Below are 55,837 nucleotides of genomic sequence, written 5' to 3' on the forward strand. Positions count from 1 at the left end.
TTCGGTCTTGCGTTTCCGACTCTATCAGACCGTTTCCGGTTCCGATTTCCTCGGTGCTTTCCAGGTTCCCGCTTTCGCGTTTCCCTTTCCGGCGGCTCCGACTCTATCAGATCCTTTCGGGCCTGACTCCCAGTCAGAGGGGCTTGCCTTCCCGGCTGTTGGGCCGTTCCGACGAGTGAGACTTTAGCGGACTCCGTGGCCCCGCGCTAATCGGGGCCTGCGTTCTTTCGAACGCGGATTCCTCATTTCGCAAATACGCATGCCAATAGAAAGACAGCAGCCGGATCGACTGAAGTCGACTAGAGGTTGGTACTTGCGGAATGGCTGTCCGGGGACCGACCGGGGTCGGCGCTCACGTCGGACAACTCGGAGAACAGTACGTACCGGGAGGGGGAGTGTCAACTCACGTCCGGACGGGGCCCTGGCGGCGTACCCTGGTCCGCATGACGACGCGTACATACACCCAGCAGTGGTGGGCCGCCTGACGGCGGCCTGAGCTACGTATGCACTCAACGGCCGCCGCCTCGGCGGCCGTTTTCGTATCTCCCTCCGGAGCTCCTGAGGGTCGGCCGGCCGGGACGGCGGCCTCGACCAGGAGACGGAGAGAAGAGATGACGCGGGTCTTCAGTGGGGTCAAGCCGACCGGGCATCTGACGCTGGGGAACTACCTGGGGGCCATGCGACGGTGGGCAGCCGTCGATCAGCACCAGGCCGACGCCCTGTTCTGTGTCGTCGATCTGCACGCGCTGACCGTGGACCACGATCCGGCGCGGGTGCGGCGGCTCAGTAGGCAGGCGGCGACGTTGCTGCTGGCGTCGGGGCTGGATCCGGAGCTGTGCACCGTGTTCGTACAGAGTCATGTGGACGAGCACGCGCGGCTGTCGTATGTGCTGGAGTGCGTGGCCACGGACGGCGAGATGCGGCGGATGATCCAGTACAAGGAGAAGGCCGCGCGCGAGCGGGAGCGGGGCGGGAGTGTGCGGCTGTCGCTGCTGACGTATCCCGTGCTGATGGCGGCGGACATCCTGGCGTACGGGGCCGACGAGGTGCCGGTGGGCGATGACCAGGCCCAGCATGTGGAGCTGGCGCGGGATGTCGCGGTGCGGTTCAACCAGCGGTACGGGCACACGTTCGTGGTGCCCCGGGGAACGCCTCCGAAAGTGGGCGCGCGGGTGATGAACCTCCAGGAGCCGCTCTCGAAGATGGGGAAGAGCGATGACACGGGACCCGGGATCGTCTATCTGCTCGACGAGCCGGACGTGGTGCGGAAGAAGGTCATGCGGGCCGTGACCGACAGCGGGCGGGAGGTCGTCTACGACCGGGAGGGCCGGCCGGGCCTCGCCAATCTGCTGGAGATTCTCGCGGCGTGCACGGATGGGAACCCGGAGGCGCTGAGCGGTGTATATGAGTCGTACGGCGCCTTGAAGAAGGACACCGCGGAGGCCGTGGTCGAGGTCCTCAGGCCCGTACAGGAGAGGCACAAGGAGTTGTGCGCGGATCCTGGCTATGTGGAGGGGGTGCTGCGGGATGGTGCGCAGAAGGCTCGGGCGATGGCCCGGCCGACCGTCGATGCGGCGTATCGGGCGATCGGGTTGCTGCCGGCGGCCGCTGCCGCTGATATCGCGGTGACCGTCTAGGACAGCGTGGGCCGGGCCGCCGCCCCCTGAGGTGGATGGGGCAGGGGGCGGCGGGTGGTCAGCTGTTGTTGCCGGAGGCCAGCTCGCGGCTGCGGTCGCGGGCAGCTTCGAGGGCGGCGATGAGGGCGGCTCGTACGCCGTGGTTCTCGAGTTCGCGGATGGCGTTGATCGTGGTGCCCGCGGGGGACGTGACGTTCTCGCGGAGCTTGACCGGGTGTTCGCCGCTGTCGCGGAGCATCGTGGCGGCGCCGATCGCGGACTGGACGATGAGGTCGTGGGCCTTGTCGCGGGGCAGGCCGAGCAGGATGCCGGCGTCCGTCATGGCTTCGACCAGGTAGAAGAAGTACGCCGGGCCGGAGCCGGAGAGGGCGGTGCAGGCGTCCTGCTGGGACTCGGGGACGCGGAGCGTCTTGCCGACGGCGCCGAAGATCTCCTCGGCGTGGGCGAGGTGCTCGGCGGTGGCGTGGGTGCCGGCGGAGATGACGGACATGGCCTCGTCGACGAGGGCGGGGGTGTTCGTCATGACGCGGACGACCGGGGTGCCCGCTGCGAGGCGCTCCTCGAAGAAGGAGGTGGGGATGCCCGCCGCGCCGCTGATGATCAGGCGGTCGGCGGGGACGTGGGGGGCGAGTTCGTCCAGGAGGGTGCCCATGTCCTGCGGCTTGACCGTGAGGATCAGGGTGTCGGCGGTCTTGGCGGCCTCGGCGTTGGTGACCGGGCTGACTCCGTAGCGGGCGCGGAGCTCTTCGGCCCGTTCCTGGCGGCGGGCCGTGACCAGGAGGTCGGCCGGGGCCCAGCCGCCTCGGATCATTCCGCTGAGCAGGGCTTCGCCGATCTTGCCGGTGCCGAGGACTGCGACTTTCTGGGTCATGGCTGCGGGTGCCCTCCGGGGGTTGCGTCGTCCGGGGTTCATCCTCGCACCGGGGGTGGGTGTGCGGCTCGGCTGTCCGGTTGGCGGGACGTGCGCGGGTTATGCGGTGCGGCGGCGCAGGGTCGCCGCTCCCAGGGCGAGGACGAGCAGTGCGCACCCGGCCACGATCAGGGCGTCTCGGACGAAGGCGGCGGTCATGTCGGTGTGCTTGAGGACCTCGTTCATGCCATCGACGGCGTAGGACATCGGCAGGACGTCGGAGATGGCCTCCAGGACGGGGTGCATGTTGTCGCGGGGGGTGAACAGGCCGCAGAGGAGGAGCTGGGGGAAGATCACGGCCGGCATGAACTGGACGGCCTGGAATTCGGAGGCGGCGAAGGCCGAGACGAAGAGGCCGAGTGCGGTGCCGAGGAGTGCGTCGAGCAGGGCGACCAGGAGGAGCAGCCAGGGGCTGCCGGTGACGTCCAGGCCGAGGAACCAGACGGCGAGACCGGTGGCGAGGGCGGACTGGATGATCGCGAGGGTGCCGAAGGCGAGGGCGTAGCCGGCGATGAGGTCGCCTTTGCCGAGCGGCATGGCGAGGAGGCGTTCGAGGGTGCCGGAGGTGCGTTCGCGCAGGGTGGCGATGGAGGTGACCAGGAACATCGTGATCAGCGGGAAGATCCCGAGGAGGGAGGCGCCGATGCTGTCGAAGGTGCGTGGGCTGCCGTCGAAGACGTAGCGCAGCAGGAAGAGCATCACGCACGGGATCAGGATCATCAGCGCGATGGTGCGGGGGTCGTGGCGGAGCTGGCGCAGTACCCGGGCCGCGGTGGCGAGGGTGCGGGAGGCGCTGAGGGCGCTGGTGGGGTCCGGGGCGGCGGTCGTCGGGGTGGTGGTCGTCGTGCTCATCGGGTCGTCTCCTTCTTGCGTCCGGCTGCGACGGCCTCGTCGACGAGGTGCAGGAATGCGGCTTCGACGGTCTCGGCTCCGGTGCGGGTGCACAGGGCGTCGGGGGTGTCGTCGGCGAGGATCTCGCCCTCGCGCATGAGGAGGAGGCGGTGGCAGCGCTCGGCCTCGTCCATGACGTGGGAGGAGATGAGCAGGGTCGCTCCTCGCTGGGTGGCGATGTCGTGGAAGAGGTTCCACAGGTCGCGGCGCAGGACGGGGTCGAGGCCGACGGTCGGTTCGTCCAGGACCAGTAGTTCCGGTGTGCCGAGGAGTGCCACGGCCAGTGAGACGCGGCTGCGCTGGCCGCCGGAGAGGTTGCCGGCGAGGGCGTCGGCGTGGCTGGTGAGGTCGACGTCTTCGATGACGCGGGTGACGTCGGTGTGGCGGCGGTCGGCGGCGGCGTGGCCGGGGGCGAGGATCGCGGCGAAGTAGTCGAGGTTCTGGCGGACGGTCAGGTCGTCGTAGACGGAGGGGGCTTGGGTGACGTAGCCGATGCGGGTGCGCAGGGTGGGGTGGCCTGCGGGGTGGCCGAGGATGTCGAGGGTGCCGGTGACCTTGGCCTGGGTGCCGACGATGGAGCGCATGAGGGTGGATTTGCCGCATCCGGAAGGGCCGAGCAGGCCGGTGATCTGGCCGCGCGGGACGGTGAAGTCGAGGCCGCGCAGGACGGTGCGGGGGCCTCGGACGACGGTGAGGCCTTCGGCTCGGACGGCGGGGCTGTCGGTGGTCTGCGTGCCGGTGTCCGGTGGGCCGGAGGAATAATTCATCATGTGATGAATACTGCTCTCGCGGACGGTCGCCGTCAAGCCGGTGGCGTTCGATGGCCGGGCGCGCGGCGGCGCGATCGGAAGCGTGCGGTCCGGTTCGCGTGCTCCCGGATCCCTCCGATGCCCTCGGGCACCGGCTGCGCGATCAACTCCCGTTCCCGACAATGGGTTTCAGTGCGAGGTCATATGCCGCGCGCCCAGGTTCGCCGTGCCCTCCCCCGGCACGGCGCCCACGCATCTCCCCGTATCCCGTGACCGTCGTCGATCGTCGGAGGTGCTCCTGTCATGCGCTGTGGCGTACGCAAGGCCGATCTGTTCGCGTCCCTCGTCGTGTTTCTCGTGGCGCTGCCGCTCTGTGTGGGAGTCGCCATAGCCTCCGGTGTGCCCGCCGAGCTGGGGCTGGTGACCGGGATCGTCGGCGGGCTGGTCGCCGGGGTACTGCCCGGCAGCAGCCTCCAGGTGAGCGGGCCGGCGGCGGGGCTGACGGTGCTCGTCTACGAGGCCGTGCAGCGGTACGGGGTCGGAGCGCTCGGGGTGCTGGTGCTCGGCGCGGGGCTGGTGCAGCTGGGGCTGGGGGTGCTGCGGCTGGGGCGGTGGTTCCGGGCCGTGTCGGTGGCCGTGGTCCAGGGGATGCTCGCGGGCATCGGCCTCGTCCTGATCGCGGGTCAGGTGTACGCCATGGGCGACGCGGACGCCCCCGGCGGCGGCCTCGGCAAGCTCGCCGGGCTGGTGTCGCTGCCCGCACTGCTCGACCCGGTGGCGTTGTCAGTGGGGGGTGCCACCATTGCCGTACTGCTGCTGTGGCCGCGATTCGAGCGCGGGGCTCGCCTGGTGCCCGCGCCGCTGGTCGCGGTCGGCCTCGCGGCGGCGGTGACCGGGGTGTTCGGCCTGGATGTGCGGCGGGTCGAGGTGCGGGGCCTGCTGGATGCCGTACGGCTGCCGGAGGCCGCGGATCTCGGGCGGCTCACGGAAGTGGGCGTGCTGGGGACCGTGGTCGCCTTCGCGCTGATCGCGTCCGCCGAGTCGTTGTTCAGCGCGGCGGCGGTGGACCGGCTGCACGGCGGGCGGCGTACCGACTACGACCGTGAGCTGATCGCTCAGGGCGCGGGCAACGCGGTGTGTGGGGTCCTGGGCGCCCTGCCGATGACCGCGGTGATCGTGCGGAGCGCGGCGAATATTCGGGCGGGGGCGCGGACCAAGGCGTCCCGGGTGCTGCACGGGGTGTGGCTGCTGCTCTTCACCGTCGTCGTGCCCGGGGTGCTCGGGGTGATTCCGGTGGCGGCGCTGGCCGCGCTGCTGGTGCACGCCGGGTGCAAGCTCGTGCCGGTGCGGGAGGTGCGGGTGCTGTGGCGCGCGCATCGCGGGGAGGTGGTCGTGCTGGTGGTGACGGCGGGGGCGATCGTCGTCGGCAGTCTTTTCGAGGGGGTGTTGGCGGGGTTGGCGCTGGCGGTGGCGAAGACCGCGTGGGATGCCAGCCATGTGCATGTGGAGACCGAGGACGGGGGTGAGGCGGAGATCGTCGTACGGGTGCTGGGGCATGCGACGTTCCTGCGGCTGCCGAAGCTGCTGGACGCGTTGGAGGCGCTGCCGCGGGACCGGGAGGTGCGGTTGGAGCTGGGCGGGCTGCGGCATCTGGACCATGCGTGTGCGGCGGCACTGGAGGGGTGGGCCGCCGGGCGGGGGCAGGCGTTGGTGGCGAGCGGGAGGGCGACACCGTGAGGCGGCCACCTCGGTGGGGCTCGCTGGAGCGCGGTGAGAGCTCGGTGGGGCTCAGGTCGTGGCCAGCAGCAGGATGACGTCGTAGACCTCTTCGACGATGCCGTCCGGGAAGGCCCGCATCAGGTGGGCGCGCTCCTCGGTGAGGAAGGCGGCGTTCTCCTCCTCGCCGCGCACCAGGAAGGTCGAGTGGCTGGCGATGTTGGCGAGGTGGGTGTCGACGGGGATGCGGCGGCTCCAGCGGACCTCGCGGCGGGTGAAGTGGAGGCGTTCGGCGGGGTCGCAGGCGCGGGCGTTGACGTTGCGCTTCTCCTCGTAGATGTTCACCTCGAAGTGGCGTCCGATGCGTTCGGCGGCCTCGGCCAGCCAGGGCACGTCGAGGGCGTCGGTGTTCCACCACAGGGCGAGTGCGCCGCCGGGGCGCAGGACGCGGACGGCCTCCGGGATCGCGAGGTTCGGGTCGGTCCAGTGCCAGGCCTGGGCGTAGGTGAGGAAGTCGGCGGAGGCGGTGGCGAGGGGCAGGGTGTTGCCGTTGCCGCGGACGATCGGGATGTCGGGGTGGGTCCGGCGGAACTGGGCGGCCATTCCGTCGCCGGGTTCGACGGCGATCACGTCGGCGCCGCGGGTGTGCAGGAGGGCGGTGGCTATGCCGGTGCCGGCGCCGACGTCCACGACGCGGGAGCCGGCGAGGGGGCGGCCCGCGAGGTCCTCGATGGCGTCGAAGAGGGCGGGCGGGTAGGAGGGGCGGTTCGCCGCGTACTGGGCTGCGGCCGCGTTGAAGGAGTGGGCGCGGGCGGTGTGCGAGGGAGCCGTCATACGGCCATGGTGGCCGGGTCCGGCGGGGAGGGCGGTGATTTTTCGGTGTGAGGTGGGGTCCGGCTAGGAGCGGCGGCGCTTCTTCGACGGGTTGCCGGTGCGGCGGGTGGTGCGCTTCTCGTACTGCTTGCGCGCGGTGTCGTACTCCTCGCGGTGGAGCTTCTCGCCCGGGGCCTCGGTGAGGGAGCGGAAGAAGTAGGCTAGGAGCGAGCCGACGAAGCCGATGGCCAGCAGGCCGCGGAGGGAGGCCTGGCGGTCGGGGTCGGCGCGCTTGGTGAAGCCCTCCCAGGTGTGGCGGAAGGCGAGGGCGCTGCAGATCGCGAACATCACGACCATGAGGAGGGTGACGAAGCTGCCGATGTCCGCGATCGCGAGGCCCTCGTAGGCGAACCGGAGGACGAGGCAGGAGGCGACGGCGGCCGCGAGGGAGCCGACGGCGGCGCCGATGCGGCGGACCGCGTAGCCGTTGTCGTGGTCGACCCAGGTCGTGCCGAAGAAGCGGATGGGTTCGGGGCGGGGGCCGGGTGCGGAGCCCGCGGGGGTCGCCTGGGTGCCGTTGTCGTCGCTCACGCGTCGATTATGGCTCCGGGCGGTCGCGGGCTCCGAGGGGGTTCAGCAGCTCTTGGTCACACGCCCGAGCATTGCCGGACCACATAGCCGTCGCTGCCGGTCTTCACGTAGGTGTCCGAGACGAAGACGCCATCGGAGGTCTTGTCCCAGATGTTCGAGGTGCCGAGGGGGCCGGTGATCGTCTCGCCCGGCGTCTGACAGACGATCGAGATGTTCGTGCCCGGCTTGTAGGTCTTGATGATCTGGTAGCTGGTTCCCGGGCCGCTACGGGCGTTCACGTTCGAGGTGCCGACTATCGGGTAGCTGGCGGCGGAGGCCACGGAGGCTGTACCGAGAACGGTGAGGAAGGCCCCGGCGACTCCGGCGAGCACGGTGGCGCGGCGCTTCAGCAATGACATGGAGTGGTCCTCTGGAGTGGGGGGATCAGAACGAGCAGCGCGGGCGGACGTAGCCGTCGGTACCCGTCTGCACGTAGGTGTCGGAGATGAACTCGCCGTCGTCGATGTTGTCCCAGATGTTCGACGTCCCGTACGGACCGGTGATCGTCTCGCCCGGCGTCTGGCAGAAGATCGGGACCATGGCGCCCTCGGGCAGCACACGGACGATGGCGTACTGGGTACCGGGGCCTCTGCGGACGTTCACCCGGTAGCCGGGGGCGACCGGGTAGTAGCGCACGGCTGCTTCGGCGGTGGTGCCGCTCACCGTGATGAAGGCTCCGGTGGCGCAGGCGAGGAGGACGGATCTGCGGGTCAGTGCTGACATGTCTTTCCCTTGGGATGTGGGGGTCAGGAGCAGCGGGCGGCCACGTAGCCGTCGCTGCCGGTGTGCACGTACGCGTCCGAGACGTACTCGCCGTTGTCGATGTTGTCCCAGATGTTCGAGGTGCCGTACGGACCCGTGACGGTCTCGCCCGGCCTCTGGCAGTAGATCGGGACCTTGGTTCCCTCGGCGAGCACACGGACGACGGTGTATCCGGTGCCCGGACCGCTGCGGACGTTCAGGCGATAGCCCGGGGCAGTGTCGTAGTAGCGGGGTGCGGCTTCGGCGTGCGCCGCACCAACCATGAGGAAGGCCGCGGTGAGACCGGCGAGCATGACGGATCTGCGCTTCAGGGATGGCATGGGTGCCTCGGGGTGGGGGTGGGGGTGGGGGGTTTCAGAGGGCGCAGCGGGGGCGGATGTAGCCGTCGCTGCCGGTGTTTATGTACGCGTCCGAGACGTACTTGCCGTTGGCGACGCAGTCCCAGATGTTCGAGGTGCCGTACGGGCCCGTGACCGTCGTACCTGGCGTCTGGCACAGGATCGCGACCCTTGTCCCCTCAGGGAGGACATCGACGATGGAGTAGCTGGTGCCGGGGCCACTGCGCACGTTCAGGCGGTAGCCCGGAGCCACGTCGTAGTAGCGGACCTCGGCCTCGGCGGGGACGGCGCCCACCGTGATGAAGGCTCCGGTGGCACCGGCGAGCAGGACGGAGCGGCGTCTCAGGGACGTCATGGGGTTCCCCCGGGTGGTGGTGGCGGGTTCAGAGGGCGCAGCGCGGGCGGATGTAGCCGTCGCTGCCCGTGTTCACGTACGCGTCCGAGACGTACTCACCACTGGAGATGCAGTCCCAGATGTTGGTTGTGCCGTAGGGGCCCGTGACCGTCGTGCCCGGTGTCTGGCAGAGGACCGCGACCTTTGCGCCCTCGGAGAGGACCCTGACGATCGGGTAACTGGTGGCGGGGCCGCTGCGGACGTTGAGCCGGACGCCCGGCGCGACCGGGTAGTAGCGCACGGCAGCGGTCGTGGCCGCCGCCGTCACCGTGGCTGTTGCTTCGCCGCCCTCGGCTTCTTCCACGTGGTCAACAGACATGAAAATCCTCCCCCGTTGAGCCCCACGGTTGTCGTGGGCCCCGTTGATTCCCCTGAATCACGCCATGAAACAGACATGCGCAACTCGCACACGAACGCTAGCAAGCCGCCTCTGTCTCGCACGAGTCATCGACTAGGCTCCGTGCGTCGCGCGCGCGGACGAACAGCACGGGGGTGGTCCCATGGCGCCACAGCACAACACCGGAGCGGGCGCGGAAGCGGAACTTCCCGAGTACGCCGGTCACTACAAGCTGGAGTCGCGCCTCGGGTCGGGCGGTATGGGGGTCGTGCATCGCGCCCAGAGCACCTCGGGGATGACGCTGGCAGTGAAGGTCGTGCACGCCGAATTCGCCAAGGACCCTGAGTTCAGGGGGCGGTTCCGGCAGGAGATCGCGGCGGCGCGGCGGGTGAGTGGTGCCTTTACCGCGCCTGTCGTCGATGCCGATCCGGATGCCGAACGGCCGTGGATGGCCACGCTGTTCATCCCTGGGTCGACCCTTGCCGACGAGGTGAAGCGGAACGGACCCATGACCGCTGCCCAGTTGCGCCGGCTCATGGCGGGGTTGGCTGAGGCACTGCGCGACATTCACAGAGTCGGGGTCGTCCATCGCGACCTCAAGCCGAGCAATGTGCTGCTTGCCGAGGATGGACCGAAGGTCATCGACTTCGGCATTTCTCGGCCAAAAGACAGCGAACTACGCACTGAGACCGGGAAGTTGATCGGTACCCCTCCGTTCATGGCGCCCGAGCAGTTCAAGCGGCCGCGGGAGGTCGGGCCTGCTGCCGACATCTTCGCGCTGGGTTCCGTGATGGTTCATGCGGCCACGGGACGAGGGCCGTTCGACTCCGACAGCCCCTATGTCGTCGCCTATCAGGTCGTGCATGACGAGCCCGACCTGACCGGCGTACCGAAGAATCTCGCGCCGCTCATCGTGCGCTGTCTGGCCAAGGATCCCGAAGACCGGCCCACGCCGGACGAGTTGATGCGCGAGCTGCGGTCGGTCGCGGCCTCGTACGACACGCAGGCCTTCATACCGGCGCAGCGCACGGATGGCGCCCCTGTGCCGGAGCCCCGTGTCGCCGCAGAGCCCGAACGGCGACGTCAGTGGCGCAGGGGCAAAGTCGCGGCACTCGGGACGGCGGGCGTGCTGGTCCTCGCTGCGATCGTCACGCTGGCCTCGGTCCAGCTGGACGGCGGCGGAAGCACGCCACCGAAAGGCAGCTCGGCACGCACCACCTCCGCCGGGTTCAGCCCCTGGAGCACACGGCCGGTGGCCGTGGAAGGCAGCCTGCCCCGGTGCTCGTACGCGTCGCAGCGCCTGCTGTGCGTGCAGCCCGGGCTCGTGTCCGCCCTCGATCCAGCCGACGGCCGTGTGCTGTGGCGGCACACACTCGACAAAAGTGACTCCCCCAGCGAGCCCCCGGTTCTCTCGGGCGGGCTGGCGCACGTGCTGACACACACGGGCAAGCGGCTGCTGGCCCTCGATCCGTCATCGGGCGGTACGCGCTGGAAGCGGGACGTGTCCTCGTACCGCGGCGTTCGCTACGCAGGCGCCATGCTGCTGTTGACCAGCGTCGACGGGAAGGTCACCGGCGTCGACAGCGCATCGGGCAAGAGCAAGTGGAGCAGACGGATACCAAGTTCGAGCAGGCCGTACTTCGACTCCTTCCCCAAGAGCCCTTGGGCGTACGCCACCAGCACGTCGGCCGACGGTACGCGGACACGGGTCACGGCGGTGGACCCGGTAACGGGCGACGTTCGCTGGTCAGCGCAGCTCGACGGCGAGTTGATACCCGTCGGCGCCTCGAACGGCAGCGTCTTCCTCCGCACCGTCAGCGACGGCTACGACGCCGCGGCAGCCGTGGTCCGATACGACCCCGAATCCGGAGACGTACGGCGCGTGGCGCTGACCGTGCCGGTCGATCAGCCGCAGGTCACTGTGTACAACGGTCTTGTCCTTCTCATGGGCACAGGCGGCTCCCTGGTAGCCGTCGACATGGACGCGAAGAAGCAGGTGTGGTCTCTCGAGACGTCCATCAGTCAAGGTTCGGTACCAGTGACCGACGGGCGCAACGTCTATGTCAGCGCCGCTGACGGGCGTCTGTTGGGCGTCGATGCCGCCAAGGGGAAGCTGCTCGGTCAGACAGCGCCACGGATGGGCAGCAAGTCGGAGGAGTACGTGGCCACAGTGCCGGCGCCTCAGATCGCCCAAGGCCACCTCTACGCCACCGCCCCCGACGGCACAGTCTTCGCCGTCAACGCCCGCACCCCCTCGGCCTGGTGACACGAAAAGGGCCGCCCCCGAAGAGGCGGCCCTCATCAGATCCCGGAGATCAGCCCAGCTTGGACACGTCCCGCACGGCGCCCTTGTCCGCGCTGGTCGCCATCGCCGCGTAGGCCCGCAGCGCCGCCGACACCTTGCGTTCGCGGTTCTTCGGGGCGTACACCCCGCCCAGTGCCGCCTCACGGCGGGCCAGTTCGGTGTCGTCGACGAGGAGTTCGATCGTGCGGTTCGGGATGTCGATGCGGATGCGGTCGCCGTCCTCGACGAGCGCGATCGTGCCGCCGGCCGCCGCCTCGGGGGACGCGTGGCCGATGGACAGGCCGGACGTGCCGCCGGAGAAGCGGCCGTCGGTCACCAGGGCGCACGCCTTTCCGAGGCCGCGGCCCTTGAGGTACGAGGTCGGGTAGAGCATCTCCTGCATGCCGGGGCCGCCCTTGGGGCCCTCGTAGCGGATGACGACGACGTCGCCCTCCTTGACCTGCTGGGTCAGGATCTTCTGGACGGCCTCTTCCTGGGACTCGCAGACGACCGCCGGGCCCTCGAAGGTCCAGATGGACTCGTCGACGCCGGCCGTCTTCACCACGCAGCCGTCGACCGCCAGGTTGCCCTTGAGGACCGCCAGGCCGCCGTCCTTGGAGTACGCGTGCTCGGCGCTGCGGATGCAGCCGCCCTCGGCGTCCTCGTCCAGCGTGTCCCAGCGCTCCGACTGGGAGAAGGCCTCGGCGGAGCGGACACAGCCGGGGGCCGCGTGCCACAGTTCCACCGCCTCGGCCGAGGGGGAGCCGCCGCGGACGTCCCAGGTCTTCAGCCAGTCCGCCAGGGACGGGCTGTGGACCGAGTGGACGTCCTCCCGCAGCAGGCCCGCGCGGTGCAGCTCGCCCAGCAGGGCCGGGATGCCGCCGGCGCGGTGCACGTCCTCCATGTAGTACGTGCGGTTCTTCGCGACGTTCGGGGCGACCTTCGCGAGGCACGGCACGCGGCGGGAGACCTCGTTGATCTCCTCCAGGCCGAAGGGGACGCCCGCCTCCTGGGCCGCCGCCAGCAGGTGAAGGATCGTGTTGGTCGAGCCGCCCATCGCGATGTCCAGGGCCATCGCGTTCTCGAAGGCGGCGATGGTGGCGATGTTGCGGGGCAGGACCGTCTCGTCGTCCTGCTCGTAGTAGCGCCGGGTGATGTCCATCACCGTGCGCCCCGCGTCCTCGTACAGCGCCTTGCGGGCCGTGTGCGTGGCCAGGACCGAGCCGTTGCCGGGGAGCGAGAGGCCGATGGCCTCGGTCAGGCAGTTCATCGAGTTGGCCGTGAACATGCCGGAACAGCTGCCGCAGGTCGGACAGGCGTTCTCCTCGATACGGAGGATGTCCTCGTCCGAGATCTTCTCGTTCACGGCCTCGGACATCGCGTCGACCAGGTCGAGGGTGCGGACCGTGCCGTCGACCAGCGTGGCGCGGCCGGACTCCATCGGGCCGCCGGAGACGAAGACCGTGGGGATGTTCAGGCGCAGGGCCGCGTTGAGCATGCCCGGCGTGATCTTGTCGCAGTTGGAGATGCAGATCAGGGCGTCGGCGCAGTGGGCCTCGACCATGTACTCGACCGAGTCCGCGATGAGGTCGCGGGAGGGGAGGCTGTAGAGCATTCCCCCATGGCCCATCGCGATGCCGTCGTCGACCGCGATCGTGTTGAACTCGCGCGGGATGCCGCCGGCCGCGACGATCGCCTCGCTGACGATCCGGCCGACCGGCTGGAGGTGGGTGTGACCCGGCACGAACTCGGTGAAGCTGTTGGCGACCGCGATGATCGGCTTGCGGCCGATGTCCGCACCGGGTACACCGGAGGCGCGCATAAGGGCGCGGGCGCCCGCCATGTTGCGGCCGTGGGTGACTGTGCGGGACCTCAGCTCGGGCATCGTCGATCGCTCCTTCAGACAGATAGGGCTGTTATCGAGCGTACGCCGGTCATCCAGGGGTCGGACACAGTGTCCGGAATGCGGGATGACCGTCTCACCTCACAGGGCGCTCACGGGTTCGTGAGATGCCCCTGCACCACCGGCGCCAGCCGGGCGATGATCTGCTCCACGTCCGCCGAGGCCAGCGGTTCCACCTTGATCACGTACCGGAGCATGGCCGTCCCCACCAGCTGCGCGGCCGCCAGCTCGGCGCGCAGCTCGGCGTCCGGCAGGTCGACCTGGGCGGCGACACGGCGCAGCAGCTGGGAGACGACGATGCGGCGGAAGACGGCGGCCGCGGTGTCGTTGTTGACCGCCGAGCGGACGATCGCCAGCAGGGGCGTACGGGTGGCCGGGTTCTCCCAGACGCCGAGGACGAAGCGCGTCAGCCGCTCGCCGACGCCCTCCAGCGGGCCGTCGGCGACCGCTTCCCCCGCCCCGAGTGCGGGGGCGGCGGCCATCTCGATCGCCGCCTCGAAGACCTGTTCCTTGGTGCCGAAGTAGTGGTGGACCAGGGCCGAGTCAACCCCCGCCGCCTTGGCGATGCCGCGCACCGAGGTCTTCTCGTAGCCCCGCTCGGAGAACTCCTCGCGGGCCGCGGTCAGGATGCGGTCGCGGGTGTCGGCCGATTCCTTACCAGGAGGACGGCCCCGTTTCCGCGAGCTGACGCCGGTCACGGCCGCGGCACCTTCACCGCGGAGGCCAGATGCAACCGCGTGAAGGCCAGGGCCTCCGCCAGATCGGCCTCACGTTCGGCGCTGGACATCGCGCGCCGGGTGTTGACCTCGATGACGACATGGCCGTCGAAGCCGGTCAGGGCGAGGCGTTCCAGCAGCTCGGCGCAGGGCTGGGTGCCGCGCCCGGGGACGAGGTGCTCGTCCTTGGCCGAGCCCCGGCCGTCGGCGAGGTGGACGTGGCCGAGGCGGTCGCCCATGCGGTCGACCATGTGCAGCGCGTCGGAACGGGCCGTGGCCGCGTGGCTGAGATCGATCGTGAAGTGACGATAGTCCTCTTTCGTCACGTCCCAGTCGGGGGCGTACGCGAGCATCTCGCGGTCGCGGTAGCGCCAGGGGTACATGTTCTCGACGGCGAAGCGGACGTCCGTCTCGTCCGCCATGCGCCAGATGCCGTTCACGAAGTCGCGGGCGTACTGGCGCTGCCATCGGAACGGCGGGTGCACGACGACCGTGGACGCCCCGAGCTTCTCGGCGGCCGCCTGGGCGCGCTGGAGCTTGACCCAGGGGTCGGTGGACCACACGCGCTGCGTGATGAGCAGGCAAGGGGCGTGTACGGCGAGGATCGGGATCTGGTGGTAGTCGGAGAGGCGGCGCAGGGCTTCGATGTCCTGGCTCACCGGGTCGGTCCACACCATGACCTCGACACCGTCGTAGCCGAGGCGCGCGGCGATCTCGAAGGCCGTCGCCGTGGACTCCGGGTACACGGAGGCCGTGGAGAGCGCGACCTTCGCATCCGGGATCCGTACGACTGGTTCTGCCACGGGGGTCAGCCTAAGGGTTGCGACGGGTGCGGTGCGGGGCGCCTATTCGCCGTTGTGGCGATTGCCATAGGCGGGTACGGCACGGCGGGTACGGCAGGGGGTACGGCAGAGGCGGGTGCGGCGTGGGCAGGTGCGGGGGTGTCCCGGTTCGCCGCGCCCGTCACGCGTCCACACTCGCTCCCACACTCGATCCCATGTGATCGAGTCGCCGCAGGATGACGCCTTCCCGCAGCGCCCACGGACAGACCTCCAGGTTCTCCACGCCGAACAGGTCCATCGCGCCCTCGGCCACCATCGCACCCGCGAGCAGCTGCCCCGCGCGGCCTTCGGAGACGCCGGGCAGCTCGGCGCGCTGCGCCGCCGTCATCCCCGCCAGCTGCGGCACCCACGCCTCCAGGGACTCCCGCTTCAGCTCGCGCTGGACGTAGAGGCCCTCGGTGGAGCGGGCGGCGCCGGCGAGGCGGGCCAGCTGCTTGAAGGTCTTGGACGTGGCGACGACGTGGTCGGGGGCGCCGAAGCGGCTGAACTCGCCGACGGTGCGGGCGATCTGGGTGCGGACATGACGTCGTAGCGCCCTTATGTCCTCCGGATCCGGCGGGTCGCCCGGCAGCCAGCCCGCGGTCAGCCGGCCGGCGCCCAGGGGCAGCGAGGCCGCCGCGTCGGGCTCCTCGTCGATGCCGTACGCGATCTCCAGGGAGCCGCCGCCGATGTCGAGGACCAGCAGCTTTCCCGCCGACCAGCCGAACCAGCGGCGGACGGCGAGGAAGGTGAGGCGGGCCTCCTCGGCGCCGGTGAGGACCTGGAGCTCGACGCCGGTCTCGGCGTGCACGCGCGCGAGGACGTCGTCGGCGTTGCTGGCCTCGCGCACCGCGGAGGTGGCGAACGGGAGCAGGTCCTCGACGCCCTTGTCCTCGGCGGCCTGGAGGGCCTCCTTGACGACGCCGATGAGTTTGTCGACCCCCTCGGGGCCGATCGCGCCGCCCTCGTCGAGGAGTTGGGCAAGGCGCAGTTCTGCCTTGTGCGAGTGCGCGGGCAGCGGGCGCGCGCCCGGGTGCGCATCCACCACCAGCAGATGCACCGTGTTCGATCCCACGTCGAGGACACCGAGTCTCATGTACGGAACGCTACTGCCACCTGCAAGGTCGGCCGTATCCGGAGTCTTGCCAAGCGTCTTACCCTGGACGCGTGCCAAAGACGAAAAAGGCGAAGACCGACAAATCTTCCAGCGGTTCTTCGCAGGCGAAGTCGCCGGTGAAGTCACCGAAGAAGTCGAAGCAGGCCCTGGCAGCCGACGAGAAGGGGCTCGATTTCGCGCGCGCGTGGGTGGAGTTCCCTGATCCGGCGGACGACGAGCAGATCTTCCGGTGCGATCTGACATGGCTGACCTCTCGCTGGAACTGCATCTTCGGCAGCGGTTGCCAGGGCATCCAGCCGGGCCGCGCGGCCGACGGATGCTGCACTTTGGGTGCCCACTTCTCCGACGAGGACGACGAGAAGCGGGTCGCCGGTCATGTGGCCAGGCTCACTCCGGAGATCTGGCAGTTCCACGACGAGGGCACGGAGGGCGGCTGGATCTCGGAGGACGAGGACGGCGACCGCCAGACCCGCCCGTACCAGGGCTCGTGCATCTTCCAGAACCGGCCCGGCTTCGCCGGCGGCGCGGGCTGCTCGCTGCACATCCTGGCGCTCAAGGAGGGCCGGGAGCCGCTGGAGACCAAGCCGGACGTCTGCTGGCAGCTGCCGGTGCGACGGACCTACGACTGGATCGACCGGCCCGACGACACGCGCGTACTCCAGGTGTCGATCGGCGAGTACGACCGCCGCGGCTGGGGCCCGGGCGGCCACGACCTCCACTGGTGGTGCACATCGGCCACCTCCGCGCACGGCGCGGGCGACCCGGTCTACGTCTCCTACCGGCCGGAGCTGACCGAACTGATGGGCAAGGCGGGCTACGACCGGCTGGTGGAGCTGTGCGAGGAGCGACTGGCGTCCCAGCTGCCGCTGCTGGCGCCTCATCCGGCAGACCCTGCGGTCTGACCACGCCTCGCCGGCTTCGCGCACCGGCCGCGTCCGGCCGACGCCGTGGGCCGACCGCACCCGGCCGGTGTTGCGGGCTGACCGCGTGCGGCTGACCCCGGTGACCGGACACTGCCGGTCCGCCCCATGACCGTGCGCCGAAGCCACGGCTACGACGTCGACGGGCTCGGGTCGCCGCTGTCGCTGGGCGGGGGCGTCGAGTTCGTCGGGGTGGGCGGGGTGGGGTCTGTGGGTGTCGGGTCCGGGGCGGACGGCGAGGGCGGCGGGTCGCTGGGGGTCGGGTCTGTGGGGGCCGAGGTGGTGGGGTCCGGGTCCTGGGTGGACGGGGGCGGGTCGGCGGGGGTGCCGGGGTCCGTCGGGGTGGGCGCGGTGCCGTAGCCCTCGATGGAGACGACGGCGCCGGCGGGTGAGACGGCCACGCGCGCGCTCCAGTGGCCGGACGGCTCGCGCAAGGGGTCGACGTACACCTTGATCGTCAACGACTCGCCGGGTTCGAGGGTTCCCGAGGACTGGCTGAGGTAGAGCCAGACGGCGCCGGTGCTCGCGGACCAGCGGACCGGGCCGTCGCCGGTGGCGGTGAGGGTGATCAGCGTGGTGTCGCCGCTGTTCCCGGCCGCGACCTCCAGATGTCCGGCGCCCTTCTTGCCGGCGCCCGTGACGCTGATGACCTTCACCGATACATCGGGTTTGTCACCTTTGGTGAAGCGGTCGGCGGGCCGGGTGCTGGCGTTGCCGGCGTTCTCGTAGCCGCCCGCGGCCTCGCCGTCCAGGCTGTCGGGGCCGTGCGCCTCGCTGGCGCTGGCCGAGCGTCCCTCCACGCCCTCGGCGGTGGGGGTGCCACGGTAGGCGGCCCACAGAGCGAGCACGGGGGCCGCCACGACGGTGGCGACGACGGTCGTCGTGACGGCACGCGCGCGTAGCCGGTCGCGGCGGGCTGCGCGGTCCTTGGGGTCCATCGGGAAGCCGCGCCGGTCGAAACGGGGGGCGGCCGCGCGGGAGAAGTGCGTCATGGCGACATGCAGCGTCGCGCGCGGGGCCTGGAGGACCGGCAGCTCGGAGGGGGTGATCATCGCTCCGGGCCAGCGGCCGGCGACCGCGCGCTCGGCGGTACGGCGGCAGCGCGGGCAGTCGTCGACATGCCGTACGAGCTCACGGCGCAGGGCCGTGCCGATCACCAGCTGCTGGTCGCCGGTGAGACGCGCGACGCTCGGGCAGGTACCGGTCTCCACGACGGCGAGGGCCGCGCGCGTGCGCTCGACCTCACACGCGGCGGAGGCGAGCAGTTCCCGGGCGGCGGCAGGGTCCATGCCGAGGACGGCGGCGACCTCGTGGGCGGCGAGATGGTGGCGTACGGCGAGTTCGAGCGCCTCGCGTTGCTCCGGGGTGGTGCCGGCGGCCTCCGGCCAGGCCAGCAGGGCGAGTTCGCGTCGACGCTCTTCCTGGACCTCCTCGGAGACGGGCGGGACCGCCCGCTTCTCGGCGTGGTGGCGGCCCGCCGCGTGGGTGCCCTGACGTTTCTGCTTGGCCTCGGCCAGCTTGCGCAGACACGCCCAGCGGGCCAGCGCGTACAGCCAGGCCCGGCGGTCCCCGGCCGCCTCCGGCCCGCGGCGGCGCTCGGCGAGCGCGAGAACGTCGCCGAGGGCGGCGGTGGCCGCGTCGTGGTCGCACAGTACGGACAGGCAGTAGGTGAACAGGCCGTCCAGATACGGCTCGTAGCGCGCCGGCGTACGTTGCGCCAGCGTGCGCGCCGCACCGCGGTCACGCGCCTCCCGTTGCGCCCGGTGCGCGCCGGTGGTGCGGGTCGAGGTCTCCGGACTGCTGCTCATCACCCGTGGACCGTAGGGTGCGGGCGATGGCCCCTTCTTCCCCCTTGAGCACTTTTACTCCGTACGGGTGAAACGATCCCTCATAAGGGGACAGGAACCCCTCGTTCCGTGGCCTGTTCTTGACCCCGGTGGCCGGATGACACCGGGCGCTCACGACCACCGCCGGGCATTGTCAGTGTCGCCCGTTACGGTTCGTGCATGGCTGCCCGTACGAAGACCGCCAAGGACCGCCCCGCCTACCGCTGCACCGAGTGCGGCTGGCAGACGGCGAAGTGGCTCGGCCGCTGCCCCGAATGCCAGGCGTGGGGCACCGTCGAGGAGTACGGCGCGCCCGCGGTGCGTACGACGTCTCCGGGCCGTGTCACCACCTCCGCCCTGCCCATCGGCCAGGTCGACGGCCGCACCGCCACGGCCCGCTCCACCGGCGTGCCCGAGCTGGACCGGGTGCTCGGCGGTGGACTCGTACCGGGCGCGGTCGTCCTGCTCGCGGGCGAGCCCGGCGTGGGCAAGTCGACCCTCCTGCTCGACGTGGCGGCCAAGTCGGCGAGCGACGAACACCGCACCTTGTACGTCACGGGTGAGGAGTCGGCCAGTCAGGTCCGGCTGCGCGCCGACCGCATCAAGGCCATCGACGACCATCTGTACCTCGCGGCGGAGACCGACCTGGCCGCGGTCCTGGGCCACTTGGACGCGGTGAAGCCGTCCCTGCTGATCCTCGACTCCGTGCAGACGGTGGCGTCCCCCGAGATCGACGGCGCCCCCGGCGGCATGGCCCAGGTGCGGGAGGTGGCGGGCGCGCTCATCCGCGCCTCCAAGGACCGGGGCATGTCCACCCTCCTCGTCGGCCATGTCACCAAGGACGGCGCCATCGCGGGCCCGCGCCTGCTGGAGCACCTCGTGGACGTGGTGCTCTCCTTCGAGGGCGACCGGCACGCGCGCCTGCGTCTCGTGCGGGGCGTCAAGAACCGCTACGGCGCGACGGACGAGGTCGGCTGCTTCGAACTGCACGACGAGGGCATTACCGGCCTTACGGACCCGAGCGGACTTTTCCTGACCCGTCGTGACGAACCGGTCCCCGGCACCTGTCTGACGGTCACCCTGGAGGGCCGCCGCCCCCTGGTCGCCGAAGTCCAGGCCCTCACCGTCGACTCGCAGATCCCCTCACCTCGCCGTACGACATCCGGTCTGGAGACCTCCCGCGTCTCGATGATGCTCGCCGTGCTGGAGCAGCGAGGCAGGATCAGTGCACTCGGCAAGCGGGACATCTACTCCGCGACGGTCGGCGGAGTGAAGCTGTCGGAGCCCGCCGCGGACCTCGCCATCGCCCTCGCGCTGGCGTCGGCGGCGAGCGACACCCCACTGCCCAAGAACCTCGTCGCGATCGGCGAAGTAGGCCTTGCGGGCGAGGTCAGACGGGTCACGGGCGTCCAGCGCCGGCTCGCCGAGGCACATCGTCTGGGCTTCACCCACGCGCTCGTGCCGGGCGACCCGGGCAAGATCCCCGCCGGTATGAAGGTCCTGGAAGTCGCCGACATAGGAGACGCCCTGAGAGTCCTTCCGCGGTCGCGTCGGCGAGACGCCCCACGGGACCAGGAGGAGCGCCGGTAGACTTTGCCCTGGTCTCGCCCGTCCGTACGAACCGAATGTGCGAAACGGAGCGTCCCAGAACCTGCGACCGGAGGAGTGCAGTGGCAGCCAACGACCGGGCAGCAGCTCCCGGAAAGTCCGGTGGGAGCTCCGGTGCCGATGGCCTGATGCGCGCCTCACTGAGCGCCGTGGCACCCGGCACGGCCCTGCGCGACGGCCTCGAGCGGATTCTCCGCGGCAACACGGGCGGACTCATCGTGCTCGGTTTCGACAAGACCGTCGAGCCGATGTGCACGGGCGGTTTCGTCCTGGATGTCGAGTTCACCGCCACGCGGCTGCGTGAGCTGTGCAAGCTCGACGGCGGCATCGTGCTCTCCACGGACGGATCGAAGATCCTGCGGGCCGGTGTGCAGCTGGTGCCCGACCCGACGATCCCGACGGAGGAGACGGGTACCCGCCACCGCACGGCGGACCGTGTCTCCAAGCAGGTCGACTTCCCGGTGGTGTCGGTCTCCCAGTCCATGCGGCTGATCGCCCTCTACGTCGACGGCCAGCGCCGCGTCCTGGAGGACTCGGCGGCGATCCTGTCCCGCGCGAACCAGGCCCTGGCGACCCTGGAGCGCTACAAGCTCCGCCTGGACGAGGTCGCGGGAACGTTGTCAGCGCTGGAGATCGAGGACCTCGTGACGGTCCGGGACGTCTCGGCCGTCGCCCAGCGCCTGGAGATGGTCCGCCGTATCGCGACGGAGATCGCCGAGTACGTGGTCGAACTCGGCACGGACGGACGTCTTCTCGCCCTCCAGCTCGACGAGTTGATCGCCGGCGTGGAGCCCGAGCGCGAACTGGTCGTCCGGGACTACGTCCCCGAGCCCACGGCCAAGCGCTCCCGCACGGTGGACGAGGCCCTGTACGAGCTCAACGCCCTCACCCACGCCGAGCTCCTCGAACTGTCCACGGTGGCACGGGCGTTGGGTTACACCGGCTCTCCGGAGGCCCTGGACTCCGCGGTCTCGCCCCGAGGCTTCCGCCTGCTGGCGAAGGTGCCGCGCCTGCCGGGCGCCATCATCGACCGCCTGGTGGAACACTTCGGCGGCCTGCAGAAGCTGCTGGCCGCGAGCGTGGACGACTTGCAGACGGTGGACGGGGTCGGCGAGGCGCGGGCACGCAGCGTACGAGAGGGCCTGTCGAGGTTGGCGGAGAGCTCAATCCTGGAACGGTACGTCTAGTCACCCAGGGGGCGCGGGGAGCTGGGCGAGCAACCACAACGCCGCCGCAGCCGACTGACAACCCCGCGCACCTCTACGTCAGTCGCTCTCCAGCACGAACGACGTCTGCACCTTCGCGTACCCAGGCGCCGCCAACTCCACGAGATACGTCCCCGCCCCCGCAGACCCCGCCGCCGGCGTCGCACACTGCGGAGCACTCGGCTTGCGGTCCCACTTCACGGTGTACGTGATGCTGCTCCCCGCGGGCACCCGGAACACCAGACTCGCCGCGGTCTTCGGGCAGTCCGCGGACGACCAGTACTCGTCGTCCTGGGCAGCCTCGGTGATCGTCAACACCGCGCGCTTCGGCCCGAGATCGACCTTGCAGTCGCCGCCGGAGGAGTTCGCCGCGGTGAGCAGCAGCGTCGGCGTCTCGCCGGGCCCGTACCCGTTGCGGAGACTGCTCACGGTCAACTTCACTGACCCGGCGGTGCAGTTGGGCAAGCCGGACCCCGCCGGAAGGGTGTCGTCCTGCCCGACCCCACTGCCCGCACCGCCGCCACCGGCCGCACCTTCGGACCCACCGGAGCCGGACCCCGTACCGGAGGTCGAGGAACCGCCACCGGACCCGCCGTCCGACCCCGACCCCGCACCCGCATCCGTCCCCCCGGGCTCCCCGCCCGGCGTCGACTCGTCGCGCCCGCCCGGCGCTTGACTGATCGCCGGTCCGGAGCCGCTCGGCCCTGGCGTGATGGTCGAAGGGGAGGGATTCTTGTCGTTGCTCCCGTCGGCACCGTTCTTGTCACCACCGCCGCCCGAGGAGACCACCCAGGCGATCAGCAACGCCAACAGGGCCAGCACAGACAGCAGTACGGCCCTCCGTCGCCAGTAGATGGTGGAGGGCAGCGGACCGACCGGATTGCGCAGAGATCCCACGGCGCAAACTGTACGAGAGATCGGCGACTTCGCCGCCCCTACCCGCCGCCAGGGCCCACAACTTTTCCGGATCATCATTCCGGAGACGGCGGTACACACCACCGCCCTTCACGAGCTCGGGCGCATGATGATCGCGGGGCGTGACCGTTTCGACCCGTCGCCTACCGTCTGTGACATCACCGCTCTCCCGTATGACACTCCTACGTGGGTACGGCACACCGCCGGGACATGGACGTTCGCGATCGCGGCCCTTGCACCTCTGGCCACGGCTAGGGCGCGTTCTCCACACCCCCGCACCCCCGCAGCCTCGCCGCCGCGGCTCGTCAGGCGCCACGGCTCTCCGGTACCGCCCCCACGCGCCCCTCCCCGCCGTACCCCCGAGGGGTGGCGCATCCCCCGTACCCCCTCCCCCGCATGGCAGGATCGGAAGGCCATGACTGCGCCCACGAAGCCCCCGCACAGCAGCCCCTCCGACCCCCTCTCCGCGTCTTCCGACGGAGAGCACCTGCACTCCCCCGTCATCGACTGGTTCGACGAGCACGCCCGCGATCTGCCGTGGCGGCACCCCGAGGCCGGACCGTGGGGGGTGATGGTCAGCGAGTTCATGTTGCAGCAGACGCCGGTCAGCCGCGTCCTGCCGGTGTACGAGCAGTGGCTGGCCCGCTGGCCGCGCCCCGCCGACCTCGCCGCGGACGCCCCAGGTGAGGCCGTGCGCGCGTGGGGCCGGCTCGGCTATCCGCGTCGCGCCCTGCGTCTGCACGGGGCGGCCGTCGCGATAACCGAACGGCACGGCGGCGACGTACCCACCGACCACGCCCAGCTCCTCGCGCTGCCCGGCATCGGGGAGTACACGGCCGCTGCGGTCGCCTCCTTCGCGTACGGGCAGCGGCACGCGGTCCTCGACACCAATGTGCGGCGCGTCTTCGCGCGGGCCGTCACCGGCGTGCAGTACCCGCCGAACGCCACCACCGCCGCCGAACGCAAGCTGGCCCGCGCCCTGTTGCCGAAGGAGGAGCGGACGGCCGCCCGCTGGGCCGCCGCCTCCATGGAGCTCGGCGCGCTGGTGTGCACCGCCAGGAACGAGTCCTGCCACCGCTGTCCGATCGCCGCGCAGTGCGCCTGGCGGCTCGCGGGCAAGCCGGAGCACGACGGTCCGGCGCGGCGCGGACAGACGTACGCCGGTACCGACCGCCAGGTCCGCGGCAAGCTGCTCGCCGTCCTGCGCGAGGCCCACGCGCCCGTGCCGCAGGCCGCGCTCGACCGGGTGTGGCACGAGCCGGTGCAGCGGGCGCGGGCGCTCGACGGACTCGTCGCGGACGGGCTTGTCGAGCCCCTGTCCGGTGGTTTGTATCGGCTGCCGTTGACGTAACAGGGCCACCCCACCCCGCCAAATCACCCTGAACCGGCGCTATTCGGTGCGCCGGTTTACCCCTTTCCTCCTTCCGTTACACAACCGACGGACAGCCGAGGGCTGGCCGCGCGCTGTCCCGCACAGCCCCGTGACAACTGCTCCGTAGCTTCATTGGCGTACCGCAGGAGAGCGGCACACAGGCAATGGAGAACCGGCAGCGGGCGGGTCGGAACGGGGATGGAGGCGGTCGATCATGGCGCAGGGCGAGGTGCTCGAGTTCGAGGAGTACGTCCGCACCCGGCAGGACGCGTTGCTGCGCAGCGCCCGTCGCCTGGTCCCGGACCCGGTCGACGCCCAGGACCTCCTCCAGACGGCGCTGGCGCGGACGTACCACCGCTGGGACGGCATCGCGGACAAGCGGCTCGCGGACGCGTACCTGCGCCGGGTCATGATCAACACCCGTACCGAGTGGTGGCGGGCCCGCAAGCTGGAGGAGGTGCCGACCGAGCAGCTCCCGGACGCCTCGGTCGACGACGCCACCGAGCAGCACGCGGACCGCGCCCTGCTGATGGACATCATGAAAGTGCTCGCCCCGAAGCAGCGCAGCGTGGTCGTGCTGCGACACTGGGAGCAGATGTCCACGGAGGAGACGGCCGCCGCCCTCGGCATGTCGGCCGGAACGGTCAAGAGCACGCTGCACCGGGCCCTCGCCAGGCTCCGCGAGGAGCTGGAGAGCCGCGATCTGGACGCACGCGCGCTGGAGCGTGAGGAGCGGGAGCGTTGCACGGCGGCCTGACCGACGCGGATCCCTCTCCGGGCCGGGGCACTTCGCAGGCGGCGTTCACGGCGGTGGCCGTGCTCGCCGCCCTCGCCCTTTTCGTCTCCGCCTGCGCCACCGGCGGCACCGGCACCCGTGACGAGGGGCCGGCTTTCGTCGAGTCGTCCTCCAGCACCGACATGGCGGCGGGGGGCACCGCACCCTCGGCCACGCCCTCCAGCGCTCCGACCCCCGTGCCCTCCGCCTACGCGTCCGACTCCGGACCCGAATCCGGCTCCGCCTCGCTGAGCCACATGGCAGCGGTCAAGTTGGTCAAGAGCGACCCGCTGGTCTCGGCGGAGGTCAAGGACGACCTCAAGCCGTGCGTCGCGGACGAGTACCCGCTCGACGTGGCCTACGGCGATCTGACCGGAGGCACGTCGGACGACGTCGTGGTCAACGTGCTGACCTGCGGCGACGGCGTCGGTGTCGGCTCGTACGTGTACCACGAGGAGGGTGGTGCGTACGAGAATGTGTTCAGCGCCGAGGAGTCCCCGGTCTACGCGGAGATAGACAGCAGCGGCAATCTGGTGGTGAGCAGGCAGTTGTACGAGAAGGGCGACCCGGTGTCGAGCCCGTCCGGTGAGGACGTGATCACCTACCGGTGGTCGTCGGCGGGCCACTTCGTCAAAGTGCGGTCCGCGCACAATGAGCTCGGCGACCTCGGCCCCACCCCGTCGCCCTCGGAGTGAACCGATCGGGCCCTGCGATCCGATCACCTGTCGACGGCACCACGACTCCCCCACAGACACCCAGCCCCCACAGGCACCCGGACAGCGACCCCCAGACAGCGACACGAGGACAGAGAGCAGCGGGATGGCAGATCAGACCCACGTTCTGTTCGTCGAGGACGACGACGTCATCCGCGAGGCCACCCAGCTCGCCCTGGAGCGGGACGGCTTCGCGGTCACCGCCATGCCCGACGGACTGTCGGGCCTGGAGGCGTTCCGCGCCGACCGCCCCGACATCGCCCTGCTGGACGTCATGGTCCCGGGCCTGGACGGCGTCAGCCTGTGCCGGCGGATCCGGGACGAGTCGACCGTGCCGGTGATCATGCTGTCGGCGCGCGCGGACTCCATCGACGTGGTGCTGGGCCTGGAGGCGGGCGCCGACGACTACGTCACCAAGCCGTTCGACGGCGCTGTGCTGGTCGCCCGTATCCGCGCGGTGCTGCGCCGCTTCGGGCACGCGGGCGGCGGCGACCGGTCCGAGGAGCCCGGCACCGCGGCCGACGGCGGAGTGCTGACCTTCGGAGAGCTGGAGATCGACACCGACGGCATGGAGGTGCGCCGGGCCGGGGAGCCGGTGGCCCTCACCCCGACCGAGATGCGCCTGCTCCTGGAGTTCTCCTCCGCGCCGGGCACGGTCCTGTCGCGGGACAAGCTCCTGGAGCGCGTGTGGGACTACGGCTGGGGCGGTGACACCCGCGTCGTCGACGTCCATGTGCAGCGACTGCGTACGAAGATCGGCCAGGACCGGATCGAGACGGTCCGCGGTTTCGGCTACAAGTTGAAGGCCTGAGCGAGGCGGACATGCGGGGGAATCTTCGGCGCCTGGTCCCGGCGCGGCTGGAGCGTACGGGCATCCGTACGGGACTGCGGTGGAAGCTCAGCGCGGCCATCGCGCTGGTCGGCGCGCTGGTCGCGATCGCGCTGAGCCTGGTCGTGCACAACGCCGCCCGGGTCTCGATGCTGGACAACGCCCGCGACCTCGCCGACGAACGCATCCAGATCGCCCAGAACAACTACGAGAAGACCGGTCTGGCGAACTTCCCCCATGTCGAGAAGAACGACGCGTCGCTGCCGCTGCCGCTGCGGGACAAGGTCGAGCAGGGGCGCCGGGCGACCTATGTGACGGACGGGCCGGGCGGGGCGCCGGACATCTGGGCCGCCGTACCGGCCAAGGACGGCAATGTGCTGTCCCTGCACACCGGGTTCACCGACCGCAGCACCGACATCCTCAAGGACCTGGACCAGGCCCTGGTGATCGGCTCCATCGCGGTCGTCCTCGGCGGCAGCGCGCTCGGCGTGCTCATCGGGGGCCGGCTGTCGAGCCGGCTGCGCAAGGCCGCGGCCGCCGCCAACGAGGTCGCGAGCGGTGAGACGGACGTGCGGGTGCGGGACGCGATCGGCGGGGTCGTCCGGGACGAGACGGACGACCTCGCGAGCGCCGTGGACGCCATGCGGGAGGCGTTGGAGCAGCGGCTGGAGGCGGAGCGGCGGGTGACCGCGGACATCGCGCACGAGCTGCGGACCCCGGTGACCGGCCTGCTCACGGCGGCCGAGCTCCTCCCTCCTGGCCGGCCGACCGAGCTGGTCCTGGACCGGGCGAAGGCCATGCGCACGCTCGTCGAGGACGTCCTGGAGGTGGCCCGGCTGGACAGCGCGTCCGAGCGGGCGGAGTTGCAGGACATCCTGCTGGGCGAGTTCGTCACCCGGCGGGTGATGGCGAAGGACCCGGAGATCGACGTCCGGGTGGTGCACGAGTCGATGGTCACGACGGATCCGCGGCGCCTGGAGCGGGTGCTGTTCAACCTGCTCGCCAACGCCGCCCGGCACGGCAGACCTCCGATCCAGGTCACCGTCGAGGGCCGGGTCATCCGGGTCCGCGACCACGGCCCCGGGTTCCCCGAGAACCTCCTCGCCGAGGGACCGAGCCGCTTCCGCACCGGCAGCACCGACCGCGCGGGCCACGGCCACGGCCTCGGCCTGACCATCGCCGCAGGCCAGGCCCGCGTCCTGGGCGCCCGCCTCACCTTCCGCAACATCCGCCCCCCAGGCGCACCCGAGAAGGTCCCGGCAGAGGGCGCGGTAGCCGTCCTGTGGCTACCGGAGCACGCACCGACGAACACGGGAAGCTACCCGATGATGCCGTAGCGCCACAGCCCACCCGCCATTCAAGGCCGCCGCCCCTGCCTTTCAGCCCACCTGGCGCTGGAGAGCAAGGCCAGCCCTCCCAATCCCCCACCCACCCACGCCTTTCAGCCCACCCGACGTTCGAGAACAAGGCAGCCGTCCCAATCCCCCACCCACCCCTGTCTTTGTCTTTCAGCCCGTCCGGCGTTTGAGGACGGGGCCCCTTCAGGGCCGATGGGGGTCTGGGGGCGCAGCCCCCCGGTACCGGGGTCGAAGGGGCGGCGCCCCTGGGGATGGGAATGGGTAAGGGCGGCGGGGGCGAGGACAATACGACGAAGACCCCCGGGGCGGACACCAGCCGGGGGCCTTCAGCTCAGCTTCGGATCAGACGACTCAGGTTCGGCTCAGACGGTCTCGACGACCTTCACCGGCGCCGCCTCCTCCTCCGCCTTCGGCCCCGCCCCCTTCAGCGGCACCTCCTTCACGAACACCGCCGCGACGAACGCCAGCACCGCCACCACAGCCCCCAGCAGGAACGCCGAGTGCGTACCGGCCGACACCGCCTGCTGATACGCCTCACGCGCAGCATCCGGCAGCTTCGCCAGACTCGCCGCGTCCAACTGCGCGGACGACTCGGTCACCTTCGCCCCGATCGCCCCACCCCGCTCGGCCATGACGTCCTGGACCCGGCTGTTGAACAGCGCACCCATGATCGCGACACCGAAGGAGGACCCGAGCGTACGGAAGAGAGTCGTGGACGAGGACGCGACACCCATGTCCTTCATCTCGACGCTGTTCTGCGCGACCAGCATGGTGATCTGCATCAGACAGCCCATACCGAGCCCGACGACGGCCATGTACACCCCGGACGTGAACCGCGAGGTGTCCGTGTCCATCAGCGACAGCAGGTACAGCCCGACGACCATCAGCACACCGCCGACGACCGGGAACACCTTGTAGCGCCCGGTGTTCGTGGTGACCCGCCCGGCCACCATCGACGTCACGAGCATCGCCCCGAGCATCGGCAGGAGCAGCAGCCCGGAGTTGGTCGCGGACGCCCCCTGCACGGACTGCTGGTACAGCGGCAGGAACAGCGTCGCACCGAACATCACGAACCCGGTGATGAAGCCGATGAGGGACATCAGCGTGAAGTTGCGGCTGCGGAAGATGTGCAGCGGCACCACCGGCTCGGCGGCCTTGGTCTGCCAGAACACGAACCCGATCAGCGCGGCGACACCGATACCGATGAGCTCCATGATCCGCGCGGACGACCAGGCGTACTCCGTACCGCCCCATGTGGTGACCAGCACGATCGCTGTGATCCCCACGGTCAGCAGCCCGGCGCCGAGGTAGTCGATGCGCGCCTGTGCCCGCTTCTTCGGCAGATGCAGCACCGCACTGATCGCGGCGAGCGCGACGACCCCGAGCGGCAGGTTGATGTAGAAGGCCCAGCGCCAGCCCCAGTGGTCGGTGATGGTGCCGCCGACCAGCGGTCCGCCGATCATGGCGAGCGCCATGACGCCGGCCATCATGCCCTGGTACTTGCCCCGCTCCCGGGGCGGAATGAGGTCACCGATGATCGCCATGACACCGACCATCAGACCACCGGCGCCAAGACCCTGGACGGCCCGGAACCCGATGAGCTGTCCCATGTCCTGGGCCATGCCGCTGAGCGCCGACCCGATCAGGAAGAGCACGATCGACGACATGAAGACGCCCTTGCGCCCGTACATGTCACCGATCTTCCCCCACAGCGGGGTGGAGGCCGCGGTCGCCAGCGTGTACGCCGTCACGACCCACGACAGATGCTCCAGCCCGCCCAGCTCACCCACGATCGTCGGCATCGCGGTGCCCACGATCATGTTGTCGAGCATCGCCAGCATCATCGTGATCATCAGCGCGAGCAGAACGACCCGCACGCTCTTCGGTTGCCTGCCGTCTTCCGGCTCGGCGACTGCCTGTGTGTCCGCCATGATTCCCACTCCCCCAGCCACTTACTTGCCGCCCGGCAAGTTCACTACACTGGGGAAGGTAGACCCGTAACTAGCCGGGCGTCAAGTAAGTTTTGTTCAAAGCCGATGGCTTCACGGAGAATGGGCGGCACCATGGACGGCACCAAGCAGCGGCGCCGCGGGGACACCCGCCAGCGCATCCAGGACGTGGCCCTCGAACTCTTCGCCGAGCAGGGCTACGAGAAGACCTCGCTGCGCGAGATCGCCGAGCGCCTGGACGTCACCAAGGCGGCGCTCTACTACCACTTCAAGACCAAGGAAGAGATCCTGGTCAGCATCTTCGACGATCTGACCCAGCCGATCCTCGACCTGATCGAGTGGGGCAAGCACCAGCCGCACACCCTGGAGACGAAGCAGGAGATCGTACGGCGCTACAGCGGCATCCTCGCCAACGCCGCCCCCCTCTTCCGCTTCATGCAGGAGAACCAGGCGACCGTCCGTGAGCTGAGGGTCGGCGAGACCTTCAAGGAGCGCATGCAGGGGCTGCGCGACATCATGATCGACCCGGCGGCGGACCTGGTCGACCAGGTCCGCTACACCAGCGCGATCTTCACCCTGCACGCCGGGATGTTCCTCCTCCAGGACCTCGCCGGCGAACCCGAGGAGAAGCGCAGGGCGGTCCTGGAGGTGGCCTCGGACCTGGTGACCCAGGCCCACGAAGGCACCCGCAAGAAGCCTTAGACCAGCCTTAGACCGTCACGCCCTTGGCGCGCAGGAAGGCGACGGGGTCGATCGCCGAGCCGTAGTTGGCGGTCGTACGGATCTCGAAGTGCAGGTGCGGGCCGCTGGAGTTGCCCGTGTTGCCGGACAGGGCGATGCGCTGACCGGTCTTGACGACCTGGCCGACCTTCACGTCGATGCGCGAGAGGTGGGCGTACTGCGAGTAGGTCTTGTTGGCGTGCTTGATGACGATGGCGTTGCCGTACGCCGGCCCGTCACCGGCACCGTTGCCGCCGGCCTTGACGACGGTCCCGCCGTGCGCGGCGAAGACCTGGGTGCCACTGGACACGGCGAAGTCCTGACCGCTGTGGGTGGACTGCCACAGGGCGCCGGACTGCGCGAAGCTCGCGCTGAGCTTGTACTTCTTCACCGGGTCGACCCAGGAGACGGTCTTGCCGGTCTCCGCGGCCGCCGCGACCCCGGCCCCCAGCACGGCCGAGGCCCCCAGACCGACGGCCACCACGGCGGCGCGGGTGCGGAGCAGGGACATGCGGGAAGAACGGGACGTAACGCGCTGGGACATCGGAACCTCATGGGGACGGGGACAGAAGAACCACCCGGCGCACAAGCCGTCGCCGGATGGGGCATCCCTTGGTAACCCCGAGGCCCGGGAAGCCCCAAACCGCCGATCTACGACGAAAGCTAGTACTTCATCCCAAAACTTCCCGCTTCTTGACAGAGCGCCTATCTGGAACGAATCCACCCAGGACGCCAAAACCTGCTTAGGAGTTCTGGGTCGAAAGTCCCTTTTGCCCAATTACCGCTTTCCACTATCCGCCCTAGTAACGGACAAATCGCCTGTGCGTCATGTCACCGGCCACCGAGATCCACGCGCCCACGATCCCAGAACCATGTGACGCACACCTCTTGGTACTTACCCTCCAGTAACCCTACGGTTCCCCTCGCGCCACCCACGCCAACGAACATGCACGCGACAACGGCAGCGTTACTGACGTGAGAGGACCCCCCACAGATGACGAACCGACGCCCCTTGGTGCGCCGCCTGGCCGTCACCGCCGTCTCCACCGCGGCCCTCGTGTCGCTGGCCGCCCCGGCCGAGGCCGCGACCACCGAAGACGTCGACTACACCACCTGGCAGCAGGACTGCCGGACGGTCATGAACCAGGCGCTGCCGTACCTGAAGCAGCGGATCGCCGCCGCCAAGCCGGGCGAGAAGCAGGCCATCGTCTTCGACATCGACAACACCACCCTGGAGACCGACTTCGGCTTCAGCTATCCCCAGCCGGCCAACGAGCCGGTCCTGGACGTGGCGGAGTACGCCCAGGACCACGGCGTATCCCTCTTCTTCGTGACGGCCCGCCCCGGGATCATCTACTCGGTCACCGACTACAACCTCGAACACGTCGGCTACGACGTCTCCGGGCTCTACGTCCGCAGCTTCGTCGACCTCTTCAAGGACGTCGCCGCCTACAAGACCGCCCAGCGCGTCGCCATCGAGAAGAACGGCTACACGATCATCGCGAACATCGGCAACAGCCCCACCGACCTGTCGGGCGGCCACGCCGAGAAGACGTACAAGCTGCCGGACTACGACGGCCAGCTGTCCTGACTCTTCCGGCCCGACTCCGGGTAGCCTCACCCTCGTTCGCGTGATCACGGGGGTGGGGCGGATGGATCCGGCGGTACTCGGCAGCAAGCTCGCGTCCGGCCTGGTGGCCTCCCTCGTACGGAAACTCTTCGTGCCGGACGCCCCCGGAGCGGGCCTCGTCGACAAGCCCGTACGCCTGACCGCCCTGGTCTCCTTCCGCGGCGAGAAGCGGACGCTGGGCGACAAGGAGGTCCGCGCCCTGGCCCGACGCCTGGTCGGCGCGGCGGCGGACTCCCCCGGCGAACCCCCGTTCCCCGCCGACGAGGAACCGGCCGTCACCGACGCCCTGACCGCCCGCCTTCTCGCCCTCGGCGACCTGGACATGGACGACGTCCAAGCCGTACGCCTGGGCCACCGCGAACTCGCCCGCGCACTCCGCGCCCAGGCACCCCCACCCGTCGGCCTCTCCACCGACGCCGGCCATTTCCTCGACTCCGCGACCGAGTGGGCCTGCCTCCACATCCTGGACTTCTTCACCCGCCGGTCCACCTTCGTGGCCCGCACGCTCGTCGAGCAGACCCGCCGCCAGGCCGAACTGATCGCGAAGATCGACGAGTTGACGGCCCGCACACCCCGCCCCGGCGCCCCGGACCGCGCCTTCGAACGCCGCTACCTCGCCCACATCGCCGCCCACCACAACCACATCACCATCTACGGCATCGACCTGCGCGACTCCCCCGACCGGTGGCCCCTGGAAGTGGCGTATCTGAGCCTGGAGGCGACGGGGGTGGAGGAGCGGACCTTCCCCGAGGAACACCCCGGCGGCCCCATGACGGTCCAACTCCCGGCAGAAGAAGCCCTCCTGGCCCACGAGCGGGCCCTCCTGCGCGGCGACGCGGGATCCGGCAAGACGACGCTGGTGCAGTGGCTGGCGGTGACGGCGGCGCGGGACGGGACCTGCATCCCGTACGTCCTCCCCTTGCGGACGTTGATCCGCGCGGGCACCCTCCCCACGCCCGAGGGCTTTCTTGCGGCCGTGAGCTGCCCGTTGAGTCCGCCGGAGGGCTGGACCGAACGCGTCCTCACGGCAGGCCGCGGCCTGATCCTGGTCGACGGCCTCGACGAGATCCCGGACGCCGACCGCCACCGCACCCGCGACTGGCTGCGCGCCCTGCTCACGGCCTATCCCGGCAACCGCTGGCTGCTGACCTCCCGCCCCACGGCGGTTCGCGCCGACTGGCTGGCGAGCGAGGGCTTCCGCGAACTGTCACTGGCCCCGATGCGCCGGTCGGAGGTCGCGACGTTCGTACGACGGTGGCATACGGCGGCGCAGGCCCCCGAGTTCGAGACCCCGCTCCTGGACTCCCTCCGCACCAAACGCGACCTGGCCCGCTTGGCCACCAACCCATTGATGTGCGGCCTGATCTGCGCCCTGCACCGGGAACGACGCGGCTATCTCCCCGCAGGCCGCAAGGAGTTGTACGACGCCGCCCTCACGATGCTGCTCACGCGCCGGGACCTGGAACGGGGCCTGGAGGAGGCCGAGCTGGGCGAGGAGGCCCAACTGGAGGTACTCCAACGCCTGGCATACGCACTGGTGTTGAGCGGCCGCACCGAGATGGACACCGAGACCGCACAGGGGATCGTGGAGCGCTGCCTGCCATCGATCGCGGTCGCCGAAGACGCGACGGGCGTACTCCGGTCCCTGCTCCTGCGCAGCGGTTTGCTCCGCCAACCGGCGCACGGCGCCGTGGACTTCGTACACCGCACCTTCCAGGACTACCTGGGGGCACGGTACGCAGTGGAGGAAGGCCACCTGGACGTCCTGGTCAGCCACGCGGACGACACGCAGTGGGAGGACGTGATCCGGCTGGCGGTGGCACATGCGCGGCCGCGGGAACGGGCTTCCCTGCTACGGCAACTCCTGTCCGAGGACACCCCCCGCCTGACCCTGCTGGCGCTGGCCTGCCTGGAGCATGCGACGGCTCTTGATCCGGCGGTGCGTGCGGCGGTCGAGTCCCGGGCGGCCGGGCTGATACCGCCGCGTACGACGGAGGAGGCGAAGGTCCTGGCGGAAGCGGGGCCCCTGGTGCTGGAGTTGCTGCCGGGGCCGGAGGAGCTGACCGCCGAAGAGGCGCTCGGTGTCACGGTCACCGCCTCCCGGCTCGGTCGGGACGAACCCGAGGGGGCGCTGGCGGTGCTGCGACGGTTCCGTGAGCATCCGGATATCGAGGTGCGGCGCCAACTCGCGGGAACATGGGCACGGTTCGACACCGCGGAGTACGCCGCAGAGGTTCTGGATCAGCTGGACCGCACGAATCTCTTCCTCATGTGCGAGTCGGCTGAGCAGCGCAAGTCCCTTGCCCGGATGCGTCCTTGGTTCGACCTGGCCTTCCAGGGAGCGCACGCGGTCGAGGACATCTTGGCTCTCCTTCCCGCGCCGGAGGCCATGACGACCCTGAGCTTCTGGGACAACCCTCTGCTCACCGATCTGCGTGCCCTGCTGCCCTTCGGCTCGCTCGCCTCGCTGGCCTTGCACGACTGCCCGACTCTGTCCGGCGTGGATCTGCTGCCCAGCCTCGTCCATCTCAATTTCAGCTTCATCGAGGACCTGACGGGACTGCGATCACTGCAGTCCGTTCGTTCGCTCCACGTCAGCCAGGAACTGCCCGGCACCCAGCTGGGAGACGCCCTGCCGGTCGACGCGCCTCTGGAGACTCTCTTCCTGGGCCGGAACAGCACGGACACCACAGGCCTACGCGGCCTCAACCACTGGCCCACTCTGCGTACCCTCAGCCTCGGCCCGCTGACCACCGAACTGACGGTCACCGACTGGCAGGCCGTCACCGAACTGCCCGAACTCACCGCATTGCACCTGAACGCGGTGATCATGCGCGAGTTCCCCCACGCCATCGAGGCCATGCCCGAACTCCCCGGCATCGAGAAGTTGCAGATCCCCAACATGCACGGCGCCGAAGACCTCTCCCCCTTGGTCCCCCGCCTCCCGAACCTCCGCTCGGTAACCCTTCAGAGCCGCCCCGACGAACCCGTCTCCGCCACCCTCTACGCCGGCCTCTTCCCGAACATAGAAATCAACGTGGACCAGCGCTGACAAACGAAAGGGGCCGGTACCCAAAGGCACCGGCCCCTTCCTCACGCAGCCCTAAGGCTTACGCATCCTTGCTCAGATTCGGCCCAGCCCCACCGGCCGCCTGCTCAATAGGCGGAACATCCGGCAGCGCCGACTTCTCCTCGCCACGGAACGTGAAGGTCTGGGTCTCGCCCTCGCCCTCCGTGTCCACGACCACGATGTGACCGGGACGCAGCTCACCGAAGAGGATCTTCTCCGAGAGCGTGTCCTCGATCTCGCGCTGGATGGTGCGACGCAGCGGACGCGCACCCAGCACCGGGTCGTAACCCTTCTTGGACAGCAGCTCCTTGGCGGACTGGGAGAGCTCGATGCCCATGTCCCGGTCCTTGAGGCGCTCGTCGACCTTGCCGACCATCAGGTCGACGATCCGCAGGATGTCCTCCTGCGTCAGCTGCGGGAAGACGACCACGTCGTCGACGCGGTTGAGGAACTCGGGCCGGAAGTGCTGCTTGAGCTCGTCCGAGACCTTGTTCTTCATGCGCTCGTAGTTGGACTTCTTGTCACCGGAGGCCGCGAAGCCCAGGTTGAAGCCCTTGGAGATGTCCCGGGTGCCGAGGTTGGTCGTCATGATGATGACCGTGTTCTTGAAGTCCACGACCCGGCCCTGGGAGTCGGTCAGTCGACCGTCCTCCAGGATCTGCAGCAGCGAGTTGAAGATGTCCGGGTGGGCCTTCTCCACCTCGTCGAAGAGGACGACGGAGAACGGCTTGCGGCGGACCTTCTCGGTCAGCTGGCCGCCCTCTTCGTAGCCCACGTAGCCGGGGGGCGAACCGAAGAGACGCGAGACCGTGTGCTTCTCGCTGAACTCCGACATGTCGAGGGAGATCAGCGCGTCCTCGTCACCGAAGAGGAACTCGGCGAGAGCCTTGCTGAGCTCCGTCTTACCGACACCGGAGGGGCCCGCGAAGATGAACGAACCACCGGGACGCTTCGGGTCCTTCAGACCGGCACGCGTACGACGGATCGCCTTCGACAGCGCCTTGACGGCGTCGACCTGGCCGATGACCCGCTTGTGGAGCTCGTCCTCCATGCGCAGCAGACGCGAGGACTCCTCCTCGGTCAGCTTGAAGACCGGAATGCCGGTGGCGGTCGCGAGGACCTCGGCGATCAGCTCGCCGTCGACCTCGGCGACGACGTCCATGTCGCCGGCCTTCCACTCCTTCTCGCGCTTGGCCTTCGCGGCAAGGAGCTGCTTCTCCTTGTCGCGCAGGGACGCGGCCTTCTCGAAGTCCTGCGAGTCGATCGCGGACTCCTTGTCCCGGCGGACACCGGCGATCTTCTCGTCGAACTCGCGGAGGTCCGGCGGAGCCGTCATCCGGCGGATGCGCATCCGGGAGCCCGCCTCGTCGATCAGGTCGATCGCCTTGTCGGGGAGGAAGCGGTCCGAGATGTAACGGTCGGCCAGCGTCGCGGCCTGGACCAGCGCCTCGTCCGTGATGGAGACGCGGTGGTGGGCCTCGTAGCGGTCGCGCAGACCCTTGAGGATCTCGATGGTGTGCGGGAGCGAGGGCTCGGCGACCTGGATGGGCTGGAAGCGGCGTTCCAGGGCCGCGTCCTTCTCCAGGTGCTTGCGGTACTCGTCCAGCGTGGTGGCACCGATGGTCTGGAGCTCACCGCGGGCCAGCATCGGCTTCAGGATGGAAGCCGCGTCGATGGCGCCCTCGGCGGCACCCGCACCCACGAGCGTGTGCAGCTCGTCGATGAACAGGATGATGTCGCCGCGGGTGCGGATCTCCTTGAGCACCTTCTTCAGGCGCTCCTCGAAGTCACCGCGGTAGCGGGAGCCGGCGACCAGCGCGCCGAGGTCGAGGGTGTAGAGGTGCTTGTCCTTGAGGGTCTCGGGCACCTCGCCCTTGACGATGGCCTGGGCGAGGCCCTCGACGACGGCGGTCTTGCCGACGCCGGGCTCACCGATCAGGACCGGGTTGTTCTTGGTACGGCGGGACAGCACCTGCATGACCCGCTCGATCTCCTTCTCGCGCCCGATGACCGGGTCGAGCTTGGACTCACGAGCGGCCTGAGTGAGGTTCCGGCCGAACTGGTCGAGGACCAGGGACGTCGAGGGGGTGCCCTCGGCAGGCCCGCCGGCGGTGGCGGTCTCCTTGCCCTGGTAACCGGAGAGCAGCTGGATGACCTGCTGCCGCACCCGGTTGAGATCGGCGCCCAGCTTGACGAGGACCTGGGCGGCGACGCCCTCGCCCTCGCGGATCAGGCCGAGCAGGATGTGCTCCGTGCCGATGTAGTTGTGGCCCAGCTGAAGAGCCTCGCGGAGCGACAGCTCCAGGACCTTCTTGGCACGGGGGGTGAAGGGGATGTGCCCGGACGGGGCCTGCTGACCCTGCCCGATGATCTCCTCCACCTGCTGGCGGACCGCCTCGAGCGAAATCCCGAGGCTCTCAAGGGCCTTGGCGGCGACACCCTCACCCTCGTGGATCAGGCCCAGGAGGATGTGCTCGGTGCCGATGTAGTTGTGGTTGAGCATCCGGGCTTCTTCCTGAGCCAGGACGACAACCCGCCGCGCGCGGTCGGTGAACCTCTCGAACATCGTTAATCGCTCCTCAGAGCGGTCAGGCAGTGGGGGGAACTTCCCCTCCCTGTCCTTCCGCAGCTTAGTCCCGCAAGCGGGGACCGCTCATTCCAACTGCCGACACCGTCGATGGCCTCCTGACCCCGAACGCCGACATCTGCTCCAACCCGATGGTGCGAGACGATGTTCCCGCAGGCCAGGCAGTTACCCCTACCTCCAGTACGCCGATGGCGAACGTGAGACGTCCTGTCCTGCGTGTCGCCCCCTCCCACTAGGGATGTCTTACCCGCTGGGACTGACACTCCATGCCGAGCGCACCGGTTCCCTCCGCTACGGGCGAACAACCTTGCGCCGCGCCACACCCCCGAACGCCCCCTCTTTCGACACTCTGCGCTATCGCGAGAACACCCAGCGTAACTCGGGCGCGCTTTCGGAGGTTGCGCTTGGCATGGTTGGCACAGTCCCCCCGGTCATCACCGTTCCCTTCCCCCGTCGGCCGCTCGAGTCGAGCGATCAGGTCCGCCGGTGGTACGAGAACGAACTGGGGTGGCCGACGGTGCCCGAGACCCCGGGATCTCCGCTGCGACTCGCCGTGGGCCCGCGCTTCGACGTCCTGGACGTGCCGCTGGAGGCGGGCCGGGCCGGTCTGCGCCATCTGGCGCCGGGCTCCCCGGTGGCCGTGCAGGGCGACCGGATGCGGCTGCTGCTGGCCGCGGGCAGCGCGGACGAGGTGCCCGGAGTGCTGGACTGGCTGGAGTGGGGCGCGCTGCCGCTCGATCTGGTGGCGATCGGCGAGGGCGGGACGATCGACGCACCGCTGCTCCCCGAACCGGGGGCGTCCGCCGACGCCGTAGGCCTTCTTCCGGAACAGGGGTCGTGCGCCGAAGTCGTACAGCTTCTTCCGGAGCAGGAGTCGTGCGCCCAAGTCGTACGGCTTCTTCCCGCTCAGGGATCCGCCGCGGTCGTACGACGTCCTCTCGCGCCCGGGTCCGGCGCCGCGCGGTGTCTTCCCGAGCCCGGCCCTACCGGACCGCGACCGCTTCCCGCGGGCCGCTCGGGCGCCTTGCAGGGGGCCGCCGTGTGGCTGCGGCCCCCCGTGCCGGGGTACGAGGCCGAGGCCTCGCTGCCGACGCTGTCGGCCTTGGGGGGCGGTGGGGGCGCCCCCGATCTCGTAAGGCTGCTGGCCACGGTGGCGACGTGGTGCCACCGTCTGCGGCTGCGCGCGTGCGCTCAGCCGCCCGCCTCTTCATAAGGGTCGCGCTCAGGCGTTGGCCTTTTCGTAGGCCTCACGGATGGACGCGGGAACACGGCCGCGGTCATTGACCTCGAGACCGTTCTCCTTCGCCCACGCGCGGATCTGCGCGGTGTCCTGGCTGCCGCCGGAAGTGGCGCGCGCCTTTCCGCGACCGCCCGCAGCGCGGCCTCCGGTACGACGACCGCCCTTCACGTAAGGGTCGAGAAGGCCACGGAGCTTGTCCGCATTGGCAGTCGTGAGATCGATCTCGTACGTCTTGCCGTCCAGCGCGAACGTCACGGTCTCGTCCGCCTCGCCGCCGTCGAGGTCGTCGACAAGAAGGACCTGAACCTTCTGTGCCACCGGATTTCCTTTCATCGATAACGTGAGGGACTGGGGTCTGCGGCGTCCGCCGTTTCGCCGCCCCCTGTTATATGCAGTACTGCAGTACGTCGGAAAGCAAACCGCTTTTGATGGAAAAACACAAACCCCTGGGAGAGACTGACTGGCCACTCCCGGCCCGGAAACATGCGCGTTTCGGACATAGGGAACCTGGGCAGGGCCGTCCCGCGGAATAGGGCATGACGATCACAGATGCAGAAGCATCCGGCTGTTGCCCAAGGTGTTCGGTTTCACTCGTTCGAGACCGAGGAACTCCGCGACACCCTCGTCATAGGAACGCAGCAGCTCCGCGTAGACATCGGTGTCAACGGGAGTCTCGCCGATCTCGACGAAGCCGTGCTTGCCGAAGAAGTCCACTTCGAAGGTCAGACAGAAAACCCGGCGAACACCGAGCCAGCGCGCGGTGTGCAGCAACTTCTCCAGCAACTGATGGCCGACACCGGCGCCCTTCAGCCCGACCTTCACGGCGAGAGTGCGCACTTCGGCGAGGTCTTCCCACATGACGTGCAGTGCGCCGCAGCCGACCACCTCGCCGTTGTCATCGCGTTCGGCGACCCAGAACTCCTGGATGTCCTCGTAAAGCGTCACGGTGGCTTTGTCGAGCAGGATGCGGGCGCGGACGTACTCGTCGAGGAGACTGCGTACGGCCGGGACATCGCTGGTGCGGGCCCGCCGGACCGTGATGGCTTTTGCGCTGACTTCGGGACCGCGCGCGGACGAGCTCTCTGCTGACATGTGCGGACGCTATCGCCCGTCGCCCTCCGGTGCCGAGCCGGGGTTCTCACCGCCGGTTTCGACGGCGGTATCCCGGGGGGCTTCGGCGGTTTCCGGTCCTTGGACGATGCGTACGGCGTCCCGCAGCGAGTGCCGCTGTTCCTCACTCATCATGCCGAAGAACGCGACGAGAGCGGCTGCGGGGTTGTCACTCTGCGACCAGGCGTCGTTCATCAGCGCCGCGGCGTAGGCGGCCCTGGTGGAGACGGCTTCATATCGATAGGCCCGTCCTTCGGCCTCCCTGCGCACCCAACCCTTCTGATGGAGATTGTCCAAAACGGTCATCACCGTGGTGTAGGCGATGGACCGTTCCTGTTGAAGGTCTTCCAGGACTTCTCGAACGGTCACCGGGCGGTTCCACTTCCACACCCGCGTCATGACCGCGTCTTCGAGTTCTCCCAATGGGCGAGGCACAGCTCAGCACAATAGTGGGAGAACTCGCCATTGGCGTGCCGGACGTGCACTTAACCGGCAAACAGGAACAAAAAGGGCGTACGACTCGGAAAACGAGAGTCGTACGCCGGTGAGGGAGCGGTGCCGGAAGGCTCAGGCGTCGCTGTGCGCGGAGGACTGCTTGGCGCCCTCCACGCGCGCGAGGGCGGCGTCGACGGCCGCGTCCTCCTTGGCCTTGTTGGCCCCGCCCTGGGTCTTCACGATCACCCTGATCACGCCGATGAAGAACACGGCCATGACGAACGGGGGCACGAGCGCGGAGACGTAGTCCATGCGTCCAGGGTAGCCACGGGCCGGACGCGGGCGGGGCCGGGGGGTGCGTGCGGGGGCGGGGACGCCCCCGGGCGCGGCTCAGCCCGCGGCGAGCTGCTGCGGCGGGTTCGGGGGCGGCGGAGCCGGCTTGCGGCGGGGGAAGACCTCGCCGGGGGTGGGGACGGGGCGCGCGGGCTGCTTGGGGGCGGCCGGTTTCTCCATGGGCTTCTTCTCCGGCTGCTGGGGCTTGTCGGCGCACTCCACGGCACGGTCCTCGTCGCCGCGCGGGGAGCGGTCCGAAAGACCCCCGGGAAGGGCCAGGAGGCGGGTACGGGAGGCCGGGACGGCCGGGGTGGTCCGCCGGGCCGTCCCCCGCGCGAGACGGGCGCGTACGTCCTGCTGGGCGAGGACCAGACAGCGGTCCAGGAGGACCGACGCGACGGGGTTGCCGCGCAGGGCCCGCAGGGCGGCGAGATCGTCGACCTCCGGGCGGTACCCGGCGCTCAGCGCCTCCTCCAGGAGGGTGAGGTAGCCGGCGGCGGTGCCGGGCAGGGCGGCGCGGTACCGGGCGAGGTCGGCCACCAGGAAGGCACGCAGCCGGGCACCCTCGCGCATCGCCTCGTCGAGGGAGTCGGCTAGGCGGAGACAGTCCTGAACGTCCTCGGCCGAGGCGGTTCGGGGGTGAAGGGCAAGGGCGAGAGCGCGGCGGAGCACACGCAGCTCCTCCACACCGAACGCCATGCCGCCGCGGGATCCGTATGGCGTGGGCATGCGGCGACAGTACGCGCTAATCAGACAAACTCGACACAGGGCGGGCGGGTGTGGCGCGCGGAGCCACCCGGCCGGACGCGCGCGTGAGGCCCGGGCGAGCACCGATCAGCCGCAGGCCGGGGGCCTGCCCGCGCCGGCTCACATGCGCGACACGTTCCGCTCGTACACCAGGCGCAGCCCCACCAGCGTCAGCCAGGGCTCGTGCTCGTCGATCACCGAGGACTCGCCCAGCACCATCGGCGCCAGACCGCCCGTGGCGATGACCGTCACGTCGTCCGGGTTGTCCGCGAGTTCGCGGGCCATGCGTTCGACGACCCCGTCGACCTGCCCGGCGAACCCGTAGATGATGCCGGACTGCATCGCCTCGACGGTGTTCTTGCCGATCACGCTCCGCGGCCGGGCCACCTCGATCTTCCGCAGCTGCGCGCCCCGCACCCCGAGCGCCTCCACGGAGATCTCGATGCCGGGCGCGATGACCCCGCCGACGTACTCCCCGCGCGCGGAGACCGCGTCGAATGTCGTCGCCGTACCGAAGTCGACGACGATCGCCGGACCGCCGTACAGCTCGACCGCCGCGACCGCGTTGATGATGCGGTCCGCGCCGACCTCCTTGGGGTTGTCGGTGAGGATCGGCACGCCCGTCTTGACACCCGGTTCCACCAGCACCGCGGGCACGTCGCCGTAGTACCGCCGCGTCACCTCGCGCAGCTCGTGCAGCACCGAGGGCACGGTCGCGCAGATCGCGATGCCGTCGATGCCGTCGCCCAGCTCCTCGCCGAGCAGCGGGTGCATGCCCATGAGGCCCTGGAGCAGGACGGCCAGCTCGTCGGCGGTGCGACGGGCGTCCGTGGAGATGCGCCAGTGCTCGACGATCTCTTCACCGTCGAACAGGCCGAGGACGGTGTGCGTGTTCCCTACGTCGATCGTGAGCAGCATCGCGACTACTCCGCCGCACGCAGGTCGAGGCCGATGTCCAGGATCGGCGAGGAGTGGGTGAGGGCGCCCACCGCCAGGTAGTCGACGCCGGTGTCGGCGTACGCGCGCGCGTTGTCCAGCGTCAGCCGGCCCGAGGCCTCCAGCGCCGCCCGGCCGTGCACCAGCGCCACGGCCTCCTCGCACTCCCCCGGCGTGAAGTTGTCGAGCAGGATCAGGTCCGCGCCCGCGTCCACGACCTCGCGGAGCTGGTGCAGGGTGTCGACCTCGACCTCGATCGGCACGTCCGGGAAGGTCTCACGGACGGCCTTGAAGGCCTGTGCGACGCCGCCGGCGGCGACCACGTGGTTGTCCTTGACGAGCGCCGCGTCGGAGAGCGACATGCGGTGGTTGACCCCGCCGCCGCACCGCACCGCGAACTTCTCCAGCGACCTGAGGCCGGGCGTCGTCTTGCGCGTGTCACGCACGCGTGCCTTGGTGCCCTCCAGGGTGTCCGCCCACGCGCGCGTGGCGGTCGCGATGCCGGACAGCCGGCACAGCAGGTTCAGCGCGCTGCGCTCGGCGGTGAGCAGGTCACGCGTGCGCGTGGCGACCGACAGGAGCTTCTGTCCGGCCTCCACCCGGTCGCCGTCCTCGACGTGCCGCTCGACCTCGAACTCGTCCTCGCAGACCACCGAGACGACCGCCTCGGCGACCCTGAGGCCGGCCACGACGCCCGCCTCGCGCGCGACGAAGTCGGCGGTGGCGACCGCGTCCTCGGGGATGGTCGCGACCGTCGTCACGTCCACGCCGTGGTCGAGGTCCTCCTGGATGGCCACGTTGGCGATGTCCTCGACCTCGACGGGGTCGAGCCCGGCGTCGGCCAGGAGCTGGGCGAGCGCGGGGTCGAGCCCGCACTCCAGGTACTCCTCGCCGCCGTCTGCGCCACAGGCGCAGCCGTCGCCGCAGCCGCCGGTCTCGGCGAGGGGAAGGTCGGGGGTGCTCACGTCTGTCACTGCTCCTGAAGGGGCTGCCGGGTCGGGGGGAAGTCTGCGGTATCGGTGGTGTGTACGGCGAGTGTGCGGTCCGGATTCAGTCGTACGACGATGTGGCGGCGCCATGCGGTGTCGTCGCGGTCGGGCCGGTCCTCGCGCCAGTGGCAGCCGCGCGTCTCCTCACGCACGCGTGCGGCCGCGACCAGGACACGGGCCACGCACAGGAGGTTGGTGGCCTCCCAGGTGTCCACACCGGGCTCGGCCGTCTTGCCGTTCTCCGCGAGGGCGTCGCGGGCCTCGGTGTGCAGCCGCTGGAGCTGTTCGGCGGCCTTCTCCAGGGACTCCGCCGAGCGCAGGACGCCGGCGCCGTCCGTCATGGTCCGCTGGATCGCGAACCGGGCCTCGGGCGACTGGAGGGGGTGCGCGGGGGTCTCGGGACGCTCGACCGGTGCGGGCACGCGTGCGTGGAGGTCGTTCGTCGCCTGGACGGCGGTGATGTCCTCCACGATGCGCTCGGCGTAGACCAGTCCCTCCAGGAGGGAATTGGAGGCGAGCCGGTTCGCGCCGTGCACTCCGGTGCAGGCGACCTCGCCGCACGCGTACAGGCCCGGGACGGTGGTGCGGCCCTGGGAGTCGGTGCGCACGCCGCCGGAGGCGTAGTGGGCGGCCGGGGCGATCGGGATGGGCTCGGTGACCGGGTCGATGCCGTGGGCACGGCAGGCGGCGAGGATCGTCGGGAAGCGGTGGGCCCACATGGCGGCGCCGAAGTGCCGGGCGTCGAGGAACATGTGCTCGGCGTCCTGCTCCTGCATGCGGCGCATGATGCCCTTGGCGACGATGTCCCGGGGCGCGAGCTCGGCCAGCTCGTGCTGCCCGACCATGAAGCGCACTCCGTCGGCGTCGACCAGGTGGGCGCCCTCGCCGCGCACCGCCTCGGAGACGAGGGGCTGCTGGCCCTCGGCGTCCGGGCCGAGGAAGAGCACGGTGGGGTGGAACTGGACGAACTCCAGGTCGGAGACCTCCGCGCCCGCGCGCAGCGCGAGGGCCACGCCGTCGCCCGTGGACACGGACGGGTTGGTGGTCGCGGAGAAGACCTGGCCCATGCCGCCGGTCGCGAGGACGACCGCGGGGGCGTGCACGGCGCCCACGCCGTCGTGCTGGCCCTCGCCCATGACGTGCAGCGTGACACCGGCCGTACGGCCGTCGGCGTCGGTGAGCAGGTCCAGGACGAGCGCGTTCTCGATCGTGCGCAGTCCACGCGCGCGTACCGCCTCGACGAGCGCCCGGGAGATCTCCGCGCCGGTCGCGTCGCCCCCGGCGTGCGCGATACGGCGGCGGTGGTGGCCGCCCTCGCGGGTGAGCTCCAGGTGGCCTTCCTCGGACTCGTCGAAGTGCGCGCCGGTCTCGATGAGGCGGCGTACGGCGTCGGGGCCCTCGGTGACGAGGATCCGTACGGCCTCCTCGTCGCACAGGCCCGCGCCCGCGACCAGGGTGTCGTCGAGGTGCTGTTCGGGGGTGTCGCCCTCGCCGAGCGCCGCGGCGATGCCGCCCTGGGCCCAGCGGGTGGAGCCGTCGTCGAGGCGTGCCTTGGTGACGACGACCGTCCGCAGGCCCGCGGCCTCGCAGCGCAGGGCCGCGGTGAGGCCGGCGACGCCGGAGCCCACGACCACGACGTCCGCGTCGATCGACCACCCGGGCGCGGGCGCGTGCAGTCGTATGCCGGTGCTGGTCACGAGGCGGCTCCGAGGGTGCCGAAGGTGAGGGGGATGTTGTCGATCAGCCGGGTCGTCCCGACCCGGGCGGCGACGGCGAGGACGGCCTCGCCGGCGAAGTCCTCGTCGATCTCCGTGAAGTCGGACGGGTCGACGAGCGCGAGGTAGTCCAGGGCGATCGGCGGGTCGAGACGCGCGGCCTCGTCGAGGACGAGGCGGGCGGCCGCGCGGACGGCGGAGGGGGCGCCGTAGGAGGTGCGGCGCCCGGCGTCCCCGCCATGGGTGGTGGTGGTCGCCGGGAGGGACTTGGCGACCGCGTGCGCGTCGGCGGCCGCGCGGGACTCCCCTATGGCGCTGAGCGCCTCGGCACGCGCGTGCGTGGCGGGCACTTCGCGCGCCCGGGCACGCAGTGCCTCCTGCGCCGCGTGCCGGTCGCGGCCCGCGAACAGCGCCTGGGACAGGGCGAGCGCGGTGCGCCGCTCCTTGGCCGACAGGTAGCGGTTGCGGCTGGACAGGGCCAGGCCGTCGTCCTCGCGGACGGTCGGTACGCCGACGATCTCGACGCCGAAGTTCAGGTCCCGCACCATGCGCCGGATCAGGGCGAGCTGCTGGGCGTCCTTCTGGCCGTAGAGGGCGACGTCGGGCCGGGTGAGGTGCAGCAGCTTGGCGACGACGGTGAGCATGCCGTCGAAGTGCCCGGGGCGCGTGGCGCCCTCCAGGCGCTCCCCCATGGGGCCGGCGCTGACGCGGACCTGGGGCTCGCCGCCGGGGTAGACCTCGTCCACGGACGGCGCGAACACCGCGTCCGCACCCGCCTCTTCAGCGATCTTGATGTCGGCGTCGAGGGTGCGCGGGTAGCGGTCGAGATCCTCGCCCTCGCCGAACTGGAGGGGGTTCACGAAGACGGTGACGACGACCTCGCCCTCGGGTCCGGCGATCTCGCGCGCGGTGCGGATCAGGGTGGCGTGGCCCTCGTGCAGGGCGCCCATGGTCATCACGACGGCACGGCGGCCGCGGCGTACGCGCGCGTGGAGCTCGTCGGCGGTGCGCAGCAGGGTGGTGGTCATCCGGCATCTCCCTTGGTGCCGTCGGTCCCGTTGGCGAGTACCCCGAGAAGGTCCTCGGCGAGCTCGGGCTTCAGCAGCCCGTGGGCGAGCGCCCGGTCGGCGGTCGCGCGGGCCATCGCCAGATAGCCGGCGACGGTCTGCGGGGCGTGCTTGCGCAACTCGGTGACGTGCGCGGCGACGGTGCCCGCGTCCCCGCGCGCGACGGGTCCGGTGAGGGCCGCGTCGCCGGAGCGCAGGGCGTTGTCGAGGGCGGCGCCGAGCAGCGGGCCGAGCATCCGGTCCGGCGCCTCGACGCCCGCCTCGCGCAGCAGCTCCATGGACTGGGCCACCAGGGTGACGAGGTGGTTGGCGCCGAGTGCGAGGGCCGCGTGGTAGAGCGGGCGCCGCTCCTCGGCGATCCACTCGGGCTCGCCGCCCATCTCGATGACGAGGGCCTCGGCGGCCAGCCGCAGCTGGTCGGGCGCGGTGACCCCGAAGGAGCAGCCGGCGAGACGCTGGACGTCGACCGGGGTGCCGGTGAAGGTCATCGCGGGGTGCAGGGCCAGCGGCAGCGCGCCCGCGCGCAGGGCGGGGTCGAGGACCTTCGCGCCGTACCGCCCGGAGGTGTGCACCAGCAGCTGTCCCGGCCGTACGGACCCGGTCTCGACGAGGCCCTCCACGAGGCCGGGCAGGGTGTCGTCCGGGACGGTCAGCAGGACCAGTTCGGCGCGCTGGAGGACCTCGGCGGGCGGCACGAGCGGGACGTCCGGAAGCAGCTGCGCGGCCCGCCTGCGGGAGGCGTCGGAGACCCCGGAGACGGCCACCGGACGGTGCCCGGCGAGCTGGAGGGCGGCGGCCAGCGCGGGTCCCACCCGTCCGGCGCCGACGACGCCGACGGTGAGCCGCGCGGGGCGGTCCTTGGGGTCTGGCAGTTGGCTTGTACTCACGCGACGGCGGCCTTCCCGTTCCAGTCCGCTCCGGGTACCGGACGATTTCTCGTCATGTTAACGCGATTGGTTCGAGGGGCGTTCGGTTGTCCACAGGCTGTGGGTTGTCGCGCGCCGGATGCGCGCGGAAATGGTGGTGCCCGCGGGAAGGGGCGCGCGGGATGATCCAGGGCATGAGCGATGCTGCGGAGCAGGTTGAAGAGCAGTCGGCGGAGGAGCAGTTGCGGGAGCGGCGCCGGGCCGCCCTGCGAGCGGCGCGACGCGTCCTGTGGCGCGGAGGACTCAGCGGCACGATCCGGCAACGGCTCGCGGCGCTCGCGGAGGCCGCTCCCGAGGTGTACGACGTGGACGAGTCCGCGGACATCTACGGCAACGGGGTCGTGACGGCCCTGGAGGAGCGGGTCGCGAGCCTGCTGGGCAAGGAGGCCGCCGCGTTCTTCCCCACGGGCACGATGGCCCAGCAGGTCGCCCTGCGCTGCTGGGCGGGCCGCACCGGCAACCAGATCGTCGCCCTGCACGCCCTGGCCCACCCCGAGGTCCATGAACGGCATGCCCTCACCCAGGTCAGCGGGTTGCGCCCGGTGCGTCTGACCAGCGAGCCCCGGCTGCCCACCGCGGAGGAGGTACGGGACTTCGAGGAGCCCTACGGCGCGCTGATGCTGGAGCTGCCCCTCAGGGACGCCGGTTTCGTCCTGCCGACCTGGGAGGAGCTCACCGAGGTCGTGGAGGCGGCGCGCGAGCGGGACGCGGTGGTGCACTTCGACGGCGCGCGCCTGTGGGAGACCACCGTCCACTTCGGCCGCCCCCTGGACGAGATCGCGGGCCTGGCGGACAGCGTCTACGTGTCGTTCTACAAGTCCCTCGACGGTTTCGCCGGCGCGGCGCTCGCCGGTCCGAAGACGCTGGTGGAGGAGGCGAAGAGCTGGCGCCACCGGTACGGCGGGATGGCCTTCCAGCAGTTCCCCACCGCGCTGTCGGCGCTCGTCGGCCTGGAACGGGAGCTGCCCAGACTGCCGGAGTACGTCCGCCACGCGCGCGTGGTGGCGGCCGCCCTGCGGGAGGGGTTCGCCGAGGCGGGTGTGGCGTGGGCGCGTGTGCACCCCGAGGAGCCGCACACCCACCAGTTCCAGATCTGGCTGCCCTACGACGCCGACGTGCTGCTGGAGGCGGCGGTGCGGCAGGCGGAGGAGACGGGCACGTTTCTGTTCACCGGCTACTGGGACCGCGGCGGGCCGGGGCTGGCCCTCGCCGAGGTCACCGTCGGCGCCGCAGGGCTGGAGTGGACGGCCGACGACGTGAAGGCGGCGGCGGCGGACTTCGTGGCCCGGCTCAGCGGCTAGGGCCCGGCCCCCGGTGCAGCCACCGGCCCAAGGCCTGGCGTATCCGCCCGTGGGCCGGCCGCCCGGCGAGCACCGCCCGGAACCGCCGGTGGTCGCGCAGTTCGCGCACGACCTGCCAGTCGTGGGTACCGGGGGCGGGCGGGGCGGGCTGCCCGAGGCGCTGGGCACGGTAGGTGTCGAGGAGGTACTGCTGGGTGAGGCTCATGACGTATCGCCTTCTCGGGACGCTTTCCGATGGGTCGGGCTCCGCGGCTGCCCCGTACTCCCAGGTTGCGCCGGTACGGCGGCGACGTCGCGTCGATTGACGGCGGCCGTCAATCGAGGACGGCGTTGTCAGTGGCGGAGTGCACCATGAGGTCATGAGCGTGCGCATCGACATCGCGGGGCTGCGGCCGGAGAGGGTCGCCGTCGTGCCTTCCCCCTTGGCCGAGCTCGGCATGGCGCTGCACGCGCTGGCCGAGCCGGGCCACCATCCGGGGCTTCAGGGCTGGGTGACGGGCGTGCAGGCCGGCCTCGACCCGCATCTGGCCGACCGGATGTGCGACGCGGACTTCCTGTGGACGACCACGTTCGCGGACCTGTTCCTGCCGTACGCGGGCATCCCGGGCGGCGCCGCCCTCCCGGGGGCCACGCTCGCCGAGGAGCTGGACCTGCTGGACAAGCTGACGGACGAACAGTTCGTCAATGCGGCGCTGGAGTTCAGCTGCGCGACCTGCTACGACGTCGGGGCCGGCTGGCTCGTCGACGCCGAGCAGGGCCGGCGTGCCCTGGAACTGGCCGCCGCGCGGGGGCCGCGGCAGGAGCGGTTCACCGAGCTGCTGCTGACCGACCCGCCCAAGATCCGGGCCTGGCTGCGGCAGTTCCTCCAGGACTGCGACGAGGCGTTCTTCGCCGAGGCCTGGTCGCGGCTGCGCCACCAGCTCGCCGCGGACGCCCGCCACAAGACCGACCTGGTGCGCCGCAAGGGCCTGGCCGAGGCGCTGGCCGCCGCGTCGCCGGCGATCACGCTCGACGAGGACGCCGCCGAGATCACGGTCGACAAGCTGAGCGTGGGCCGTACGACCACGGGGGACGGCCCCCTCATCCTCGTACCGACCAGTCTCGGCTGGCCTCACCTGGCCGTCCTGTACCGGCCCGGCTGGCAGCCGGTGGTGCACTACCCGGTGGGCTCCCCCGAACTCGCGGCGCCGCCCTCCGTCGAGCAGCTCGCCCTGCGCATGACCGCCCTGTCGCACCCCGTCCGGATGCGGATCTGCCGCCATCTGGCCCGCAGTGCCTGGACCACGAGCGAGCTGGCGCAGGCGCACGGGATGACGGCCCCCGAGATATCCCGGCACCTGGGCGTCCTGAAGAAGGCGGGCCTGATCACCACGCGGCGTCGCGGCCGGTACGTCCAGCACCAGCTGGACATCGCGGTCGTGGCCCGGCTGGGAAGCGATTTCCTGGAGGGGATCCTCAGGTAGGCGGGTCGGCCGAAAAGGTAGGCCGGTCAGTCGAACCGGATGTGCTTCACCCCGATGCGTACCTGCCGCAGCCTCGTCCGCAGCGCGCCCTCGTTGTTCGGCCTGAGCCTCAGCCCGGCCAGGACGGCGATGCGGTCGGCCGTCTTCGGCACGGTCGACTCGTCCGTCCACAGGTGCTCGGCGAACTCCGGCTCCCGCAGCCGCTCCAGACAGTGGTCGAGCTGCTGCACGGCCCAGGTCTCGCGTCCCAGACCGGCGTTCTTCCCGCCGACGTACCGAAGGAGGTGCCCGAAACCGCGCTCGCGCAGCCGCCTGACGACGGTCTCGCGCTGCGCGAGGAGCGTGAAGTGGCGTACGTCATGGCCGAGTTCGCCCAGCCGGCCCACGGTTTCCGCGAAGTAGCCGGAGTCGGTGACCGTCATGGGGGCGATCACCACACCGTCGTGCTTGGTGAGGGCGAGGTCGAGCACCTCGACGACGCCCTGCCGCCAGGCCGTCAAGTCCTGGAAGTCCCCGCGCAGTTCGGGCGGCAGCATGCGGCGCAGACCGAAGCCGGCGTGCTCGGGGTCGCAGACGACACTGCCGGGCAGCCGCCGCTGGATCTCGTACGCCGTCTGTGTCTTCCCGCCCCCGAAGGGGCCGTTGATCCAGAGGAGCATGCGCAGACCCTAGTGGGCGCCGGTTACGCGGGAGTCACGTTGCCCGCCTCAGCCGTGCCCGCCGGCCCGCACCAGCCCCGTCTCGTACGCCAGGACCACCACCTGCACGCGGTCCCGGAGGCCGAGCTTGGTGAGGATGCGGCCCACGTGGGTCTTCACGGTCGCCTCGGACAGGACGAGCCGGGCCGCGATCTCGCCGTTGGACAGCCCCTGGGCGACCAGGACCATGACCTCGCGCTCGCGCTCGGTGAGCCGCTCCAGCTCCTTGTGCCGGGGCTCCTTGCCGGTGCTCGGCAGCATCGGCGCGAACCGGTCCAGGAGGCGGCGCGTGGTCGAGGGGGCCACCACCGCGTCGCCGCTGTGCACCGAGCGGATGGCGGTGAGGAGCTCGCCGGGCGGCACGTCCTTGAGCATGAAGCCGGACGCGCCCGCCTTCAGCCCGGAGAAGGCGTACTCGTCGAGGTCGAAGGTGGTCAGGATCAGCACCTTCGGCGGGTTGGCCTCCTGGCAGATGCGGCGGGTGGTCTCCACGCCGTCGAGCTTGGGCATGCGGACGTCCATCAGGACCACGTCCACGGTGGTCGCGCGCAGCACCTCAAGGGCCTCGACGCCGTCGCCCGCCTCGGCGACGACCTCCATGTCCGGCTGGGCGGCGAGCACCATCCGGAACCCGGTGCGCAGCAGCACCTGGTCGTCGACGAGCATCACGCGGATCGTCATCGGGGTCCTCTTCCGTCTCTTTCAGGCTCTGGTGACTCTGCTGATCGCGTCGGCAGGGTCGTTACAGGTGTCAACAGGGGGCGTGCGTCGGCGTCAATGTGCCGGTTTGAGCGGGAGCAGCGCACTGATACGGAACCCTCCGCCGGGACGGGGTCCCGCGTCCAGAGTGCCGCCGACCATCCCGACCCGCTCGCGCATGCCGATCAGGCCGTGCCCCTGTCCGTCGGTGCCGCCCTCTTCGTACAGCTCGTGCGGGGCGCCCTTGCCGTCGTCCTCGACGAGCAGGCCGAGCCCGTCGTCGAAGTACACCAGGCGCACGCTGGCGCCCGCGTTCGGCCCGCCGTGCTTGCGGGTGTTGGTGAGCGCCTCCTGCACGATGCGGTACGCCGTGAGCTCGACGCCGCTGGGCAGCGGGCGCGGTGTGCCCTCCACCTTGAAGTCGACCGGCAGCCCTGAGGTGCGGCACTGCTCGACGAGGTCGTCGATCTGCTCCACGTCGGGCTGCGGGACGTACTCGCCGACCTCCTGGTGCTCACCGGTGCGCAGCACGCCCAGCAGGCGGCGCATCTCGGCGAGGGCCTGCCGGCCGGTGGAGGAGATCGTCTCCAGGGCCTTCTTCGCCTGGTCGGGCGCGGTGTCGAGGACGTAGGCGGCGCCGTCGGCCTGCACCACCATCACCGAGACGTTGTGCGCGACCACGTCGTGGAGCTCGCGAGCGATCCGGGCGCGTTCGGCGGCCACCGCGACCTTCGCCTGCGCCTCGCGCTCCTTCTCGAGCCGGCTCGCGCGCTCCTCGAGCTGCGCGAAGTACGCGCGCCGGGTGCGGATCGAGTCGCCGAGCACCCAGGCGAGGGCGAACGGCACCGTCAGGAAGATCGCCTTCGCGGCATTGCCCACCGCGCTCCCGTCCAGCGGCCAGCGCGTCTGCGCCATCGGCGCCGCGCACAGCCCCACGGCCAGCGCGAGCCGCGAGGACCACCGGGAGCCCGTCGCGGCCACCGTGTAGACGATCACCAGCATCGCGAAGTCGGCGGCCATCGTCTGGACGTTCAGCGCCAGCTGCGTCAGTCCGATCCCGACCGACAGCACCAGCATCTGCTCCGGCAAACGCCGGCGCAGCGCGATCACCAGGCACAGCAGAAACGCGATCGGAACGATCAGCGCCGGGGAGTCGTTGCCCCGCACCGCCGAACTGGCGGTCCCGCTCAGCAGCGAGATCCCGAACAGGAAGACGGCCCAGAAGGTGTCGACCCCTGTCGGGTGTCTGCGGAGGAAGTCATAAAGGCGCTGCACGTAACCCAGCGTAGGGAAGCGTGAAGCGTGCAGGGGTCAACCGGAGGACCGATCCATGCCCGGCCCGCGTACTCCCCAAGGTGGAGGCCCCGTTCTCCTGTGCGCCTAGTCTGGCGGCGTGACGGAGGAGACGGCGGGTGCGTGGCGTGGCTGGCGGGCGGCCGCGGAGAGTGCCCTGTACGGGCCCGGGGGCTTCTATCACCGGCCCGAGGGACCGGCCGGTCACTTCCGTACGTCGGTGCACGCGTCGCCGTTGTTCGCCGAGGCCGTGGCGCGGCTGCTGTCCCGGGTCGACGAGGCCCTGGGCCGGCCCGCGACGCTCGACTTCGTCGACATGGCCGCCGGGCGCGGCGAGCTGGTCACCGGGGTGCTCGCCGCGCTGCCCGCCGACCTGGCCGCACGCACGCGCGCGTACGCCGTCGAGATCGCCGACCGCCCGGCCGGCCTCGACCACCGGATCGAGTGGCTGGCCGAGCCCCCGCGCGGGATCACCGGGCTGCTGTTCGCCAACGAGTGGCTGGACAACGTGCCCGTGGAGATCGCCGAGACGGACTCCGCGGGCGTGGCGCGGCGGGTGCTCGTACGGCCCGACGGGACCGAGCGGCTCGGGGAGCCGTTCTCCGGCGCGGAGGCGCAGTGGCTCGCGCGGTGGTGGCCGCTGCCGGCCGAGGAGGGGCTGCGGGCGGAGGTGGGGCTGCCACGGGACGAGGCGTGGGCCGGCGTGGTCGCGACGGTCGAGCGGGGGCTCGCGGTCGCGGTCGACTACGCGCACGCGGTCGGCGCGCGACCCCTCTTCGGGACGCTCACCGGCTTCCGCGCGGGGCGTGAGACGGCGCCCGTGCCGGACGGATCATGCGATATCACGGCGCACGTCGCGCTGGACGCGTGCGCGCTGCCCGGGGGGCGCGTGCTGACGCAACGCGCCGCCCTGCACGCCTTGGGGATCGCAGGCGCACGCCCCCCGCTCGCCCTGGCCTCCACGCAACCCGCGGCCTATGTACGCGCCCTCGCGAGCGCCGGCGAGGCCGCCGAGCTCACCGCCCCCGGCGGCCTCGGCGACTTCGGCTGGCTGCTCCAGCCGGTCGGAATCCCGGCCGCACCGGACTCGCCGGACACGCCTCTCGGGGCACTACTTGTCGATGTCCCCGACCACGAAGAACAGTGACCCCAGGATCGCCACCATGTCCGCGACCAGCGTGCCCGGGAGCAGCTCCACGAGGGCCTGGATGTTGTTGTACGAGGCCGAGCGGAGCTTGAGGCGGTACGGGGTCTTCTCGCCCTTGCTGACAAGGTAGTAGCCGTTGATGCCGAGCGGGTTCTCGGTCCACGCGTACGTGTGGCCCTCGGGCGCCTTCAGGACCTTCGGGAGCCGCTGGTTGATCGGGCCGGGCGCGAGCTCGGCGAGGCGGTCGAGGCAGGCGTCGGCGAGGTCGAGGGCGTTGTGGGTCTGCTCCAGGAGGACCTCGAAGCGGGCGAGACAGTCGCCCTCCTGGCGGGTCACCACCTTCAGGGTGTCCTTGAGCTCCTCGTAGGCGAGGTAGGGCTCGTCCCGGCGCAGATCGAAGTCGACCCCGGAGGCGCGCGCGATGGGCCCGCTCACGCCGTACGCGTGCACGGCCGACGGCGCGAGCACGCCCACGCCCCGCGTGCGCCCCCGGAAGATCTCGTTGCCGAGCACCAGGTCGTCGTACACGTCCATCCGTGACCGCACGGCGGCGACGGCGGCACGCGCGCGTGAGGCCCACCCGGCCGGCAGGTCCTCCTTGAGGCCGCCGACGCGGTTGAACATGTAGTGCATACGTCCGCCGGAGACCTCCTCCATGACGTTCTGGAGCACCTCGCGCTCCCGGAACGCGTAGAAGACCGGCGTGATGCCGCCGAGTTCCAGCGGGTAGGAGCCCAGGAACATCAGGTGGTTGAGCACCCGGTTGAGCTCCGCGAGCAGCGTGCGCGTCCACACCGCGCGCTGGGGGACCTCCATGCCCAGCATGCGCTCCACGCCGAGGACCACGCCCAGCTCGTTGGAGAAGGCCGACAGCCAGTCGTGGCGGTTGGCGAGCATGATGATCTGGCGGTAGTCGCGCGCCTCGAAGAGCTTCTCCGCGCCCCGGTGCATATAGCCGATCACCGGCTCCGCGTGCTGGATCCGCTCGCCGTCCAGGACGAGCCTGAGGCGCAGCACACCGTGCGTCGACGGGTGCTGGGGCCCGATGTTGAGCACCATGTCGGTGCTCTCCGCGGCGCCGCCGATACCGACCGTGGTCTCCGTCGTGGGAGTCATGGACACAGTCTGTCCTACGTACGCTGACCTCATGGAGACGGGGAACGGGCAAGGCACGGAGGCGGCCGAGGGTGAGCCGGTGTGGATCGGCCTGCCTCCGGGGCTGCTGCGGATGCGACGGCTGTTGCTGGTGGTGTGGCTGGGGCTGCTGGCCGTGGCGGTCGGTGTGCTGCTGAACCTGTTCGCGGGCCCTCCATGGGCCGCGTTCGCGCTGCTGCCGCTCACCGTCATGGCGTGGGGCTGGGTGATGCTGGGCCGCAACTGGGCCTCGTGGCGGTACGCCGAGCGCGCCGACGACCTGCTGATCAGCCGGGGTGTGCTGTGGCGCGAGGAGACCGTCGTGCCGTACGGGCGGATGCAGCTGGTCGAGGTCACCTCCGGGCCCGTGGAGCGGCACTTCGGGCTGTCCAGCGTGCAGCTGCACACGGCTGCCGCGGCGACCGACGCGACCATCCCGGGCCTGGTGCCGGCCGAGGCGGAACGGCTGCGCGACCGGCTCACCGAACTCGGCCAGGCACGATCGGCGGGCCTGTGACGACGCCGGGCATCGACGACGACGTACGACAGACGCCGCCCGTGACCGAGCGGCGGCTGCATCCCGTGACACCGCTCAGGCGGGCGTGGGCGCCCGTCGCGGTGCTCATCGGGTGGGCGGTGCACGACCCCGACCAGGCCCAGCGCCAGCTGACCCGGCTCACCCCCACGGTCCTGCTGATCGTCCTGGCCGTGTTCGTCCCCGCCGCCGCCCTCTACGGCTTCCTCACCTGGTGGTACACGCACTTCGCGGTGACCGAGGCCGAACTGCGCATCCGCACCGGCCTGGTGTTCCGGCGCACCGCGCACATCCGGCTGGAACGCATCCAGGCCATCGACGTCACGCAGCCGCTCCTCGCGCGCGTGGCGGGCGTGGCCAAGCTCAAACTCGACGTCATAGGCACCGACAAGAAGGACGAACTGGCGTTCCTGGGGGAGCGGGACGCGCGTGCGCTCCGCGCGGAACTCCTCGCACGCGCCGCCGGGTTCGCTCCCGAGACGGCGCACGAAGTCGGCGAGGCTCCGGCGCGCGAGCTGCTGCGCACGCCCCCGCGCGACCTCGCGATCGCCCTCGTCCTGACGGGCGCCACCTG

The 55,837-nt window shown here is 70.6% G+C and carries 54 protein-coding genes (1 of these 54 cut by a window edge); 20 read left to right on the top strand and 34 right to left on the bottom strand.

Annotated features, from left to right (window positions below; all coding sequences use genetic code 11):
• Nucleotides 1–611: 611 nt before the first annotated feature.
• Nucleotides 612–1,637: a tryptophan--tRNA ligase gene (gene trpS, locus ACFY0U_RS08920; RefSeq protein ID WP_388632412.1), complete on the top strand. Its 1,026-nt coding sequence runs from the start codon at nt 612–614 to the stop codon at nt 1,635–1,637.
• 58 nt (nt 1,638–1,695) lie between these two features.
• Here the strand turns inward: trpS and proC are convergent, their stop codons facing one another.
• The 3 genes from proC to ACFY0U_RS08935 form a co-directional block, all read right to left on the bottom strand.
• Nucleotides 1,696–2,508, bottom strand: a complete 813-nt coding sequence (gene proC / locus ACFY0U_RS08925; RefSeq protein WP_388632414.1) for a pyrroline-5-carboxylate reductase — start codon at nt 2,506–2,508, stop codon at nt 1,696–1,698.
• Between the two features lie 99 nt (nt 2,509–2,607).
• Nucleotides 2,608–3,399 (bottom strand): ABC transporter permease, encoded by a 792-nt coding sequence (locus tag ACFY0U_RS08930; protein WP_388632416.1) that lies wholly within the window; start codon nt 3,397–3,399, stop codon nt 2,608–2,610.
• On the bottom strand, nt 3,396–4,208 hold the full coding sequence (locus ACFY0U_RS08935) for an ABC transporter ATP-binding protein (protein ID WP_388632419.1): 813 nt from the start codon (nt 4,206–4,208) through the stop codon (nt 3,396–3,398). Before ACFY0U_RS08935 ends, ACFY0U_RS08930 begins: the two co-directional genes overlap by 4 nt.
• 282 nt (nt 4,209–4,490) lie before the next feature.
• Here ACFY0U_RS08935 and ACFY0U_RS08940 point away from each other — a divergent pair, with 282 nt between their 5' ends.
• Complete coding sequence (locus ACFY0U_RS08940) at nt 4,491–5,924, top strand: SulP family inorganic anion transporter (protein WP_388632422.1); 1,434 nt, start codon at nt 4,491–4,493, stop codon at nt 5,922–5,924.
• 51 nt (nt 5,925–5,975) lie between these two features.
• On the opposite strand, the gene ACFY0U_RS08945 is transcribed toward ACFY0U_RS08940, so the two are convergent.
• The 7 genes from ACFY0U_RS08945 to ACFY0U_RS08975 all read right to left on the bottom strand — a co-directional run bounded on the left by ACFY0U_RS08945 (nt 5,976) and on the right by ACFY0U_RS08975 (nt 9,159).
• Nucleotides 5,976–6,737, bottom strand: a complete 762-nt coding sequence (locus ACFY0U_RS08945) for a class I SAM-dependent methyltransferase (protein WP_388632425.1) — start codon at nt 6,735–6,737, stop codon at nt 5,976–5,978.
• Nucleotides 6,738–6,800: 63 nt separating this feature from the next.
• Nucleotides 6,801–7,307, bottom strand: a complete 507-nt coding sequence (locus ACFY0U_RS08950) for an EamA/RhaT family transporter (protein ID WP_388632428.1) — start codon at nt 7,305–7,307, stop codon at nt 6,801–6,803.
• 56 nt (nt 7,308–7,363) lie between these two features.
• Complete coding sequence (locus ACFY0U_RS08955; protein ID WP_388632431.1) at nt 7,364–7,705, bottom strand: hypothetical protein; 342 nt, start codon at nt 7,703–7,705, stop codon at nt 7,364–7,366.
• Between the two features lie 25 nt (nt 7,706–7,730).
• Nucleotides 7,731–8,069 carry a hypothetical protein gene (locus ACFY0U_RS08960; RefSeq protein WP_388632434.1) on the bottom strand — a complete coding sequence of 113 codons (339 nt, stop codon included), beginning with the start codon at nt 8,067–8,069 and terminating at the stop codon, nt 7,731–7,733.
• A 23-nt stretch (nt 8,070–8,092) separates the two neighbouring features.
• Nucleotides 8,093–8,401 (bottom strand): SH3 domain-containing protein, encoded by a 309-nt coding sequence (locus ACFY0U_RS08965; RefSeq protein WP_388634265.1) that lies wholly within the window; start codon nt 8,399–8,401, stop codon nt 8,093–8,095.
• 61 nt (nt 8,402–8,462) lie between these two features.
• Nucleotides 8,463–8,801 (bottom strand): SH3 domain-containing protein, encoded by a 339-nt coding sequence (locus tag ACFY0U_RS08970; RefSeq protein WP_388632437.1) that lies wholly within the window; start codon nt 8,799–8,801, stop codon nt 8,463–8,465.
• A gap of 28 nt (nt 8,802–8,829) precedes the next feature.
• Nucleotides 8,830–9,159 (bottom strand): SH3 domain-containing protein, encoded by a 330-nt coding sequence (locus ACFY0U_RS08975; protein ID WP_388632440.1) that lies wholly within the window; start codon nt 9,157–9,159, stop codon nt 8,830–8,832.
• Nucleotides 9,160–9,340: 181 nt separating this feature from the next.
• Here ACFY0U_RS08975 and ACFY0U_RS08980 point away from each other — a divergent pair, with 181 nt between their 5' ends.
• Entirely contained in the window at nt 9,341–11,443 is a 2,103-nt protein-coding gene (locus ACFY0U_RS08980; protein WP_388632442.1) for a serine/threonine-protein kinase, read from the top strand.
• A gap of 49 nt (nt 11,444–11,492) precedes the next feature.
• Here ACFY0U_RS08980 and ilvD read toward each other — a convergent pair whose 3' ends face one another.
• The 4 genes from ilvD to ACFY0U_RS09000 form a co-directional block, all read right to left on the bottom strand.
• The gene (gene ilvD / locus ACFY0U_RS08985; RefSeq protein WP_388632445.1) at nt 11,493–13,346 is read right to left on the bottom strand and encodes a dihydroxy-acid dehydratase; all 1,854 of its coding nucleotides are present in this window, start codon (nt 13,344–13,346) and stop codon (nt 11,493–11,495) included.
• A 110-nt stretch (nt 13,347–13,456) separates the two neighbouring features.
• A complete protein-coding gene (locus tag ACFY0U_RS08990) occupies nt 13,457–14,062 on the bottom strand; it encodes a TetR family transcriptional regulator (RefSeq protein WP_388632448.1) in 606 nt (201 codons plus the stop codon).
• Nucleotides 14,059–14,883: a sugar phosphate isomerase/epimerase family protein gene (locus tag ACFY0U_RS08995; RefSeq protein WP_388632451.1), complete on the bottom strand. Its 825-nt coding sequence runs from the start codon at nt 14,881–14,883 to the stop codon at nt 14,059–14,061. Before ACFY0U_RS08995 ends, ACFY0U_RS08990 begins: the two co-directional genes overlap by 4 nt.
• Before the next feature lie 160 nt (nt 14,884–15,043).
• Complete coding sequence (locus ACFY0U_RS09000) at nt 15,044–15,997, bottom strand: Ppx/GppA family phosphatase (RefSeq protein WP_388632454.1); 954 nt, start codon at nt 15,995–15,997, stop codon at nt 15,044–15,046.
• A 71-nt stretch (nt 15,998–16,068) separates the two neighbouring features.
• Between ACFY0U_RS09000 and ACFY0U_RS09005 the strand changes: the two genes are divergently transcribed.
• Nucleotides 16,069–16,920, top strand: coding sequence for a hypothetical protein (locus ACFY0U_RS09005; protein ID WP_388632457.1), 852 nt, complete (start codon nt 16,069–16,071; stop codon nt 16,918–16,920).
• Between the two features lie 149 nt (nt 16,921–17,069).
• On the opposite strand, the gene ACFY0U_RS09010 is transcribed toward ACFY0U_RS09005, so the two are convergent.
• On the bottom strand, nt 17,070–18,746 hold the full coding sequence (locus ACFY0U_RS09010) for a hypothetical protein (protein ID WP_388632460.1): 1,677 nt from the start codon (nt 18,744–18,746) through the stop codon (nt 17,070–17,072).
• A 198-nt stretch (nt 18,747–18,944) separates the two neighbouring features.
• Between ACFY0U_RS09010 and radA the strand changes: the two genes are divergently transcribed.
• Both radA and disA read left to right on the top strand, forming a co-directional pair.
• A complete protein-coding gene (gene radA / locus ACFY0U_RS09015; RefSeq protein ID WP_388632462.1) occupies nt 18,945–20,354 on the top strand; it encodes a DNA repair protein RadA in 1,410 nt (469 codons plus the stop codon).
• Nucleotides 20,355–20,434: 80 nt separating this feature from the next.
• Nucleotides 20,435–21,559 (top strand): DNA integrity scanning diadenylate cyclase DisA, encoded by a 1,125-nt coding sequence (gene disA / locus ACFY0U_RS09020; RefSeq protein ID WP_266823807.1) that lies wholly within the window; start codon nt 20,435–20,437, stop codon nt 21,557–21,559.
• Nucleotides 21,560–21,637: 78 nt separating this feature from the next.
• Here the strand turns inward: disA and ACFY0U_RS09025 are convergent, their stop codons facing one another.
• Nucleotides 21,638–22,474 (bottom strand): hypothetical protein, encoded by an 837-nt coding sequence (locus ACFY0U_RS09025; RefSeq protein WP_388632464.1) that lies wholly within the window; start codon nt 22,472–22,474, stop codon nt 21,638–21,640.
• Nucleotides 22,475–22,907: 433 nt separating this feature from the next.
• Between ACFY0U_RS09025 and ACFY0U_RS09030 the strand changes: the two genes are divergently transcribed.
• The 5 genes from ACFY0U_RS09030 (at nt 22,908) to cseC (ending at nt 27,518) form a co-directional block, all read left to right on the top strand.
• Entirely contained in the window at nt 22,908–23,843 is a 936-nt protein-coding gene (locus tag ACFY0U_RS09030) for an A/G-specific adenine glycosylase (RefSeq protein WP_388632466.1), read from the top strand.
• A 235-nt stretch (nt 23,844–24,078) separates the two neighbouring features.
• Entirely contained in the window at nt 24,079–24,621 is a 543-nt protein-coding gene (locus tag ACFY0U_RS09035; protein ID WP_046263315.1) for a SigE family RNA polymerase sigma factor, read from the top strand.
• Nucleotides 24,606–25,334 (top strand): hypothetical protein, encoded by a 729-nt coding sequence (locus ACFY0U_RS09040; RefSeq protein ID WP_388632468.1) that lies wholly within the window; start codon nt 24,606–24,608, stop codon nt 25,332–25,334. Before ACFY0U_RS09035 ends, ACFY0U_RS09040 begins: the two co-directional genes overlap by 16 nt.
• A 124-nt stretch (nt 25,335–25,458) precedes the next feature.
• Nucleotides 25,459–26,163 carry a two-component system response regulator CseB gene (gene cseB / locus ACFY0U_RS09045; protein ID WP_388632471.1) on the top strand — a complete coding sequence of 235 codons (705 nt, stop codon included), beginning with the start codon at nt 25,459–25,461 and terminating at the stop codon, nt 26,161–26,163.
• A gap of 11 nt (nt 26,164–26,174) precedes the next feature.
• Nucleotides 26,175–27,518: a two-component system sensor histidine kinase CseC gene (cseC, locus tag ACFY0U_RS09050; RefSeq protein WP_388632474.1), complete on the top strand. Its 1,344-nt coding sequence runs from the start codon at nt 26,175–26,177 to the stop codon at nt 27,516–27,518.
• A gap of 383 nt (nt 27,519–27,901) precedes the next feature.
• On the opposite strand, the gene ACFY0U_RS09055 is transcribed toward cseC, so the two are convergent.
• Complete coding sequence (locus ACFY0U_RS09055; protein ID WP_388632477.1) at nt 27,902–29,470, bottom strand: MDR family MFS transporter; 1,569 nt, start codon at nt 29,468–29,470, stop codon at nt 27,902–27,904.
• 120 nt (nt 29,471–29,590) lie between these two features.
• On the opposite strand from ACFY0U_RS09055, the gene ACFY0U_RS09060 reads away from it, so the two are divergent.
• Entirely contained in the window at nt 29,591–30,190 is a 600-nt protein-coding gene (locus ACFY0U_RS09060; protein ID WP_388634269.1) for a TetR/AcrR family transcriptional regulator, read from the top strand.
• A gap of 7 nt (nt 30,191–30,197) precedes the next feature.
• On the opposite strand, the gene ACFY0U_RS09065 is transcribed toward ACFY0U_RS09060, so the two are convergent.
• Nucleotides 30,198–30,752, bottom strand: a complete 555-nt coding sequence (locus ACFY0U_RS09065; RefSeq protein WP_388632480.1) for a M23 family metallopeptidase — start codon at nt 30,750–30,752, stop codon at nt 30,198–30,200.
• A 450-nt stretch (nt 30,753–31,202) separates the two neighbouring features.
• Between ACFY0U_RS09065 and ACFY0U_RS09070 the strand changes: the two genes are divergently transcribed.
• On the top strand, nt 31,203–31,799 hold the full coding sequence (locus ACFY0U_RS09070; RefSeq protein WP_388632483.1) for an HAD family acid phosphatase: 597 nt from the start codon (nt 31,203–31,205) through the stop codon (nt 31,797–31,799).
• Between the two features lie 61 nt (nt 31,800–31,860).
• Complete coding sequence (locus ACFY0U_RS09075) at nt 31,861–34,890, top strand: NACHT domain-containing protein (RefSeq protein WP_388634272.1); 3,030 nt, start codon at nt 31,861–31,863, stop codon at nt 34,888–34,890.
• A gap of 58 nt (nt 34,891–34,948) precedes the next feature.
• On the opposite strand, the gene ACFY0U_RS09080 is transcribed toward ACFY0U_RS09075, so the two are convergent.
• Nucleotides 34,949–37,474 (bottom strand): ATP-dependent Clp protease ATP-binding subunit, encoded by a 2,526-nt coding sequence (locus tag ACFY0U_RS09080; protein WP_171147383.1) that lies wholly within the window; start codon nt 37,472–37,474, stop codon nt 34,949–34,951.
• Between the two features lie 430 nt (nt 37,475–37,904).
• Between ACFY0U_RS09080 and ACFY0U_RS09085 the strand changes: the two genes are divergently transcribed.
• Nucleotides 37,905–38,708, top strand: a complete 804-nt coding sequence (locus ACFY0U_RS09085) for an SCO3374 family protein (RefSeq protein ID WP_388632487.1) — start codon at nt 37,905–37,907, stop codon at nt 38,706–38,708.
• Nucleotides 38,709–38,717: 9 nt separating this feature from the next.
• Here the strand turns inward: ACFY0U_RS09085 and ACFY0U_RS09090 are convergent, their stop codons facing one another.
• The 10 genes from ACFY0U_RS09090 to ACFY0U_RS09135 form a co-directional block, all read right to left on the bottom strand.
• On the bottom strand, nt 38,718–39,053 hold the full coding sequence (locus ACFY0U_RS09090) for an Lsr2 family protein (RefSeq protein ID WP_171147385.1): 336 nt from the start codon (nt 39,051–39,053) through the stop codon (nt 38,718–38,720).
• A 225-nt stretch (nt 39,054–39,278) separates the two neighbouring features.
• Complete coding sequence (locus ACFY0U_RS09095) at nt 39,279–39,827, bottom strand: amino-acid N-acetyltransferase (protein WP_388632491.1); 549 nt, start codon at nt 39,825–39,827, stop codon at nt 39,279–39,281.
• A 9-nt stretch (nt 39,828–39,836) separates the two neighbouring features.
• Complete coding sequence (locus tag ACFY0U_RS09100) at nt 39,837–40,268, bottom strand: BlaI/MecI/CopY family transcriptional regulator (RefSeq protein ID WP_388632494.1); 432 nt, start codon at nt 40,266–40,268, stop codon at nt 39,837–39,839.
• Between the two features lie 144 nt (nt 40,269–40,412).
• Nucleotides 40,413–40,592, bottom strand: coding sequence for a hypothetical protein (locus tag ACFY0U_RS09105; RefSeq protein WP_388632497.1), 180 nt, complete (start codon nt 40,590–40,592; stop codon nt 40,413–40,415).
• A gap of 78 nt (nt 40,593–40,670) precedes the next feature.
• The gene (locus ACFY0U_RS09110; protein WP_388634275.1) at nt 40,671–41,312 is read right to left on the bottom strand and encodes a hypothetical protein; all 642 of its coding nucleotides are present in this window, start codon (nt 41,310–41,312) and stop codon (nt 40,671–40,673) included.
• Between the two features lie 168 nt (nt 41,313–41,480).
• Nucleotides 41,481–42,278: a type III pantothenate kinase gene (locus tag ACFY0U_RS09115; protein ID WP_388632500.1), complete on the bottom strand. Its 798-nt coding sequence runs from the start codon at nt 42,276–42,278 to the stop codon at nt 41,481–41,483.
• Nucleotides 42,279–42,283: 5 nt separating this feature from the next.
• Nucleotides 42,284–43,261, bottom strand: a complete 978-nt coding sequence (gene nadC / locus ACFY0U_RS09120; RefSeq protein WP_388632503.1) for a carboxylating nicotinate-nucleotide diphosphorylase — start codon at nt 43,259–43,261, stop codon at nt 42,284–42,286.
• A gap of 5 nt (nt 43,262–43,266) precedes the next feature.
• Nucleotides 43,267–44,982, bottom strand: a complete 1,716-nt coding sequence (locus ACFY0U_RS09125) for an L-aspartate oxidase (protein WP_388632506.1) — start codon at nt 44,980–44,982, stop codon at nt 43,267–43,269.
• Nucleotides 44,979–46,028: a pantoate--beta-alanine ligase gene (panC, locus tag ACFY0U_RS09130; protein WP_388632509.1), complete on the bottom strand. Its 1,050-nt coding sequence runs from the start codon at nt 46,026–46,028 to the stop codon at nt 44,979–44,981. The genes ACFY0U_RS09125 and panC overlap by 4 nt, the downstream gene beginning before the upstream one ends.
• The gene (locus tag ACFY0U_RS09135) at nt 46,025–46,954 is read right to left on the bottom strand and encodes a Rossmann-like and DUF2520 domain-containing protein (RefSeq protein WP_388632512.1); all 930 of its coding nucleotides are present in this window, start codon (nt 46,952–46,954) and stop codon (nt 46,025–46,027) included. Before ACFY0U_RS09135 ends, panC begins: the two co-directional genes overlap by 4 nt.
• Before the next feature lie 173 nt (nt 46,955–47,127).
• On the opposite strand from ACFY0U_RS09135, the gene ACFY0U_RS09140 reads away from it, so the two are divergent.
• Nucleotides 47,128–48,294 carry a threonine aldolase family protein gene (locus ACFY0U_RS09140; RefSeq protein ID WP_388632515.1) on the top strand — a complete coding sequence of 389 codons (1,167 nt, stop codon included), beginning with the start codon at nt 47,128–47,130 and terminating at the stop codon, nt 48,292–48,294.
• On the opposite strand, the gene ACFY0U_RS09145 is transcribed toward ACFY0U_RS09140, so the two are convergent.
• Nucleotides 48,284–48,499, bottom strand: coding sequence for a hypothetical protein (locus ACFY0U_RS09145; RefSeq protein WP_388632518.1), 216 nt, complete (start codon nt 48,497–48,499; stop codon nt 48,284–48,286). The genes ACFY0U_RS09140 and ACFY0U_RS09145 overlap by 11 nt on opposite strands.
• A 154-nt stretch (nt 48,500–48,653) precedes the next feature.
• Here ACFY0U_RS09145 and ACFY0U_RS09150 point away from each other — a divergent pair, with 154 nt between their 5' ends.
• Nucleotides 48,654–49,757: a DUF5937 family protein gene (locus ACFY0U_RS09150; RefSeq protein ID WP_388632520.1), complete on the top strand. Its 1,104-nt coding sequence runs from the start codon at nt 48,654–48,656 to the stop codon at nt 49,755–49,757.
• A 26-nt stretch (nt 49,758–49,783) separates the two neighbouring features.
• Here ACFY0U_RS09150 and ACFY0U_RS09155 read toward each other — a convergent pair whose 3' ends face one another.
• The 3 genes from ACFY0U_RS09155 to ACFY0U_RS09165 form a co-directional block, all read right to left on the bottom strand.
• Nucleotides 49,784–50,416 (bottom strand): AAA family ATPase, encoded by a 633-nt coding sequence (locus tag ACFY0U_RS09155; RefSeq protein ID WP_388632523.1) that lies wholly within the window; start codon nt 50,414–50,416, stop codon nt 49,784–49,786.
• 48 nt (nt 50,417–50,464) lie between these two features.
• Nucleotides 50,465–51,136 carry a response regulator gene (locus ACFY0U_RS09160; RefSeq protein ID WP_388632527.1) on the bottom strand — a complete coding sequence of 224 codons (672 nt, stop codon included), beginning with the start codon at nt 51,134–51,136 and terminating at the stop codon, nt 50,465–50,467.
• A 93-nt stretch (nt 51,137–51,229) separates the two neighbouring features.
• Nucleotides 51,230–52,429 carry a sensor histidine kinase gene (locus tag ACFY0U_RS09165; protein ID WP_388632529.1) on the bottom strand — a complete coding sequence of 400 codons (1,200 nt, stop codon included), beginning with the start codon at nt 52,427–52,429 and terminating at the stop codon, nt 51,230–51,232.
• Nucleotides 52,430–52,547: 118 nt separating this feature from the next.
• Between ACFY0U_RS09165 and ACFY0U_RS09170 the strand changes: the two genes are divergently transcribed.
• Nucleotides 52,548–53,594 carry an SAM-dependent methyltransferase gene (locus ACFY0U_RS09170; RefSeq protein ID WP_388632532.1) on the top strand — a complete coding sequence of 349 codons (1,047 nt, stop codon included), beginning with the start codon at nt 52,548–52,550 and terminating at the stop codon, nt 53,592–53,594.
• Here ACFY0U_RS09170 and ACFY0U_RS09175 read toward each other — a convergent pair.
• Nucleotides 53,559–54,710, bottom strand: coding sequence for an NADH-quinone oxidoreductase subunit D (locus ACFY0U_RS09175; protein ID WP_388632535.1), 1,152 nt, complete (start codon nt 54,708–54,710; stop codon nt 53,559–53,561). The genes ACFY0U_RS09170 and ACFY0U_RS09175 overlap by 36 nt on opposite strands.
• A 31-nt stretch (nt 54,711–54,741) precedes the next feature.
• On the opposite strand from ACFY0U_RS09175, the gene ACFY0U_RS09180 reads away from it, so the two are divergent.
• Together ACFY0U_RS09180 and ACFY0U_RS09185 are read left to right on the top strand one after the other, a co-directional pair.
• A complete protein-coding gene (locus tag ACFY0U_RS09180; protein ID WP_388632537.1) occupies nt 54,742–55,245 on the top strand; it encodes a PH domain-containing protein in 504 nt (167 codons plus the stop codon).
• A protein-coding gene (locus ACFY0U_RS09185) for a PH domain-containing protein (RefSeq protein WP_388632540.1) crosses the window boundary here: on the top strand, nt 55,242–55,837 show its 5' end (the start). 739 nt of this gene lie beyond the right edge of the window; only the first 596 of its 1,335 coding nucleotides appear in the window; the start codon lies at nt 55,242–55,244; the stop codon falls past the right edge of the window. Before ACFY0U_RS09180 ends, ACFY0U_RS09185 begins: the two co-directional genes overlap by 4 nt.

Origin of the sequence: Streptomyces sp. NPDC001536 (assembly GCF_042894505.1) — a bacterium.
Lineage (GTDB): Bacteria > Actinomycetota > Actinomycetes > Streptomycetales > Streptomycetaceae > Streptomyces.

Coding starts and splice junctions, on each gene's coding strand:
- ACFY0U_RS08965 (WP_388634265.1), bottom strand. CDS start 8,401: ATGCTCGCCGGTCTCACCGCGGCCTTCCTCATGGTTGGTGCGGCGCAC.
- ACFY0U_RS08975 (WP_388632440.1), bottom strand. CDS start 9,159: ATGTCTGTTGACCACGTGGAAGAAGCCGAGGGCGGCGAAGCAACAGCC.
- ACFY0U_RS09055 (WP_388632477.1), bottom strand. CDS start 29,470: ATGGCGGACACACAGGCAGTCGCCGAGCCGGAAGACGGCAGGCAACCG.
- ACFY0U_RS08940 (WP_388632422.1), top strand. CDS start 4,491: ATGCGCTGTGGCGTACGCAAGGCCGATCTGTTCGCGTCCCTCGTCGTG.
- ACFY0U_RS09000 (WP_388632454.1), bottom strand. CDS start 15,997: ATGAGACTCGGTGTCCTCGACGTGGGATCGAACACGGTGCATCTGCTG.
- trpS (WP_388632412.1), top strand. CDS start 612: ATGACGCGGGTCTTCAGTGGGGTCAAGCCGACCGGGCATCTGACGCTG.
- panC (WP_388632509.1), bottom strand. CDS start 46,028: ATGACCACCACCCTGCTGCGCACCGCCGACGAGCTCCACGCGCGCGTA.
- ACFY0U_RS09075 (WP_388634272.1), top strand. CDS start 31,861: ATGGATCCGGCGGTACTCGGCAGCAAGCTCGCGTCCGGCCTGGTGGCC.
- ACFY0U_RS09160 (WP_388632527.1), bottom strand. CDS start 51,136: ATGACGATCCGCGTGATGCTCGTCGACGACCAGGTGCTGCTGCGCACC.
- ACFY0U_RS09070 (WP_388632483.1), top strand. CDS start 31,203: ATGACGAACCGACGCCCCTTGGTGCGCCGCCTGGCCGTCACCGCCGTC.
- ilvD (WP_388632445.1), bottom strand. CDS start 13,346: ATGCCCGAGCTGAGGTCCCGCACAGTCACCCACGGCCGCAACATGGCG.
- ACFY0U_RS09115 (WP_388632500.1), bottom strand. CDS start 42,278: ATGCTGCTCACGATCGACGTAGGGAACACGCACACCGTCCTCGGCCTG.
- ACFY0U_RS09145 (WP_388632518.1), bottom strand. CDS start 48,499: ATGAGCCTCACCCAGCAGTACCTCCTCGACACCTACCGTGCCCAGCGC.
- cseB (WP_388632471.1), top strand. CDS start 25,459: ATGGCAGATCAGACCCACGTTCTGTTCGTCGAGGACGACGACGTCATC.
- ACFY0U_RS09155 (WP_388632523.1), bottom strand. CDS start 50,416: ATGCTCCTCTGGATCAACGGCCCCTTCGGGGGCGGGAAGACACAGACG.
- ACFY0U_RS09175 (WP_388632535.1), bottom strand. CDS start 54,710: ATGACTCCCACGACGGAGACCACGGTCGGTATCGGCGGCGCCGCGGAG.
- ACFY0U_RS09035 (WP_046263315.1), top strand. CDS start 24,079: ATGGCGCAGGGCGAGGTGCTCGAGTTCGAGGAGTACGTCCGCACCCGG.
- ACFY0U_RS09180 (WP_388632537.1), top strand. CDS start 54,742: ATGGAGACGGGGAACGGGCAAGGCACGGAGGCGGCCGAGGGTGAGCCG.
- radA (WP_388632462.1), top strand. CDS start 18,945: ATGGCTGCCCGTACGAAGACCGCCAAGGACCGCCCCGCCTACCGCTGC.
- ACFY0U_RS08930 (WP_388632416.1), bottom strand. CDS start 3,399: ATGAGCACGACGACCACCACCCCGACGACCGCCGCCCCGGACCCCACC.
- ACFY0U_RS09065 (WP_388632480.1), bottom strand. CDS start 30,752: ATGTCCCAGCGCGTTACGTCCCGTTCTTCCCGCATGTCCCTGCTCCGC.
- ACFY0U_RS09080 (WP_171147383.1), bottom strand. CDS start 37,474: ATGTTCGAGAGGTTCACCGACCGCGCGCGGCGGGTTGTCGTCCTGGCT.
- ACFY0U_RS09030 (WP_388632466.1), top strand. CDS start 22,908: ATGACTGCGCCCACGAAGCCCCCGCACAGCAGCCCCTCCGACCCCCTC.
- cseC (WP_388632474.1), top strand. CDS start 26,175: ATGCGGGGGAATCTTCGGCGCCTGGTCCCGGCGCGGCTGGAGCGTACG.
- ACFY0U_RS09095 (WP_388632491.1), bottom strand. CDS start 39,827: ATGTCAGCAGAGAGCTCGTCCGCGCGCGGTCCCGAAGTCAGCGCAAAA.
- ACFY0U_RS09150 (WP_388632520.1), top strand. CDS start 48,654: ATGAGCGTGCGCATCGACATCGCGGGGCTGCGGCCGGAGAGGGTCGCC.
- ACFY0U_RS08960 (WP_388632434.1), bottom strand. CDS start 8,069: ATGTCAGCACTGACCCGCAGATCCGTCCTCCTCGCCTGCGCCACCGGA.
- ACFY0U_RS09110 (WP_388634275.1), bottom strand. CDS start 41,312: ATGGCGTTCGGTGTGGAGGAGCTGCGTGTGCTCCGCCGCGCTCTCGCC.
- ACFY0U_RS08970 (WP_388632437.1), bottom strand. CDS start 8,801: ATGACGTCCCTGAGACGCCGCTCCGTCCTGCTCGCCGGTGCCACCGGA.
- ACFY0U_RS09105 (WP_388632497.1), bottom strand. CDS start 40,592: ATGGACTACGTCTCCGCGCTCGTGCCCCCGTTCGTCATGGCCGTGTTC.
- ACFY0U_RS09060 (WP_388634269.1), top strand. CDS start 29,591: ATGGGCGGCACCATGGACGGCACCAAGCAGCGGCGCCGCGGGGACACC.
- proC (WP_388632414.1), bottom strand. CDS start 2,508: ATGACCCAGAAAGTCGCAGTCCTCGGCACCGGCAAGATCGGCGAAGCC.
- ACFY0U_RS09140 (WP_388632515.1), top strand. CDS start 47,128: ATGAGCGATGCTGCGGAGCAGGTTGAAGAGCAGTCGGCGGAGGAGCAG.
- ACFY0U_RS08935 (WP_388632419.1), bottom strand. CDS start 4,208: ATGATGAATTATTCCTCCGGCCCACCGGACACCGGCACGCAGACCACC.
- ACFY0U_RS09085 (WP_388632487.1), top strand. CDS start 37,905: ATGGTTGGCACAGTCCCCCCGGTCATCACCGTTCCCTTCCCCCGTCGG.
- ACFY0U_RS08955 (WP_388632431.1), bottom strand. CDS start 7,705: ATGTCATTGCTGAAGCGCCGCGCCACCGTGCTCGCCGGAGTCGCCGGG.
- ACFY0U_RS09010 (WP_388632460.1), bottom strand. CDS start 18,746: ATGAGCAGCAGTCCGGAGACCTCGACCCGCACCACCGGCGCGCACCGG.
- ACFY0U_RS08945 (WP_388632425.1), bottom strand. CDS start 6,737: ATGACGGCTCCCTCGCACACCGCCCGCGCCCACTCCTTCAACGCGGCC.
- ACFY0U_RS08980 (WP_388632442.1), top strand. CDS start 9,341: ATGGCGCCACAGCACAACACCGGAGCGGGCGCGGAAGCGGAACTTCCC.